The organism is Deltaproteobacteria bacterium (assembly GCA_019309545.1).
Classification (GTDB): Bacteria; Desulfobacterota; Desulfobaccia; order Desulfobaccales; family Desulfobaccaceae; genus Desulfobacca_B.
Genome location: JAFDGA010000020.1, coordinates 1 through 46651 on the forward strand (window position 1 = coordinate 1; position 46651 = coordinate 46651).

General features: G+C 53.5%; 46 protein-coding genes and 1 tRNA gene. 25 read left to right on the top strand and 22 right to left on the bottom strand.

The features are described 5' to 3' along the window. Positions 1-257 precede the first annotated feature (257 nt). A tRNA-Ala gene (locus JRG72_07580) sits at positions 258-333 on the bottom strand. Positions 334-706: 373 nt separating this feature from the next. On the opposite strand from JRG72_07580, the gene JRG72_07585 reads away from it, so the two are divergent. From JRG72_07585 to amrS, 6 genes are all read left to right on the top strand, one after another. Then, on the top strand, positions 707-1435 hold the full coding sequence (locus tag JRG72_07585; protein ID MBW2135076.1) for a hypothetical protein: 729 nt from the start codon (positions 707-709) through the stop codon (positions 1433-1435). A gap of 126 nt (positions 1436-1561) precedes the next feature. Beyond that, positions 1562-3832 carry an SLBB domain-containing protein gene (locus JRG72_07590; protein MBW2135077.1) on the top strand — a complete coding sequence of 757 codons (2271 nt, stop codon included), beginning with the start codon at positions 1562-1564 and terminating at the stop codon, positions 3830-3832. Between the two features lie 9 nt (positions 3833-3841). Next, positions 3842-4675: a hypothetical protein gene (locus tag JRG72_07595; protein ID MBW2135078.1), complete on the top strand. Its 834-nt coding sequence runs from the start codon at positions 3842-3844 to the stop codon at positions 4673-4675. A gap of 28 nt (positions 4676-4703) precedes the next feature. Next, a complete protein-coding gene (locus JRG72_07600; GenBank protein ID MBW2135079.1) occupies positions 4704-5822 on the top strand; it encodes a Glu/Leu/Phe/Val dehydrogenase in 1119 nt (372 codons plus the stop codon). Positions 5823-5911: 89 nt separating this feature from the next. Continuing rightward, positions 5912-6628, top strand: a complete 717-nt coding sequence (gene pcm, locus JRG72_07605; protein MBW2135080.1) for a protein-L-isoaspartate O-methyltransferase — start codon at positions 5912-5914, stop codon at positions 6626-6628. Between the two features lie 32 nt (positions 6629-6660). After that, the gene (gene amrS / locus JRG72_07610; protein MBW2135081.1) at positions 6661-7683 is read left to right on the top strand and encodes an AmmeMemoRadiSam system radical SAM enzyme; all 1023 of its coding nucleotides are present in this window, start codon (positions 6661-6663) and stop codon (positions 7681-7683) included. A gap of 343 nt (positions 7684-8026) precedes the next feature. Here amrS and polX read toward each other — a convergent pair whose 3' ends face one another. After that, positions 8027-9751, bottom strand: coding sequence for a DNA polymerase/3'-5' exonuclease PolX (gene polX, locus JRG72_07615; GenBank protein MBW2135082.1), 1725 nt, complete (start codon positions 9749-9751; stop codon positions 8027-8029). 279 nt (positions 9752-10030) lie between these two features. Beyond that, positions 10031-10291 (bottom strand): transcriptional coactivator p15/PC4 family protein, encoded by a 261-nt coding sequence (locus JRG72_07620; GenBank protein MBW2135083.1) that lies wholly within the window; start codon positions 10289-10291, stop codon positions 10031-10033. Between the two features lie 114 nt (positions 10292-10405). Here JRG72_07620 and JRG72_07625 point away from each other — a divergent pair, with 114 nt between their 5' ends. Both JRG72_07625 and uvrB read left to right on the top strand, forming a co-directional pair. Next, positions 10406-11884, top strand: coding sequence for a cysteine--tRNA ligase (locus JRG72_07625; protein MBW2135084.1), 1479 nt, complete (start codon positions 10406-10408; stop codon positions 11882-11884). Between the two features lie 284 nt (positions 11885-12168). Next, the gene (gene uvrB, locus JRG72_07630; GenBank protein ID MBW2135085.1) at positions 12169-14163 is read left to right on the top strand and encodes an excinuclease ABC subunit UvrB; all 1995 of its coding nucleotides are present in this window, start codon (positions 12169-12171) and stop codon (positions 14161-14163) included. Positions 14164-14210: 47 nt separating this feature from the next. On the opposite strand, the gene dnaJ is transcribed toward uvrB, so the two are convergent. The 4 genes from dnaJ to JRG72_07650 form a co-directional block, all read right to left on the bottom strand. Continuing rightward, complete coding sequence (gene dnaJ / locus JRG72_07635) at positions 14211-15329, bottom strand: molecular chaperone DnaJ (GenBank protein MBW2135086.1); 1119 nt, start codon at positions 15327-15329, stop codon at positions 14211-14213. Between the two features lie 149 nt (positions 15330-15478). Further along, positions 15479-15796 (bottom strand): DUF167 domain-containing protein, encoded by a 318-nt coding sequence (locus tag JRG72_07640; protein MBW2135087.1) that lies wholly within the window; start codon positions 15794-15796, stop codon positions 15479-15481. 22 nt (positions 15797-15818) lie between these two features. Next, complete coding sequence (locus JRG72_07645; protein MBW2135088.1) at positions 15819-16292, bottom strand: DivIVA domain-containing protein; 474 nt, start codon at positions 16290-16292, stop codon at positions 15819-15821. An 11-nt stretch (positions 16293-16303) separates the two neighbouring features. Beyond that, a complete protein-coding gene (locus tag JRG72_07650) occupies positions 16304-16615 on the bottom strand; it encodes a YggT family protein (protein ID MBW2135089.1) in 312 nt (103 codons plus the stop codon). Between the two features lie 296 nt (positions 16616-16911). Between JRG72_07650 and JRG72_07655 the strand changes: the two genes are divergently transcribed. Next, positions 16912-18150: a M20 family metallo-hydrolase gene (locus JRG72_07655; protein ID MBW2135090.1), complete on the top strand. Its 1239-nt coding sequence runs from the start codon at positions 16912-16914 to the stop codon at positions 18148-18150. A 113-nt stretch (positions 18151-18263) separates the two neighbouring features. Here the strand turns inward: JRG72_07655 and JRG72_07660 are convergent, their stop codons facing one another. Continuing rightward, positions 18264-18539, bottom strand: coding sequence for a hypothetical protein (locus JRG72_07660; GenBank protein ID MBW2135091.1), 276 nt, complete (start codon positions 18537-18539; stop codon positions 18264-18266). A gap of 150 nt (positions 18540-18689) precedes the next feature. Between JRG72_07660 and JRG72_07665 the strand changes: the two genes are divergently transcribed. The 9 genes from JRG72_07665 to JRG72_07705 all read left to right on the top strand — a co-directional run bounded on the left by JRG72_07665 (position 18690) and on the right by JRG72_07705 (position 27051). Next, a complete protein-coding gene (locus tag JRG72_07665) occupies positions 18690-19154 on the top strand; it encodes a hypothetical protein (protein ID MBW2135092.1) in 465 nt (154 codons plus the stop codon). Further along, complete coding sequence (locus tag JRG72_07670; GenBank protein MBW2135093.1) at positions 19141-19911, top strand: hypothetical protein; 771 nt, start codon at positions 19141-19143, stop codon at positions 19909-19911. Before JRG72_07665 ends, JRG72_07670 begins: the two co-directional genes overlap by 14 nt. Before the next feature lie 48 nt (positions 19912-19959). Next, positions 19960-22146, top strand: a complete 2187-nt coding sequence (locus tag JRG72_07675) for a CHASE2 domain-containing protein (GenBank protein MBW2135094.1) — start codon at positions 19960-19962, stop codon at positions 22144-22146. Between the two features lie 308 nt (positions 22147-22454). Then, positions 22455-22976 (top strand): hypoxanthine phosphoribosyltransferase, encoded by a 522-nt coding sequence (gene hpt, locus JRG72_07680; GenBank protein MBW2135095.1) that lies wholly within the window; start codon positions 22455-22457, stop codon positions 22974-22976. A 248-nt stretch (positions 22977-23224) separates the two neighbouring features. Further along, positions 23225-23680 carry a hypothetical protein gene (locus tag JRG72_07685; protein MBW2135096.1) on the top strand — a complete coding sequence of 152 codons (456 nt, stop codon included), beginning with the start codon at positions 23225-23227 and terminating at the stop codon, positions 23678-23680. Between the two features lie 105 nt (positions 23681-23785). Next, positions 23786-23992 (top strand): hypothetical protein, encoded by a 207-nt coding sequence (locus tag JRG72_07690; protein ID MBW2135097.1) that lies wholly within the window; start codon positions 23786-23788, stop codon positions 23990-23992. After that, complete coding sequence (locus JRG72_07695) at positions 23985-25064, top strand: Ppx/GppA family phosphatase (GenBank protein MBW2135098.1); 1080 nt, start codon at positions 23985-23987, stop codon at positions 25062-25064. The genes JRG72_07690 and JRG72_07695 overlap by 8 nt, the downstream gene beginning before the upstream one ends. Before the next feature lie 19 nt (positions 25065-25083). Beyond that, a complete protein-coding gene (gene guaB / locus JRG72_07700) occupies positions 25084-26559 on the top strand; it encodes an IMP dehydrogenase (protein MBW2135099.1) in 1476 nt (491 codons plus the stop codon). Positions 26560-26778: 219 nt separating this feature from the next. After that, positions 26779-27051, top strand: a complete 273-nt coding sequence (locus tag JRG72_07705; protein ID MBW2135100.1) for a cupin domain-containing protein — start codon at positions 26779-26781, stop codon at positions 27049-27051. A gap of 9 nt (positions 27052-27060) precedes the next feature. Here the strand turns inward: JRG72_07705 and tsaA are convergent, their stop codons facing one another. The 6 genes from tsaA to JRG72_07735 form a co-directional block, all read right to left on the bottom strand. Beyond that, positions 27061-27498: a tRNA (N6-threonylcarbamoyladenosine(37)-N6)-methyltransferase TrmO gene (tsaA, locus tag JRG72_07710; GenBank protein ID MBW2135101.1), complete on the bottom strand. Its 438-nt coding sequence runs from the start codon at positions 27496-27498 to the stop codon at positions 27061-27063. Between the two features lie 48 nt (positions 27499-27546). Continuing rightward, a complete protein-coding gene (locus tag JRG72_07715; GenBank protein MBW2135102.1) occupies positions 27547-28221 on the bottom strand; it encodes a methylenetetrahydrofolate reductase C-terminal domain-containing protein in 675 nt (224 codons plus the stop codon). Next, positions 28218-28661, bottom strand: coding sequence for a hydrogenase iron-sulfur subunit (locus JRG72_07720; protein MBW2135103.1), 444 nt, complete (start codon positions 28659-28661; stop codon positions 28218-28220). Before JRG72_07720 ends, JRG72_07715 begins: the two co-directional genes overlap by 4 nt. Positions 28662-28725: 64 nt before the next feature. Further along, positions 28726-33162, bottom strand: coding sequence for an FAD-dependent oxidoreductase (locus tag JRG72_07725; protein MBW2135104.1), 4437 nt, complete (start codon positions 33160-33162; stop codon positions 28726-28728). Between the two features lie 106 nt (positions 33163-33268). Then, the gene (locus JRG72_07730) at positions 33269-34198 is read right to left on the bottom strand and encodes a CoB--CoM heterodisulfide reductase iron-sulfur subunit B family protein (protein MBW2135105.1); all 930 of its coding nucleotides are present in this window, start codon (positions 34196-34198) and stop codon (positions 33269-33271) included. Next, a complete protein-coding gene (locus tag JRG72_07735; protein ID MBW2135106.1) occupies positions 34198-34791 on the bottom strand; it encodes a 4Fe-4S dicluster domain-containing protein in 594 nt (197 codons plus the stop codon). The genes JRG72_07730 and JRG72_07735 overlap by 1 nt, the downstream gene beginning before the upstream one ends. 346 nt (positions 34792-35137) lie before the next feature. On the opposite strand from JRG72_07735, the gene JRG72_07740 reads away from it, so the two are divergent. The 3 genes from JRG72_07740 to JRG72_07750 all read left to right on the top strand — a co-directional run bounded on the left by JRG72_07740 (position 35138) and on the right by JRG72_07750 (position 39386). Continuing rightward, positions 35138-37435 carry a PAS domain-containing protein gene (locus JRG72_07740; GenBank protein MBW2135107.1) on the top strand — a complete coding sequence of 766 codons (2298 nt, stop codon included), beginning with the start codon at positions 35138-35140 and terminating at the stop codon, positions 37433-37435. After that, positions 37419-38768 (top strand): sigma-54-dependent Fis family transcriptional regulator, encoded by a 1350-nt coding sequence (locus JRG72_07745; GenBank protein MBW2135108.1) that lies wholly within the window; start codon positions 37419-37421, stop codon positions 38766-38768. Before JRG72_07740 ends, JRG72_07745 begins: the two co-directional genes overlap by 17 nt. 78 nt (positions 38769-38846) lie before the next feature. Beyond that, on the top strand, positions 38847-39386 hold the full coding sequence (locus JRG72_07750) for an archaemetzincin family Zn-dependent metalloprotease (GenBank protein ID MBW2135109.1): 540 nt from the start codon (positions 38847-38849) through the stop codon (positions 39384-39386). Between the two features lie 32 nt (positions 39387-39418). On the opposite strand, the gene JRG72_07755 is transcribed toward JRG72_07750, so the two are convergent. The 3 genes from JRG72_07755 to JRG72_07765 form a co-directional block, all read right to left on the bottom strand. Then, positions 39419-39721, bottom strand: coding sequence for a helix-turn-helix domain-containing protein (locus tag JRG72_07755; protein ID MBW2135110.1), 303 nt, complete (start codon positions 39719-39721; stop codon positions 39419-39421). Between the two features lie 321 nt (positions 39722-40042). Continuing rightward, entirely contained in the window at positions 40043-40459 is a 417-nt protein-coding gene (locus JRG72_07760) for a hypothetical protein (GenBank protein ID MBW2135111.1), read from the bottom strand. A 167-nt stretch (positions 40460-40626) separates the two neighbouring features. Next, on the bottom strand, positions 40627-41028 hold the full coding sequence (locus JRG72_07765) for a hypothetical protein (protein ID MBW2135112.1): 402 nt from the start codon (positions 41026-41028) through the stop codon (positions 40627-40629). 206 nt (positions 41029-41234) lie between these two features. On the opposite strand from JRG72_07765, the gene JRG72_07770 reads away from it, so the two are divergent. Continuing rightward, positions 41235-41567 carry a hypothetical protein gene (locus JRG72_07770; GenBank protein MBW2135113.1) on the top strand — a complete coding sequence of 111 codons (333 nt, stop codon included), beginning with the start codon at positions 41235-41237 and terminating at the stop codon, positions 41565-41567. Between the two features lie 208 nt (positions 41568-41775). After that, a complete protein-coding gene (locus JRG72_07775) occupies positions 41776-42408 on the top strand; it encodes a methyltransferase domain-containing protein (GenBank protein ID MBW2135114.1) in 633 nt (210 codons plus the stop codon). A gap of 48 nt (positions 42409-42456) precedes the next feature. Here JRG72_07775 and JRG72_07780 read toward each other — a convergent pair whose 3' ends face one another. Next, complete coding sequence (locus JRG72_07780; GenBank protein MBW2135115.1) at positions 42457-42702, bottom strand: hypothetical protein; 246 nt, start codon at positions 42700-42702, stop codon at positions 42457-42459. Positions 42703-42897: 195 nt separating this feature from the next. Beyond that, positions 42898-43755: a porin family protein gene (locus tag JRG72_07785; GenBank protein ID MBW2135116.1), complete on the bottom strand. Its 858-nt coding sequence runs from the start codon at positions 43753-43755 to the stop codon at positions 42898-42900. Between the two features lie 529 nt (positions 43756-44284). On the opposite strand from JRG72_07785, the gene JRG72_07790 reads away from it, so the two are divergent. Beyond that, positions 44285-44500 carry a winged helix-turn-helix domain-containing protein gene (locus tag JRG72_07790; protein MBW2135117.1) on the top strand — a complete coding sequence of 72 codons (216 nt, stop codon included), beginning with the start codon at positions 44285-44287 and terminating at the stop codon, positions 44498-44500. Further along, positions 44497-45060, top strand: coding sequence for an IS630 family transposase (locus JRG72_07795; protein MBW2135118.1), 564 nt, complete (start codon positions 44497-44499; stop codon positions 45058-45060). The genes JRG72_07790 and JRG72_07795 overlap by 4 nt, the downstream gene beginning before the upstream one ends. A 580-nt stretch (positions 45061-45640) precedes the next feature. Here JRG72_07795 and JRG72_07800 read toward each other — a convergent pair. From JRG72_07800 to JRG72_07810, 3 genes are all read right to left on the bottom strand, one after another. Then, on the bottom strand, positions 45641-45862 hold the full coding sequence (locus JRG72_07800) for a hypothetical protein (GenBank protein ID MBW2135119.1): 222 nt from the start codon (positions 45860-45862) through the stop codon (positions 45641-45643). Between the two features lie 132 nt (positions 45863-45994). Continuing rightward, positions 45995-46393 (bottom strand): hypothetical protein, encoded by a 399-nt coding sequence (locus JRG72_07805; protein ID MBW2135120.1) that lies wholly within the window; start codon positions 46391-46393, stop codon positions 45995-45997. A 33-nt stretch (positions 46394-46426) separates the two neighbouring features. Next, on the bottom strand, positions 46427-46651 hold a 225-nt coding region (locus tag JRG72_07810), incomplete at its 5' end, for a DUF2325 domain-containing protein (GenBank protein ID MBW2135121.1).

Here is a 46651-nt window from a genome sequence, read left to right on the forward strand (position 1 = left end):
AAGGTACCCAGCTCCTGGAAAGTGACCACGCCCATACGCGCCATCGTGTCGCTCGCTTCACGCGTCGGACCAAGGTGGTCTCCAAATCGGAGAAAATGGCGGACCTTACAATGCGATTGTGGTCCTATTTTGAACAACCTGACAATTTCGCCGCCTATCAGGAGGCATTTATATCTATATTAGGATAACACTCCCCTGCAAAATAGTTAAAAGGTGAGCTAGGGATTAGCCCAAGAAAAGCTAACCCTTGATTTTTCTGGTGGAGCTGATCGGAGTCGAACCGACGACCTCTTGAATGCCATTCAAGCGCTCTCCCAACTGAGCTACAGCCCCACGACTTCCTTGACATTTTTTTATCTAACAGATATAAAGGCTTCTGTCAAGGGTGGCCGCTTACCGTTCAACACTTTAATTTTAAATTTCCTAAAAGCAATTATCCGGGGATAGTTCTGCCTTCTGGCTATAAGGGAGCCGGAATTAGGAAAATCCATCACCCCCTTTTTTACCTATGCTGCTGGTCGTTGCCAATATTGATTTGATTGGATGGAAAATTCCAGATGGGTTTAGTTAACCACAAATTGAGCAGACGGATTGCCAAATGATTAATTCATCCCGGAGGAAAAACTCAGCTCTTCTGATCATGATAATTCTCTGCCTATCTGCCTGTAATTCTCTGAGTAATCGCCAGTATGCGGAACGATGGTCCATGTACCGCCATATCCAGCGGGTGGCGGTTTTTGTGCAACGATTTCCGGTTTACCTCCAGATGCAGGGCGCGAACCGGTTGGGGGAGGATTTTATCGAGGACCGGACCATTTTTGTCGGACCATGGGAGCCTGCCGAACAGATAAATCCTAGAGCCGTGGATGTTAGTGATATCGATGATGAGCTGATGGGCAAAATAATTGTCCGGGCCCTCGAGAAAAAGGGCTATCAGCCGTTTTTTGCCGACTTTACCACTTTTGGTTCGAAAGCTATGGATGTTGGCGGCATTATGACGAGGTATCGTCTAGTTGATCCCTCGGTGGAGGCCTTTCTATTCTGTTTCTATTCTCCTACCTTGTATTTTGCCGATGTCCAAGCCACTCCCTCGGACCACGCGCAGCGTTCTTATAGCCTGGGAGAGGTTGTTCAACTTCTCAATCCTGGAGGTTCATCGGTCATTTGGGCAGGCCCCCGAGCGGCCCGAGCGCCTGGACAGGCGATCTCGCATGCCTTTATCTATGTGTCTATGACCTTTTTTACTGCTCGGGATTGGCGGCCCCTCTGGAAAGTGGCAGATTCCCATGTCGGAGGCCGAGTACGGGTGGCCCTAACCAGGTGTCCCCCGGCACCCACCGAAAAAAATTACCCGGCTGATGCTGGAGTCATTAAGCGTTTGATGTGTCAAAATCTCGCTTGCCGATTGCGACACCTGATCCCCGACGCCTTTTGAGGGAGGCTTTCTTTAACCGCGGATTTTGAGTTTTGGTTGGACTTTTAGAAAACACTTGCGAAGCCATTGGCTTTACAACATAATACAAGCGATCTCCCAAGAAAATGCCATCGGATGAGGAAGTAAATGTTGACGTCCTGGAACAAGCTGATTAGTTCGATATTGATAATTTTATTTGTATTATCGCCATTTCAGGTATTCAGTCAACAAGAGTCAGGTCTGCAAAGTCAGGCCAAATTTTATGTACAGAACATTGGGCCTGCCCCGACATCTTCAGGGCCGGGAATAGGTACCGGGACCGAGGGTGAGGCCAGGCCTAGCATGACCAGTCCGGCGCCGACTTCAGTCCTGCCGGGAAGTACCCCTGCTCCGGTGACACCGGGTGGGCCCCCGACTCCGGAAGTGACCATTGAATCAAAACCAGAGATGACTGCGGAGGAGCCAGAAAAAATAACCGAATTAGAAAACCGGGCCAAGGTTCATGGCCTGGACCTGAAATTATTCGGATATAATTTCTTCCGCCAACCGCCTTCCTCTTTTTTGCCGGTCCAGATGGTGCCGGTGGGGCCGGACTATGTAGTTGGTCCCGGCGATACCGTGCGCATTGTTATCTGGGGCAATGTCCAGGGTGAATACCGGGTTACCGTGGATCGGGATGGCCAAATTTCCATCCCCCGAATCGGCGTCGTGCATGTCAGCGGGCTCACCTTCAAACAGTTGCGTCAGGTTTTGGACCGTGAGTTCGAGCGCCAATATACCAACTTCCAGATGAACGTCACCCTGGATAATTTACGGACTATTCGGGTCTATGTGGTCGGGTGGGCAAAGGCCCCGGGGAGCTATGAAATATCTTCCCTCTCCACCCTGGTGAACGCCCTGTTTGCGGCTGGTGGACCGAGTGGCGCTGGTTCCATGCGCAATATTCAGGTTCGCCGAGGGGGGCGGGTAATTGTCCACTTTGACATGTATGATTTTCTCATTCACGGCAACAAAACCAAGGACATCCGCCTGATGTCGGAGGATGTGATTTTTATTCCCCTGGCCGGGAAACGAGCCGGGATCGGGGGTCCGCTGAAGGCCCCGGCGATCTACGAACTCAAGGGAGAACGAACATTATCCGAGCTTATCCATCTGGCCGGAGGGCTGGCGGCTACCGCCTTTAAAAGTCGGGTCCAAATATTGCGAGTCCAGGATCGGCGGGAGATGGTGTTGTTCGAGGATGATCTGGAAAAGGTGCTAGATGACTGCGGTACGGATATTTCATTGGTGGATGGCGATCTGGTCAAGATTTTCCCGGTGTCAAGTGTGGTGGCAAAAGTGGTGCGGATTGCCGGAGCGGTCTCTACTCCTGGAGAATTCGGATTACGGCCGGGTATGCGGATCAAAGATTTGTTGAATTATGCCGGGGGGCCGTTATATATGGCCAACCTGGATCAGGCCGAGTTGACCCGGGTAACTGTCACCCCGCAGGGACCGGAGACCAGGCGGATTAATGTTAACTTACGCCAAGCCTTGGCCGGCAATTCCCGCGAAAATATTCTTCTCAAACACGATGATTATCTCTTTGTCCGCACCGTGCCGGAATGGGATCTGTATAAATTTGTGGAAGTTAATGGCCAAGTTAAATTCCCTGGGCGATATACCATTACCGTGGGAGAAACCCTGAGTTCGGTGTTGCGCCGGGCCGGAGGCTTCACCGACAAAGCCTATGTCAAAGGAGCATTTTTTACCAGGCAATCAGTAAAAGAAACCCAACAGGCCCATTTGAACAAGGCCCTTGACCGCATTGAAGCCGAGATGCTGGCCTTAGCGACAGAAGCCACTCACACCGAGCTAGAACCGGAAGAGGCCAAGCGCCAGGCGGAGTTCATCAGGCAGCAGAGAGCGCTGTTGGCCAAACTAAGAGAAATTCAGGCTCTGGGGCGGATCGTGGTCCGCCTCGATGACCCGGAGCGGATGCGGGGGACCCCAGAGGATATTGAGCTTCAGGACGGGGATACCATATATATCCCACAGATCCAGCAGAGTGTCAATGTCCTGGGGGCGGTCTACACCCCGACCGCGGTCATTTATGATCCGTATCGAACCGTTAAAGAATATATCACCATGGTCGGTGGACCCACTGATATCGCCGATGAAGATTCTATCTATATAATCAAAGTCAACGGTTCGGCGGTAGGAAAAAACACGGTCAAGTGGTTCGGCACCAGTTGGGATGGCACTGATTACACTTTCCATATCGGTGGGCTCAAATCATTAAGATTAGATCCGGGCGATTCCATCGTAGTTCCAGAAAAGTTGGAACGGATTGCCTGGCTGCGGGAAATTAAAGATATTGCCACTATCTTTGGACAACTGGCCCTTACTGCCGGGGTAGTAGTGGCCGCGGCCAAATAAAAGAAGCTGATGATCAGGGTTTACCGGGGGCTGCTGATTTTGGTGATTATCTTTGGACTTTCTGGGCCAGGGAGCGAATCACCGGCCTGGGCCCAATCCGGGGACCGGATCCTGCAATTAAGCGTTCCAGTCATTGGCATCATCGGCACTTCGGCTATCGCCTACTATCTCTGGAAAAACAGCCCGGCCCAACGCGCTAAAGGCTATCGGGAAAACTTGGGGCCAGGAGAGTATTACCTAGCGGCTTACACCGGATTGTCTTACCTGCCCGAGGCGGATTGGCATTTTTATCGTAGATTTTCCAGCCCGCTAAAAGGGCGTACTGCCCAGAATGTTTCTTATGATCCCAACATCATCGGCGGGCTTAAATTCGGGCATTATTTTGACAGCCTGCCCTGGCTGGGAATGGAACTAGAAATGAACTTTTCCCGCCATGCCATCCGCAAACAAGAGGTATCTATTTCCCCCTCTTTGCCCGGGGGTCCCAATAAACTGACCTTGCCGAGCTATCGGATCTATTTCTGGGCGTTGCAGTACAATATACTGGCCCGCTATGGTTTCCTTCAGGATAAAGAGGTCCCCTTTGGCCGCTTACAGCCCTATGTGGGAATCGGTCATGCCTTTGAAGTGTTGTACGGCACCACTGACTCAGCGAAGAATTTTGCCATCGCCGCCCAAGCCGGCCTGCGTTATATGCTTACCAATAAAATCGCTGTGTTTTGGGAATACAAATTCAGTCAACAGTTTGCGGTGGAAATTGAGAAAGTAGCCATTACCCCTTATGAAAAGGGACTTGCCATTTCCCTGGAAAAGCTTGCTCGTCATCCGGATACTCTGAAATGACCTGGACATCTTGACGGGAGGAGTGATCATGAATCTAGAGGAGGTTATTTTCAACCAATTCGGAGATGAGTGGGGACCTCATAAAATAATCCACCTCTACAAACCATCGATTCCCTTGCAGGCCATTGTAGTGGTAGATAATATTGCCCTGGGACCGGCAATCGGGGGCGTCCGCTTGGCCCTTGAGGTGACCACTGAGGAAGTCTTTCGTCTGGCCCGGACCATGACCTGGAAGAATGCCGCTGCCGGACTCGCTCATGGCGGTGCTAAGGCCGGGATCCGGATGGCGGCCGATAGCCCGGCCGAACTCAAAGAGCGGGCAATTCGGGCCTTTGCGAATGGCATCGCTGAGCTGCAGGAGTATATCCCGGGTCCGGATATGGGTACCAACGAAACCCATATGGCCTATATTTATGACGAGATCGGCCGCAGCGTTGGCAGGCCCAAGGTAACCGGCGGAATCCCTCTGGACGAACTGGGGGTTACGGGCTACGGCCTGACGGTGGCTGCTGAGATACTGGCACCGGAGGTGGGTTTGCGCCTGGAAGGGGCCCGGATGGCAATTCAGGGATTCGGTAATGTCGGCAAAGCCGCGGCCTTTTATCTGGCCCAAAAGGGGGTGCTGCTGGTGGCGGCCAGTGACAGCGCCGGGGCGATTTATAATCCGGCCGGGATCGACGTCAACCGGCTGACTGCCATCAAAAAAGGCGGCGGCAAGGTGTTGGACTACCGAGAAGCCGAAATTATCCCCCCGGAAACCCTCTTCGCTCTTCCCTGTGACCTCCTCATCCCGGCGGCCCGGCCCGACGTCATCACCCAGGCAAACATGGATCAGATCAAAGCTTCTCTGGTCCTTGAGGGGGCCAATCTGCCGGTCACTCCAGAGGCGGAAAGCTACCTGCACGACAGAGGCATCTGCGCCATTCCGGATTTTATCGTCAATGCTGGCGGCGTCATCGCCTGTGCCGTAGAATACCACCACGGCACTGAAGCGGAAGCATTCCAAACCATCGCCGCCAAGATCCGGGACAATATCCATGCCCTCCTGCCCATGATTCGGGAGGAGAAACTCTATCCCCGGCAAGCCGCGTTCCGATTGGCCCAACAACGGGTGAAGGAGGCCCAGTCCTATCGGCGGACCTTTTGATCGCCTTGGTCGGGCAGTCAACTTCCCTACAACTCTGTTTGCTGGTATCTTCATCTTTAGCATAAGATACTATTGTTTTGGGAGGCGCGATGATCGGCTGGATAGTGCCGCCCCCTAAACCGCCCACCAAAACTCCTCAGGAGTTCGCTCAGGAGCGCCAGGCAAAAGTGCGAGAACTTCGGGCTCAGGGGTTTTTGCGCTCCCCCCGGCTGCAAGCCGCCATGGCCAAAGTGCGCCGGGAGGAATTCATCCCGGAGTTATATCGGGATTATGCCTATCTGGAGGTGCCTTTGCCCCTGCCGGGTGAGGCCACCATCTCCTGTCCGCACAGCTACCCGCTGTTCTATGAGGCCTTGGAATTGGCTCCGGGACAGCGATTTTTAGAGGTTGGCAGTGGTTCGGGCTATGGCGCAGCCTTGGCCTGGGAAGTAGTGAGGCCCAGCGGCTTGGTGGTGACAATCGAGATCGCCTCCGACACCTTGGCCTTTGCTCAGGATAATTTATGGCGTCTGGGTTATCTCCAGGTGGTGATCGTTCCAGGCGATGGCTCGCAGGGTTATCCGCGCCTGGCTCCTTATGACCGCATCTGTTTCACTGCCGCCGCTCCCCTAGTTCCGCCCCCCCTCATGGAGCAATTAGCCCTGGGAGGACGACTTATCGGTCCGGTGGGTAAACCGGGGCAAGTCCAGGATCTGGTGCTGGTGGTGCGAAAGGGCCCCCGCCAATGGCAGCAGAGGATTTTGGAAAAGGTGGCTTATATCCCCCTCCGGGGGCGGTATGGCTATCCGAATGGGATATTATTCTAGGTCAAATACTGCTTGGTCATAAGGAGAAATTTATGATCCATCCGGCCCGGCTGGTTGAAAAACTGGCGGAGCAGCAAGTCCGCTGTCTGGCCTGCATCCGGCGCTGCCTGATTCGGCCTGGAAAACGGGGCTGGTGCCACACCCGGGAAAATCGCCAGGGCCAGCTTTATAGCCTGATTTATGGGCAGGTGGCGTCGCTCTCGCTCAATCCCATTGAGAAAAAGCCAGTGTTTCACTTCCTCCCCGGTAGCCGCTGGCTGTCGCTGGGCAGTTTAGGGTGTAATTTCCGCTGTCCCGGCTGCCAGAACTGGCAACTGGCCCATGCCGATCTGGACCAAGAGTTGCAATCCACCCGTTACTTGAGTCCGGCGGATCTGGTGGAGCTGGCCCGGCAACACCAGGCAGTGGGAATCTCCTGGACCTTTAATGAACCCACCCTGTGGGTCGAATATATTCTGGACAGCGCGCCTTTGGCCCGGCAGGCCGGCCTGTACACCAACATCGTCACCAACGGCGCTCTGACCCAGGAGGCGCTGGATGCCCTGGGCCCTTGGCTGGATGTCTACCGCAGCGATATCAAAGGCTTTTTTAAGCAAACTTATGATGCTCTGGCCCAGCTGCCGCATCATCAGGAAATCTTCGCGGCGGCCGAGCGGGCTTTGCACCATTGGGGGATGCATGTGGAACTGGTCACCAATATCATCCCCGGACTCAACGACAATGAAGCCACCCTTGAGGGCATCGCCAAGTGGATCGCCGCTCGCCTGGGACCGGACACTCCCTGGCATCTGACCCGCTTCTACCCGGCGTATGCCTTCCAGGACCGGCCCCCCACCCCTGTCCCGACCCTGCTTCGGGCCTATGAGATCGCCCGGGCGCAGGGCCTCAGGTTTGTCTATCTGGGCAATGTCCCGGGCCACGACCTGGAGAATACCTATTGCCCCCGGTGTGGGGCGCTTCTCATCCGCCGCAGCATCTTTGATATCCTGGAATACCGCCTTAAGGCAGGCCGCTGCCCGGATTGCGGGACCGTGATTCCGGGGCGGTGGAGTTAGGTAGTTGTGATAACCAAGATTTTTTCAAATATATTCTAATTCACTGCCTTGAAATTTGTGATTGTCGGATGATTGAGCGGAGGGTCATGGAGACGACCTTTAATTTATTGGTAATTTACTGGCCCACGGCGTCTTGGCGCGGGCGCGGCCCTTGGTCACGTCAACAAAATGTTTCTGAGCCTATGTTGTAGGCCGACGTTTTCCGCTGGCTAATTCCTCATAAAACCAAAGATATTTATTTAACAACGCCTTTTCCTTATCATCGATTTCCAAAGATCCAGACTTACTCCTGATATTCCTCAATATTTTACTAGTCCCAAGTTTGGAAAAAATATAGAGAAGTCTACTTCAGCATCTTCAACATCTCCGCTACCGGCCAGGCGTTGACGATGTCCTTTTTCTCGGCCCAGCCGCGGCGGGCCTGGCCGATGCCATACCTCATATAGCGGAGCTGATCGATGTGATGGGCATCGGTATTGATAATCAGTCTGACCCCGGCATTTTTGGCTTTAAGAATATTGAGATCATCCAGGTCCAATCTTTCCGGATAGGCATTGATTTCCAAGATGGTGCCGGTTGCTTGGGCTACCTTGATGATCTGATCTAAAATAATTTCAAACTCGGTCCGCTTCTTCAAGATGCGGCCGGTGGGATGGGCGATGATATCGACATGCGGGTTGTGCATGGCTTTAATGATCCGGTCGGTCATCTGTTCCCGGGTCATCTTGAATTGATGGTGCACCCCGGCAATCACAAAATCCTGCTGGGCCAAGGCCTCATCGGTGATATCGATCGAACCATCCGGCATGATATTGGCCTCGCACCCTTTGAGGATGGTTAAATGGTGTCCCGAGTCTTTAAGTTGGTGATTGAGTCGATCAATTTCTTTATTCCGCTCTGCCAGCGCCGCCTCGTCCAGCCCCCGCTCGATGCGCAAAAACTTGGTGTGGTCGGCAATCCCGACGTATTCGTATCCCATACTGAGGGCGGCCTGGGCGATCTCGGCAATGGGGTTGGCGCCGCCGTTCCAATTGCTGTGGACATGCAGGTCGCCCTTAATGTCGGTATAATCTATCAATTCCGGCAGTTTAGCAGCCGCCGCGGCTTCGATTTCGCCCCGGTCCTCCCGCAGTTCCGGGGGAATCCATTGCAGTCCCAGGGTCCGGTAAACCTCTTCCTCGCTGATGGCGGCGATGGCTTTAGGACCTTTGAACAGCCCGTATTCGCTGAGCTTATAGCCTTTATCGATGGCAATTTTGCGCAAGGCGATATTGTGCTCTTTGGAGCCAGTGAAGTACTGCAGGGCGGCGCCATAGCTTTCAGCCGGGATAATCCTCAAGTCCATGTCAAAGCCCTGGGTGGTGCGCACCGAGGACTTGGTGTAGCCCTTGCCCCAGACTCTGACCACCTCCGGCAAAGACACAAAAAAATCCATGACTTTCTCGGGGTCTGGAGAGATTGCCAGCAAATCAACATCCCCGATAGTCTCTTTCATGCGCCGCACCGAACCCGCGGTAGTGATCTTTTCCACTTCCGGCAGGCTGGCCAGCCTGTCGCGCACTGCGGTAGCAACGGGCAGAATTTCTCCCAGCAGAAATCTACCCTTGCTGCGTTTGACGAATTCAATGGCTTCCAGAATATTGGCTTCGGTCTTGGGGCCAAACCCAAACAGCGGCGCAATCTGATGGGCTTGGGCGGCAGCTTCCAGATCGGCTAAGGTCCTGATGCCCAACTGCTCATAGAGAATTTTGGCCTTTTTAGGCCCCAGTCCCTCCACCGCAATGATTTCGTCTAACTCAATGGGCAGTCGCTGTTTAAATTCTTCATAATACTGAATCTTACCGGTTTTCAGGTATTCCTCGATTTTTAAAGCAATGCTTTCGCCTACGCCGGGAATCTTCTTGATCGCCTTGAGGCCGCCCTGGTGGTATAATTCCTCCACGTCGTCTTTTAGATTTTCCAGGGTAATGGCGGCTTTTTGATAGGCATAAGGTTTAAAGGCGACGCCTTCCATCTCCAGGTATTCGGCGATCGCATAAAAGATTTTGGCGATCTCTTTATTTTTCATGATCCATCGCCCTATTGATTAAGCGGCCCCGGTTGCTTTTGCAGTTGCCCCTGAACCACTCATGGGTTATGATTATTATCAATAACTTGCCTGGAGTTGAGAACACTGGCTCTACCTAGATATTACTTAGGGTTATAAAATAATTGACATGGGTCCAGAAAAAACAGCTTTCCCCCACCCCTTAGGGGGATTGGGAGGAGAGCTTGAGAGGAGAGGGGGGGCATTAGGTCCCTCGGCTCCCCCCTCAAATTAACCTTCAGAATGCTCGGAGTAATAAGTTCAATCCGACGGTTCCAGATCTTCGGGGTCCAGCAGACCCTGGTCAATCAGGGCGGTTTCCAAGCGGTTGAGGGCCCGCTTGAAGGCCGGATATAATCCTACCCCCAGGGAAATGCCTTTGCGGGTAGGAATCCACTCGCCTTCGGCGTCACCTGGCACATGGACCCTTAGATCGATAAGACGGTGGCCTTTATATTCGGACAGCGACAGGAAGATTTCTTCCCGTGCATTCTTGCTGAAGTGTTCTATAACGGTGCTCATGCTCCCCCCTGATCAGTTAACCAGCCGGTTCGCCCCGGCTTGGTGAAAGACTTCTCTGATCTTGGCCAGCAAGTCAAGTTTTTTTTACACCACTCAGCAAAGGGGCTTTTAGCAGTGCGGGTTTACAATACCTTGGGAAAACGGAAAGAAGAATTTATCCCCCAGTCGGAGGGCCAAGTAGGGATTTATGCCTGCGGGGTCACCGTCTATGATGATTGCCACATTGGCCATGCCCGCTCCGCGGTGGTTTTCGATGTCATCGTGCGCTATCTGCGGCATCGGGGCTGGGCGGTCACCTGGGTGCGCAATTTTACCGATGTCGATGATAAGATTATCAACCGGGCCCGGCAGGAAAATACTTCCTGCGAGGCCATTGCCGAAAAATATATTACTGCTTTTCAACAGGATATGGCGGCCCTCGGGGTGGCGCCAGCGGATATCGAACCCCGGGCTACCCAGCATATTAAGGAAATTATCGATCTGATCCGCCGGTTAGAGGTCAAGGGTTTCGCCTACCAGCGCGGCGGCGATGTCTATTTCCCGGTGGCCCGTTTTCCGGGCTACGGCAAACTCTCGGGCCGTAGTCTGGAAGACATGCAGGCCGGAGCCCGGGTGGAAGTGGATGTCCACAAAGACAATCCTCTGGATTTTGTGCTATGGAAAGCCAGCAAGCCTGGCGAACCGGTCTGGGACAGCCCCTGGGGTCCGGGCCGTCCGGGTTGGCATATTGAATGTTCGGCCATGTGCATGCGTTACCTGGGAGAAACCGTGGATATTCACGGCGGCGGCCAGGACCTGATCTTTCCCCACCATGAAAACGAGATCGCCCAATCCGAAGCGGCTACGGGGCAACCTTTCGCCCGCTATTGGCTGCACAACGGCCTGGTCACCATTAACCAGGAAAAAATGTCCAAGTCCCTGGGCAATTTCTTTACGGTGCGCGAGATTTTGGCCCGCTTCCATCCGGAAGTGGTGCGCTTTTTCCTGATCCACAGCCATTACCGCAGTCCTCTGGATTTTTCGGATGCCGGCCTGGCGGAGGCCGAAACCGCGTTGCTGCGGCTTTATACGCCGCTGGCCAAAATCCGGCAGATAGCCGGGGTTAATCCGGTCCCGGCCTTGGAAGTTCCATCTGACATGGTGTCTTCAGCCCTCACCCCGGAAGAGCAGGAGCGCCTGCTAACCTTGCGAGATCGGTTTCAAGCCGCCATGGATGACGATTTTAATACCGCCCAGGCTTTAGGACATCTATTTGAGGCGGCGCGTCTGCTCAACCGGGTGTTAGAGCAATCGCCCACTGAGACCGCAAGTTTGGCCGTAGTGCGCCGGGTGGGAGAGGAAATGGTTGCCCTGGGCGGCACCCTGAATCTTCTCCAGGCCGAACCAGCCGAGATGGTGCGTCACCTCCGTCAAAAAACCTTGGATTTAAAGATTTCCCCGGAAGAGATCGACAGACTTATTGAAGCAAGAACCCAGGCGCGCCAGCAAAAAGATTGGACCCGGGCCGACGCCATCCGCCAGCAGTTGGCGGATTTGGACATCCTTCTGGAAGATACCCCCCAGGGCACTATTTGGCGGGTCAAAAGCGGGTAAACTTACTCAGGTCATAAGATAAATGAATTGGGGTTAAAAAAAACAGCTCTTGGGAGAGGGGGTTAGGGGGCGCAGCCCTCTACCCCCTCTCCCAAATCCACTACCCCAACCTCTTAAAGGGGGTAGGGAGGGGAGCTTGAGGGGAGGGCGGGGGCTGGCGGTTCCCTGGCCCTCCCTTCAAATTAACCTTTTAAGTGCTCGGAGTAATAACTCAATTAGACTTTGCCCTGAGACACCAACAGCCAAATAAACAATTAACAACTGAAACTAACACCCAAAATCCAATGGCCGACAGCTTCAAACTCGTCACTGCTTTTAAGCCCAAAGGCGATCAGCCCCAGGCGATTAAGCAACTGGTGGCCGGGGTGCGGACCGGTCATCCCCATCAGGTGCTGTTGGGGGTTACCGGTTCGGGCAAGACCTTCACCATAGCCAAGGTTATTGCCCAGTTGAACCGGCCCACCCTGGTTCTGGCTCCCAACAAGACCCTGGCTGGTCAGCTCTACGGTGAATTCAAGGAATTCTTTCCGGAAAACGCGGTAGAATATTTTGTCAGCTACTATGATTACTACCAGCCGGAAGCCTATATTCCGCAGGCCGATCTTTATATTGAGAAGGATTCCTCGATCAACGATGCTATCGACCGGTTGCGTCATTCCGCTACCCGCTCCCTGTTGGATCGCAATGATGTCATCATTGTTGCCAGCGTTTCCTGTATTTATGGGTTGGGGTCCCCGGAGGCCTACCAGGGCATGCTGCTCTATCTGGAAGAAGGCATGGCCAAGGACCGGCAGGAAGTGCAGCGCAAGCTGGTGGAAATTTTGTATGAGCGCAATGATGTCGATTTTCACCGCGGCACCTTCCGGGTACGGGGTGACCGCCTGGAAATTTTCCCGGCTTATGAAGAGGAGCGTGCTATTCGGGTGGAGTTCTGGGGGGATACAGTGGAAGGCATCCGGGAGATCGATCCCTTGCGGGGGCAGACCCGGCGCAAGCTCAAGAAGGTGACAATCTACCCCGCCAGCCACTATGTCACCCCGGACTGGCGCCGGGAGCAGGCTTTGGCCGCCATCGAAGCCGAGTTAACCGAGCGGCTCAAGTGGTTCCAGGCTCAAGGGAAGCTCCTGGAGGCCCAGCGATTGGAGGAACGGACCCGCTTTGATCTGGAGATGCTGCAGGAACTGGGGTTCTGTCACGGCATTGAAAATTATTCCCGCCATCTCACTGGCCGAGGGCCGGGAGAGCCGCCGCCCACCCTGATCGACTATCTGCCCCGGGAGTCCCTGGTAGTGATTGATGAAAGCCATATTGCGATACCCCAATTGCAGGGCATGTACCGGGGCGATCGGTCCCGTAAAGAGACCCTGGTGGAGTACGGCTTCCGCTTGCCCTCGGCGCTGGATAACCGCCCGTTGTGTTTTGAGGAATTTGCAGAACGGGTGCAGCAGGTCATCTATGTCTCGGCCACCCCGGGGCCTTATGAACTGGAGAAGGCCAACGGGCGGGTGGTGGAACAGATCGTCCGGCCGACCGGGCTGATGGATCCTCAAATCATCGTTAAGCCCGCCATGCACCAGGTGGATGATCTCCTGGGAGAAATTCGGACCCGTCTGGCGCAAGGCGAGCGGGTGCTGGTCACCACTCTGACTAAGCGCATGGCGGAAGATCTGACCGAATACTTCCAGGAAGTGGGGATCAAAGCCCGCTATCTGCATTCCGATATTACCACCTTGGAGCGCATGGAAATTCTGCGCCAGCTAAGGTTGGGGGTGTTCGAGGTCCTGGTCGGCATTAATCTGTTGCGGGAGGGCCTGGACCTCCCGGAGGTGTCTCTGGTCGCCATTCTGGATGCCGACAAGGAGGGGTTTTTACGTTCCGAGCGGTCACTCATCCAGACCTGCGGTCGGGCGGCACGCAATGTCCATGGCCAAGTGCTGCTCTATGCCGATAACACCACGCCCTCGATGCAAGCCGCCATCCAGGAGACCAATCGCCGCCGCCAGGTTCAGGATGAATATAACCGCCGCCATCGCATCACCCCCACCTCAATCCAAAAGGGCATTCAAAACATCATGGCCTCGGTTTATGAACGGGACTATGTCACCGTGCCGCTGGTTCGGGAGGAAGCCGCGCCCTATCTTTTGCCCCAGGATCGCAACCGCCGGATTGCCACTCTGAAGAAAGAAATGCGGGCCGCGGCCAAAAAACTGGAATTTGAGCGAGCGGCAGCCTTGCGGGATCAGATCAAGGCTCTGGAAGAAGCCGGTTTGCAGCTCTAGTTCGGCTGAAACCGGGGCGATCCGGGTATCCGGGAACGGCTATCAGGCTAACTGAAGATGGAAGGGGACTGACGGGGCCGTTTTTGCCGAGAGCCGGAAGGGCTAGATTGTTCCGACTTTTCCAGTTTGAGAAATTCTCGCAGCAGCTCTTCCTGTTTTGGAGTAAGCTCCTGGGGGGTCTTAAGATCTAATTCTACTACTAAATCTCCCCGGCTGTTGCCGCGCAGAGTGGGGACTCCTTCCCCAGGCAGGCGAAAGCTGGCTCCCGGTTGGGTTCCAGGGGGGATAGTTAACCGACTCTGGCCCGTAAGGGTAGGGACCTCAATCTCGGTCCCCAGAGCGGCCTGGACAAAGGACACTTCTACCCGACAGATCAGGTCAGAACCCTCCCGGCTAAACCGTGGATGCGGGGTAACCCGCAAATCTATGTAAAGATCTCCTGGTGGCCCGCCATATTCCCCGGTTGAACCTTCGTTGCGCAGCCGCAAGCGGGTGCCGTTGTCGACCCCCGGGGGTATTTTTAGATTAACCTTCTTTTTCTGTTTGACTCTGCCCCGGCCCTGGCATTGTGTACAAGGATCGGTGATCATGCTACCGGTGCCGCGACAATGAGGACATGTGGTATTGACTCGAAAGAAGCCGCGTGTCTGGCTGACCTGACCTCGGCCGCCGCAAAAGGAGCAGGTCCGCCTCTGACTGCCGGGTTTGACCCCGCTGCCTCTACAAGTTTCGCAGATGACTGACTTTGAGATCTCAATATCAGTTTCTAAACCAAAGACGGCGTCTAAAAAGCTGATCTCTAAATTATAAAGTAGGTCAGCCCCTTGCCGGGGTTGGCGCCGCGCCTGACGTCGGCCAAAGCCGAAAAAATCTTCGAAAATGTCATCGAAGCTGGAAAAAATGTCTGCGAAATCGCTGAAGCCGCCAAACTGCACATCCCGCAGCCCGGCATGGCCATATTGGTCATATAATCGCCGTTTTCCAGGGTCAATCAATACTTCATAAGCTTCGGCCGCCTCCTTGAATTTTTCTTCGGCCTGTTGATCTCCGGGATTGCGATCAGGATGATATTTTAAGGCCTGACGGCGATAGGCCCGCTTGATCTCATCGGCATCAGCATCCCGGTTAACTCCCAAAACTTCATAATAATCCGCCTTCCCGTTCATTCTGCGTTATGCTCTTTCCCAGATGTGCAGCCCTGTTAGCCGTCTGTTTTTATATTTTATCGTAAATTTTGGTAATCATCTTAAGAGTATTTGTCAAGAGACAAAATCAACCCCCTGGTTAGTTTGTCCCGTCTTGCCCTTTAATGATGCTAAACCGAGGAATCAGCACCCGTCGCCGGCGTCAGGTTGCGGAGCCTGTCTCTCAGCTCGGGGCTGGAAATTAACACCTCCACCACTTTAGACCGGTCCCGGGCCCCGCTTCTTAGTCGCATCTGGCTTTTGGAGATCTGCAGTTTTCGGGCCAGAAAGGCTAACAGGGCCTCATTGGCCGCCCCTTTTTGGGGTGGGGCGGCCACCCGGATTTTTAATTGATCGCCATATACTTCGGCTATCTGAGTCCGTCTGGCGCCAGGGACGATTTTCAGTCTTAAGAGATAGCCGTTTGTTGTAGGCTGAAAAAAAGACATGAGGGGTAATCTTATTGGCTGCTTAACCGGATTCCGGCGATTGGGTTTCTCCCTCTGACTCTAACAGCCGGAGGTGGTTATCAATAATGCCCCTGAGCTGAGCGTTAAGAGTAGCCTTGAATTTCTTCAGTTCCTCGATTTCATTTTTGATACGTCCCTGACGGGTGTACGAATCCTGCAAAATTTTTTCGGCTTTAAGTTCCGCGTCGTGAATGATGATCTCCGCTTCTTTCTGGGCATTGGCCTTCATGCTTTCGATTACTTTCTGGGCATTGATGAGCGTATCTTTCAGAAGTTGTTCACGCTTTTTGAATTCGCTTAACTCCGCCTGAAGTCGTTGTAACTCAGCCCGAACTGCCTCATTTTCTTGTCTGACCAAGTCCAGCGTTTCGGCAACCTGTCCCAGGAAGGATTCTACTTCTTGGATATTGAACCCTCGAAAGGAAACTCTAAACCGCTGTTGTCGGATATCTGCTGGAGTCAGTTTGGCCTCCATCCTTATTCCCTTTAATATCCCGGACTAATCAACCACCTGGCTAAATCCCGCAGCGTCTGCACCACAAAATAGTTAGCAAAGACTATTACTAACAATACTACCAGCGGCGATAGATCTAAACCACCGTAAACCAGAGGTAAGCGGCGGCGGAAAAAACTTAATGCTGGTTCGGTAATATTGTAGAGAAAACGGACAATGGGGTTATACGGATCAGGATTGACCCAGGAAAGGATGGCCCGGGCAATGATCAGCCACATGTAAACCGTCAGCACCAGGCTCAGGACATAGGCCAGGGCATTGAGCAAGTTGGCCAAGATAAACATACACCATCCCCTGTTAGATTTTCGGAGTAGTTTATGTTTCCCCCTGGTGGATGTCAAGTTATTAAAGACCGATTGAAACGGATTTTAACAGCTCTCCTGTTATGAGGTAAACCCTATTATAATGGGACTTTAAGCCGTTTCAGGGCGATTTCACTTGAAGCTTGGATGGGAAGAAAAATCCCCTAAAAGGGTAAACCTGCCAAACCAGTCTTGCCAACCGGCTGCCTTACCGTTATGATAGAAACACAATTCAACCCCAGCAGGTTGATCAAAATTTCAAACCAAGGAGCTGGCCTATGGAGCGGGACCGTCAATTTGAACTGGTAAAACAGCGGATCGCGGGATACCGGGAAGAGATGGTAAATTTGCAACGGGAGTTGGTCCGTCGGGTGGCCGTAGGGCCAGATCATGACGGTCCGGGCGAGGGCGACAAGGCGGCTTTTCTTACCGAGATTTTGACCCAATGGGGTCTCAAGGTGGAAAACTACCCTGCCCCCGATGAGCGGGTGAGTGGGGGCAGCCGCCCCAATCTGGTGGCTCTGCTTCCTGGCTCGCAACCAGAAAAAATCTGGGTTTTAAGCCATCTTGACGTCGTGCCGCCGGGGGAGTTGAATCTCTGGGAATCCGATCCTTTTACATTGCGGGTCGAGGGCGATCGCCTTTATGGACGGGGCACGGAGGACAATCATCACGGCATAATCATTTCCTTGTTCGCGGTTAAGGCGCTGATTGAAGCTGGTCTGACCCCCACCCGCCAAGTCGCCCTGGCTTTGGTCTCAGACGAAGAAACCGGCAGCCATAAAGGCCTGGCTCATCTGTTGGAACACCACCGGGAGCTGTTTTCGGAGCGCGACCTGATCATTGTGCCGGATGCCGGCAATGCCGATGGCACCCTGGTCGAGATTTCCGAAAAAAGCCTCCTCTGGCTGCGGTTCGAGATCAAAGGGCGTCAGTGTCATGCCAGCAAGCCGCACCTGGGAATCAATACCCTACGGGCCTGCGCGCATTTGATCGTAGCTCTGGAAAGCCTCAGGAAAGAATTCAACCACACCGACCCCTTATTTTTTCCGCCGGTCAGCACTTTCGAACCGACCAAAAAAGAAGCCAATGTCCCCAATATCAATACGGTTCCGGGCCATGATGTTTTTTACCTGGATTGCCGGATTCTGCCAGTCTACGATCTGAGCCTGGTCAAGACCCGGATCACCGAAATTGCCTCTAATATCCAGATGCGTTTTGGGGTGGAAATGAGTATTAAGCCGGTTCAGGAGGTGCAAAGCCCCCCGGCGACGCCGGTCGAAGCCCCCGTGGTTCAAGCTCTGTCCCGAGCAATTGAGGCGGTGTATCAGCGGCAGGCCCGGCCGGGGGGAATCGGCGGCGGGACGGTGGCGGCTTTTTTCCGTCGGGCCGGATTACCAGCAGCGGTGTGGAGTACAGTATGCGATACTGCCCACCAGCCCAATGAATACAATTTATTGCCGAATCTCATCGGCGATTGCCAGGTCCTGGCCTACGTTATGCTTGATGCCGAATAAGGATGACCAGTGGCCGATTTAGGCTGCTGAGGGAGGTTAATGAGACGCAGGCAATAATTCAGGCGGACCCTGGACTCGGGTAAAAAATTTAGTCCTTTAATGTCGGCTGATAATTAATATGGCCAGCTGCATTCATCCCACAAGGATTTATCGGTGGTATAATCCAAATGCTCGTCAGTAATGATCAGATAGATATCATCGAGGGGACTTTCTCCCATCATTTCAGCCCATTGTTCCAATGCATCCCAGACGTCCGTGGAACCATACCAGCGGCGGATTTCAAACTCGGCCTGAAAGCCGCGATGGCGCAGTAGCTCCCGCGGGTAGTCATCCAACACCAGGTAAGATTGAACGCCATCATGACGGCGAATAATCACCGGGTGTGACATCTCGTCTCTCCTTTCCTGGACTTTTTCTATATTTAACCGACAACTTTCAGTAATTGCAAGCCGGCAATTTAAGCCCTGGTTGGTTAAAAAGGGTTGTCAAGAATCGAAACTACCGGTTATACTGGGCATAGAAGCTGAGGGACAAGTGCCATGTCTGCCAAGGAATTGATCTTCATAATCTTTTGCCTGACCGTGGTGCCCTTGGGAGGGTCTTGTGGACAGGTGCGGCCGGTGCCTGCCTCCTGGGACGCGACAAAATATGCTCCTATTCCCTTTAGCCAATTGAAGTCTGGGGTTCCTGCTCTCAGCCCCGGCCAGCAGGTCAGGTGTCGGGCTTATTTCTGGCAATTCCTGGAATACGATCCGGCTCCAGGCTACTATTATTTCAATCAGCTCCGTCACCCCCTGAGCTGGGGTGATCTGCAGTGGTTTGCTCTCTATGGCAGCCCTGAGATGCATGACTATTTTGACCGGGTCGCCATGGATTCCGCCCAAGAGCGCACTTACCAATTACACCGGTTAGACCCCATTATCCTCTACGGGGAGCTGGTGCCGTTGGGGGGCCGCCAACTCTATCTCCGAGTCCACCATATCCAGAAAGATGAACCTTACTAAATCCTGCGGGATTTTTATTCTTCTGGGGTTGGTCTCTTTCCCGGCCACATCAGCTTTACCTCCCCATGCCGGCCAGTGGGCCGAGGCCGAAAAGCTTTTAAAAAGTCCTGAGTTAAATTTTGCCAAGGCCCGCCAGGCCCTGACCATTTACCAGGGGTTGTTGCCGCCAGACGGGAAAGAACGGGTTGGTTTATTAACCCGATTGGCGCAGGTCTGCTTTATCCTGGGGGATCTGGCGGAAGAGGATCAGCGGCACCAGTTTTATAAACAGGGGCGACGCTATGCCGAGTCGCTGCTCCAGGACCGGCCTCACGCCGTCGAGGGTCATTACTGGCTGGCCATGCATCTGTGTGGCCTGGCCGACGTCGGCAGCGTCTTGCAAGGACGGCGGTTATTGCCGCGCATTTTGCAAGAACTCCATCGTGCCCTGGCCCTGGACGAGACCTACGACCAGGCCGGGGCCCATCGGGTATTAGGACGCATCTATTATGAAGCGCCGGGCTGGCCCTTTTCGGTTGGCAACCTGGATAAATCTCTCCATCATCTGAGCGCGGCGGTGCGCCTGGCCCCGGAGACCAGCACCAATCACCTCTATCTGGGCGAAACTCTGCTGCGACTGGATAAGCCCGACCAGGCTCGCCGGGAATTCGAGGCGGTGCTCAAATCAACTCGCCATGCCATCCAGCCCCACGGTCTGGAAGATGACCGGCATAAGGCCCAGCGTTACCTGGATGAACTAAGGTTATCTGCTAAATAACCTATAGGCAAGACATCTTATTCTTTAGGAAATTTTTAGAGTTCAAACATGTTTAAACTCACGGCTCAAACCCGGGCGGGTAAAATAACCGCAGGTCTGCTGATCGGTCTGCTGGTCGGGATGCTGACCCTGGGTTTGGACGCCAGCGGTCTATTAGAAGGTTATAGCCTCAAAACCCTGGATCTGTTATTTCAGAAGGCTCTGCCTTCCCAGCCGGGTCACGCCGATATCGTCATAATTGAAGTGGACCAGGCCAGCCTGGAATTTTATCAGAACCAGGGCATCACCTGGCCCTGGCCCCGGCAGATGTATGGGCCGATCATAGACTATTGCCGCCTGGCGGGGGCTCAAGCGATCATTTTTGATGTTTTGTTTACTGAGAGCTCATCCTATGGCCTGGACGATGACCTGAGGTTGGCCCACAGCCTGAGCCAGGCGGGAAATGGGTTTCTGGCGATGTTTCTCACTCGCAACCCCAGGGAAAACAACGCCCCAGATCAAGACTGGCTGCAAAGCCAGAGCCTGACCGTGGCCGGGGTGCCGCCGATGGTCAATCCAGGCTATCGTTCGGTCATTCTACCCATTCCATCTTTGCGGAAGGCCGCGGCGGCCCTGGGCAATGTCGAGTGTTGTCCGGATAATGACGGGGTTTATCGACGCCTGCCGGTCCTGGTCCCTTTTCAGGGACAATGGTGCCCGCAACTGGCGATGTCAGCCTTCTTATACCAACGCCAGCCGCTTACCCTGACCTGGCAGCCGGATGGCCTGATGATCAAAGGCGCGGCAGGCTCGGAGGCAAATCAACCGTCGTCCGCCGAATTGATTCCGCTATTGCCCGACGGCAAATTACTGCTCAAGTATCGTCCTGGGGCGCGGCCTTATCGGCGCTATCCGGCAGCCAATGTGATTCAATCATATGTCCAATCCCAGGCCGGGCAGAAGCCTTTGCATCCCTTAAGCGAATTTTCCCAGAAATGGGTGCTGGTCGGGTTCACTGCTCCCGGCCTCTATGACCTCAAGCCCACGCCCTTGTCACCCATATATCCCGGGGTCGCCATTCAGGCTACCTTGTTGGATAACTTGTTAACCCGCGACTTCCTGATACCGATGGGAAGGGGAGGGGCCCTAATGCTGACCCTGGGGTTAGGCCTGGCCTCGGCTCTGACCGTGTTATGGGTTCCGGCGTTGTGGCTGACCTTGCTGTCGCTGATCGGTTATCTGGTGCTGACCATAACCCTGGCAGTGGTGTTGTTTGTCAGCGGGGTGTGGATGGATGCGGTGCCCCCCCTGGTAGCGGTGGTGTTTGGTTTCGGAGTGAGCGCGGCTTACAGCTATTCCACCGAAGGCCGGCAAAAACGTGCTATCCGGCGCATGTTTGCTCATTACATGTCCGAGGCCCTGATTCAGGATCTTGTCAAAAATCCGGGTAAACTGCGGTTGGGCGGGGAACGCCGGGAGATGACCATATTTTTTTCCGATCTGGCCGGTTTTACCGGCATCTCTGAGGGGCTCAGCCCCGAAGCGCTGGTTCCCCTGCTTAATGAATACCTGACCCGGATGACTGACATCATTATGGCCAGTGGAGGCATCATCGATAAATACGAGGGTGACGCCATTATGGCCTTCTGGGGGGCTCCGGTTTTCCAGCCGGACCACGCCGGCCGCGCCTGCCTGGCGGCCCTGGAACAGCAACGGCAGCTTGAATTGTTGCGCTCCCAGTGGCAGGCTCGAGGATTACCCAACTTTGCCGCCCGCATGGGCATCAATACCGGGGAGGTAGTGGTCGGCAACCTGGGGTCGGATACCCGCTTCGATTTCACTGTTATTGGCGACGCGGTCAATCTGGCTTCCCGGCTGGAAGGGGCCAATAAAAGTTATAATACGACCATCCTGATCAGCGAAACCACGGCGGAACAGGCCGCGGCCCAGGTGGAGTTGCGAGAGATCGACCTGATTGCGGTCAAAGGTCGGGCGGCTCCGGTCCGGGTCTATGAGGTGTTGGCTCCGAAAGGACAGATAGTCGCAGAAATGGTCCAGGTCCGTGAACTCTTTGCCCAGGGGCTGGCCCGATACCGTCAGCAACGCTGGGCTGAGGCCCAGGAGTTGTTTCAGCAGGTGCTGGACCACCGCCCGGGCGATGGTCCGGCTCAGGTGTTTTTGGCAAGGTGTCAGCGTCTGAGTGGGCAGGATCTGGGTCCGGACTGGGACGGGGTCTTCCGCCTGACCAGCAAATAGAGAATAGTGTCCGGGTTCGGACGGATGATCAATCTGCTGGACAGAATTATTACTCCGAGCATTGAAAAGATTAATCTGAGGGGAGGGCCGGGGGACCGCCGTCCCCTCCCAACCCCCCTTAAGGGGTTGGAGGAGTGGGTTTGGGAGAGGGTTAGGGGGTCTTCGACCCTAAACCCCTCTCCCCAGAGCTTTTTTTCTAAACCCCATTCATTTATTTTATGACCCGAGTAATATGTTTGACAAAGCCTAACTGATTATCTAAGCTGCAATATCTAGCTAATCCGATTTTTACTTTTCAGGGAGAAGGGATGACCGGTCAGAAACGCCTGCTGCTCTCCAAGCAAGTCATTGATCAGCGGGTCCGTCAACTAGCCGCGCAGATCAGCCAGGATTATGCTGGGAAAAATGTTCTCCTGATCGGCATTTTAAAGGGTGTGTTCATCTTTATGGCTGATTTGGTGCGGGCCCTGGAATACCCGGTAGAGGTAGATTTTGTCCGTTTGCGAAGCTATGGGGCAGGCTCCGAATCGGCCGGTGAAGTATGGATCAGTAAGGACATCGAGCTTCCCATTCGCGATCGGCATGTCCTGGTCGTAGAGGACATTATCGATGTGGGCTTGACCCTGGATTTCTTGATCGGCCACCTGCGGAGCCACCGCCCCAAATCTTTAAAAATCTGTTGTCTGATTGATAAAAAAGAGCGCCGCCAGGTAGAGGTCCCCCTGGATTACGTTGGCTTCGTGGTCGAGAAGGGTTTTCTGGTCGGCTATGGGTTGGATTGCGGCGAGCAGCACCGCACCTATCCCGAGGTCTATGAGCTGGAACTTTGACCCCCCGCGGCTTAATGAGCTAATAGTGGTGATCCGGTCTCCATCTTGCCTTAAGGTCTGGCAATGGTTAGAATTTCGTAAAACGACCGCGGCAACCGTTATATTAACTCCCGAAGAAGGAGGAGAGACCTATGGCATCGAAAATTAACTGGCGGAGCGACCTGGACCAGGCCCAGAATTTGGCCCGCCAGGAGAATCGACCCATCCGGTTGGATTTTTTCAATCCCTTGTGAATCGGCTGTCAACAGATGGATGCAGTTACGTATCCCCAGGAAGAAATTTTCAGATTTATTGAGGAAAATTTCATTCCGGTTCAGATCGAATCCTCCAACCAGGAAGCGATGGATAAATTTAAGGTAAAATGGACCCCCATGCTGCTATTACTGGACGCTGAAGGAGGGGAACATTACCGCACTGTCGGCTTCCTGGCCCCGGAAGATTTTATCCCGACCTTCATGGTGGCCCAAGGCAGGTGGAATCTCGATATCGAGCGCTACCCGGAAGCGCCGAATTGGTTTGACCAGGTCATTGAGCATTATCCCAACAGCGAGGCGGCGGCGGAAGCGATCTTTTTCCGCGGCGTGGCCAGGTATAAAAAGGACCATGATCCTAATCCGTTGAAAGAGGTTTACGCTGTCCTGACCGAAGAATATCCACAGAGTAGCTGGACTAAGAAGGCCGCGCCGTACCGCCTGATTCCTTGAAACATGACGAAACTACTCCAGGGAAGTCGGATTGCTCCTTGGAGTAGATGCATCGCCTCCCACGGCGATTTATTAATCCTGTGCCGAGACAGAAGGCCCAAAGCTATGTTTGGTTATGATCTCTCTACCCTGATTATTATCCTGTTGGCTATCGGGATTTTCTTCCTGCTGAGGGAAGTCAATTGCTGGTATTGGAAAATTAATGAACGGATTATTCTGTTGGAGGAAATTCTAACCCGGTTGGAAAATATGGAGAAAGGCCGACCACCTGCTGAAGCGCCAGAACATTTGTCTGAGATTTCCATTGACTGATCCCATAACTGGATTAACCGAGCTTAATAAAGCAGCGTCGCTGATCGCGGCCATCGATATCGGCAGCCTGACCATTCGCTTGGCCATCGCCGAGGTCGGGGTTGATCCTCCAGATCTTCGGCTAATCCATACTAAACGGGAAATTACTCACCTGGGTCAGGGTCTGGTGCAGACTGGGAATCTGGCGCCGGAGGCCGTAGACCTAAGCCTGGCAGTATTGGCCGAGTTTGTCCGGGACCTTAGACAATTCAAAGTTGTCGCCAGTCGCGCGGTGGCCACCCAGGCGGTCCGCCAGGCCCGGAATCGCCAGGCCTTTTTAGATCAGATTTGCCGGCAGACCGGTCTGGGGGTGGAGGTTCTCAGTCCGGCACAGGAAGCCCGACTCAGCCTGGCCGGAGTGCTCTCGGTTCTGACCCCGGCAGATGAAGTTGATCGGCCCTTGGTGGTTTTCGATGTCGGTGGGGGGAGCACTGAGTGGGCCTTAGTTATTCCAGGCCAGGATATGTGTTTTGCCAGCCTGCCGCTGGGCGTTTCAACCCTGACCCAGAGGTGGTTGGCTAGCGACCCACCGGGCAATGCTGAGCTGGCGGCGCTGAGAACCGCGATCAGGCATCAGCTTGAGCAGTTGCCCGGAGTCTATTTTGCCGACTATCTGCTCAGGACCCAGCCGCGATTAGTGGGGACGGCCGGGACCGTGACCACTTTAGCGGCGATGTCGTTAGGGATGACGGTTTATGAGCCCTCCCGGATCAATAACCTGGTTCTAACCCGAGCCACCGTGGACCGTCTGAGCGGCCAATTAACGGTCCTGACTGAGGCGGAGCGGGCCCGTCTCCCCGGCCTGGAGCCCGGCAAGGCTGGGGTGATCGTAGCAGGGGCCTTGATTATTCAAAAAATCCTGGAGTTCTTCCAACAAGCCTCTCTGGTAGTGATTGACGCCGGCCTACTGGAAGGATTGCTGTTGCAGATTGCCAAGGAAATTTCTTTTCCCAAAAATTCTGATAAAATTGAAAAGATTATATGTGCAGGAGAAAAATTAAATGACCCAAGATCGGAGCATCACCGAGTATAAATTCGATGAGCTGGTTTCCATGGAACCGTGCCCCGAGAAAATAGAGATAATTTCTGGTTATACCTTTGATGATTTGCTTCTGATTCCCGGGCCCTCGGAAGTGTTGCCCAATGAGATCAATCTTGAGACCAGGCTGACCCGGAACCTCGCACTCAATATTCCCCTGGTGAGCGCGGCCATGGATACGGTGACCGAATCCGAAACCGCCATCTGTATTGCTCGCCAGGGGGGCATCGGCATAATCCATAAGAATATGAGTATCGAGGCCCAGGCGCTGGAGGTCGAAAAGGTCAAAAAATCGGAAAGCGGTATGATTCTCGATCCGGTGACCATTGGACCGGAAGCCAAAATCGCCACGGTCCTGGAACTGATGCAACGTTATCGCATCTCTGGCATCCCGGTGGTCGAAGGCCACCGTCTGGTGGGGATCGTTACAAATCGGGATCTGCGCTTTGAGACCAATTTTGACCAAAAAGTCAAGGAGGTGATGACCAGCGAGGGCCTGGTGACGGCCTCGCCGGGCATCACCCTGGAAGAATCCAAAGCCTTGCTGCACCAACACCGCATTGAAAAGCTGTTGGTAGTCGACGATGACTATAATCTCAAAGGCCTGATCACCATTAAAGACATCGAAAAGGTCCGCAAGTATCCACAGGCCTGTAAAGATGAATTCGGTCGCCTGCGGGTAGGGGCGGCGGTGGGGGTCGGCGCTGATCGGGAGGCCCGGATTGAGGCTCTGCTCAAGGCCGGGGCCGATGTCATCGTAATCGACACCGCGCACGGCCATTCCCGGGGGGTACTGGAGGCCACCCGGGCCAGCAAGCGGGAGTTCCCCCAGATCGAATTGATTGCCGGCAACGTGGCCACCGAGGAGGGGGCGCGGGACCTGATGCTGGCTGGCGCCGATGGTGTTAAAGTGGGCGTTGGTCCGGGGTCCATCTGTACCACTCGGATGGTCGCCGGAGTGGGACTGCCCCAGATGACCGCCATCATGAACTGCAGCCGGGCGTCTCGCCACTACGAAGTCCCTTTGATCGCTGATGGCGGGATTAAATTTTCCGGAGATATCACCAAGGCCATTGCTGCCGGGGCACATAGTGTGATGATCGGCGGCCTGTTCGCCGGTACCGAAGAGAGTCCAGGAGAAATGGTCATCTTCCAGGGCCGCAGCTATAAGGTTTATCGCGGCATGGGGTCCCTGGAGGCCATGAAGGAAGGCAGCCGCGATCGGTATGGCCAGGAATATATCGAATTGGAATCCAAACTGGTACCCGAAGGTATTGTCGGCCGCGTACCCTACCGGGGCAAGTTAGCCGATCTGATTTACCAACTCATGGGTGGTTTACGTTCGGGCATGGGCTATGTGGGCTGCGCCAGTATCCCGGAATTGATGGCCAAAGCCCGGTTCCTGCGCATCACTCCTGCCGGGCTGAGGGAATCCCATGTCCATGATGTGATCATCATGAAAGAGGCCCCCAACTATCGTTTAGACTGACCAGTTATTACCTCCGAGGAACCACGAAACGGGCGGGAAAATGCCTCTCGATGACACGGGCGGAGATATCTGTGAATTGCCGAACCTGTGGTTATAATTATGGTCATTAGGAGCTAATTATGCTACTGCCGTGCCGTCAAGTTAAGGCCGTCTATCCTCCGTCGGACTGCCGACGGCAAATAGGCCTGGCGAAATTCCATAAACTGGTGGAGGTTAATCATGGCCAAGATCACGGTGGAACAACCTTCCCCGGAACAGCTGCAATCTTTAGGGGTGGAAAACTGGAGTCCTTGGGAATGTGAACCCAGCACCTTTGATTGGTCTTACGACACCGATGAGACAGCCTATGTCAAGGAAGGCCTGGTCACGGTCCGGTGCCCGGACGGCGAGGCGGTGGAAATCAAGGCTGGTGATTTAGTAAAATTCCCCCAAGGCCTAAGCTGCACCTGGGAAGTGAAGCAAACTATCAGAAAAGTCTATAAGTTCGAGTAAGGGATTGCCTCAAGGGGTAGAAGGCCGCCGTTCGCCGGGGAAACTCGGTAAGCTATGCTTGTCTTCTATGTGGGGTTTGATGTCCAGAATCGGGGTGCCATCCAGCATGTCCAAGCCCTTGACCTGGATTACATGGCCTTCGATCCCTAAGACTTCCACCCGCGACAGGCCAATGGGATTGGGTCGGATGGAGGAGCAGATGCTGAACACCCCCAGTCGCTCCTGTCGATGCGGCGGCGACTGGGTCAGGAATTGGGGGGTAAACATCGGGCTTTTATGGAAATGGAAAATAACCAGGATCCGTTGGCCAGGTTTAATATCTTTAAGACCTTGCTGATATTGAGGGTCGATTTCTAAGGTGCCGGTTACTTCCGAGACGGTCCAGTGGCGGGGAATGGTTTGAGAGGCCGTGCGCACATATCCTATGGGTTTAAAATTGATCTTCATAATATAATCTGTGCCAAAGGATGACCACGGTATCCGACCAGTTTACCTTTATTGCGGTCGCTCGAATTTTTTCTTGTAGGCCGGGTGGATAAATCGGGTAGGTTTGTGACGGAACTCCCGCGCCGGGATCACCCTGGTCAATAAATCCAGGCGTCCCTGTTGTTTCAAGCGCTCGTAAATCTGGCACCAGGCGCAGGGCCGGGTCCGATCCACCTCACACATGCCGTCAATCGGGCCGCCACAGGGGCCGTTCAGTAGGCCTTTGGAACACATGGTCACCGGACAGATACCGCCGGTAAGGGCTAAATAACAGGTACTGCAGGCGGAACAGCGCTCGGTGTAGAAACCGATATCTTCGTTGGCCCCCAGAAAGGTGGTATTAACCGCGGGATAGACCGGTTTTTCCGGATACATCTCCGCCAGAAACTGCACCCCCACGCCGCAGGCCATGGAAATAACTGCGTCATATTGCTCCACCTGGCCGGCGATGGCCTCCAGAAATTCCCGATCACACTGCCGTTCCACGGTGGTTTCGCCGATCTCAATATTCTTATCTTCCAGTTCCAGGGCTATCCGAAGCTCGGCGGCCAGGATGCCCACTTCTTTTTCACCGCCGGTCAGGCAGACGGCCACGCAGGTGCCGCAGCCGACGATCAGCACCTTATTATGGTCGTTGATCATTTGTTTGATTTCATCGAACGGTTTTCTCTCAGCAATAATCATGACTTCTCCTCAACCTGGACCTCTGCCCGGCGCTTTAAGGTCAAGGGATTGGGCCCCAGGGCTTGGACTCGTTCGGTCATTTGGCGGACGGCTTCGGCCCATTTGGGAGCATCGGAAGCGCCGATGTGAAACATTTCCAAACGCTCCCCGCCGATGCCGATTTCATCGAGCAGCTGTTTGGTATATTCTACCCGTTCTTGGGCCCTAAGATTGCCTTCCAGGAAGTGGCAATCCCCGACTTCGCAGCCACTCACCATGACGGCATCGGCTCCGGCCTCAAAGGCCTTGAGTATATGCAGGATATCAATCCTACCGGTGCATAAATATTTTACAATCCGGACCGTCGGCGGATATTGCATGCGGGCCGCGCCCGCCATATCCGCGGCGGTATAGGTACAATAAGTACAGATCAAAGCTTCTATTTTGGGATTGAAGGTCATCGTCTTTTAACTGATTTTCATTATGAAGTTCAATCTCAGAACGCTCAGCATCCGGGCAGATCTGTCAAGCCCCGGCAATGGCGGCAATCTTGGCCAGACATTGAATATCCCGGCTATGTTTAACTTCAATGGCCTTACGGGGGCAGGTGGCGGCACAGATACCACAGCCCTGGCAGGAGGCCGGGTCGATGGTGACCACTCCATCTTCTGGAACAAAGCGCGGCACTCTAAAGGGGCAGACCCGCATACAGCTCAGGCAGGCGACACAGTGCTCCGGGTCGACCTGGGCCACGGCCCCGCTGACAAACATCTGCTGTTTGGAGAGGATAGCCATGGCCCGCGCCGCCGCGCCTTTGCCCTGAGCGATGCGCTCCTCAGAGAATTTGGGACCGTGGGCCAGTCCGGCCAGGAAAAACCCGCTATTGGCAAAATCGAGCGGCCGGAGCTTAAGATGCGCCTCCATGAAAAAGCGATCGGCGTCAAAGGGAAGCTTATAGACCCGGGCCACTTCTTCCGCCCAGGGATTGGGTCGAATAGCGACCGACAGGGCCACAAAATCCGCCGGCAAGAGTATGGGCACCCTGAGATTCTGGTCGAAGACCTTGACCTTCAGGCCCTCATCCTCCGCCAGGACCTCGGGTTTCTGATCGCGGTCAAAGCGAATAAACTGCACCCCCAATTGGCGGGCCTTCTGATAGTAGAGCTCCTTGAAGCCAAAGGTGCGGATATCCCGATAAAGTATATAGACGTTGGTCTGGGGACTGAGTTCCTTAACCTGGATGGCGTTCCTTATCGCATATGAGCAGCAGACCCGGGAGCAATAAGGGTAATCCGGCTCCCGGGAACCCACGCATTGGATCATGACGATGTTGGCCGTGGCCTGAACGGACTCCGGCTCATTTACCAGCATGTCCTCAAATTTATGCTGAGTGACGACCTGCGGATGTTGCCCATAGAGATATTCTTCTGGTTCGTATTCCACTGCGGCAGTGGCAATAATGGTCGCCCCATGCGGAATCTCCCGGCGGCCGTCTTTGGTTTCCACTATGGTGGTAAAGCTGCCGATGTGGCCGGAAAAATCGACAAGCCGGGCCTCGGTGATAACCTCGATGCGGCTATGATTTTTCACCCGCTCCACCAGCTTTGCCACATACGGCCAGACCAGGAAGCCCTCCAGGGTATAATGCCGCTTCCAAGCGATTCTGCCTAATTGTTTCTCGTGTTCCACCAGGGTCGTATCATACCCGGCCTCGGCCAGGGTCAGGGCGGCGGTCAGACCGGCAGGCCCGCCCCCTACTACCAGGGCCCGCTGGACCACGTCAAACGGCAGTTCCGGCAAGGGCTCCAGCTTGGCAGCCCGCGCTACCGACATCCTGACCAGTTCCTTGGCCTTTTCCGTCGCCCTCTCGGGTTCAGCCAGGTGCACCCAGGAGTCCTGATCGCGAATATTGGCCATCTCGAAGAGATATTTATTGAGACCGGCCTGGCGGAGGTTATCCTGAAACAGAGGCTCATGCGTGCGAGGACTGCAAGAGGCTACTACTACTCGATTCAGACGATGTTCTGCGATGACCTCCCGCATGCGCTGCAAAGAGTCAGTGGAACAGGAAAAGGTGTAATGATCAGCATAGACCACCGAAGGCAGGGTCCGGGCATACTCCGAAACGGCTGCCACATCGACTACCCCCGCAATATTGATGCCGCAGTGGCAAACAAACACCCCGATCCGGGGGTCTTCATAAAGAACTTCGCGTTCCGGCGGATATTCCTTAACCGTGAGCATGGTATTGCGGGCTTCCGCTAACAGCGCTCCGGCGGCCGCGGCCGCGGCCGAGGCCTGGGTTACGGTTTCAGGAATATCCTTGGGGGACTGGAATACCCCGCAGGTAAAGATCCCCTCCCGAGTGGTGGAAACCATCTCCAACGGTGGGTTCTCAACAAACCCCCAGCGGTTAGTGTCAAATCCCAGCTTTTCTCCCAATTTGACGGCGGCCGGATGAGGGGCCAGACCGACGGAGAGGACCACCAGGTCGAATTCCTCGGTCTGGAATTCGCCGGCGGCATCTACATAAGATATCAGCAAATTTTTACTTTTGGGAATTTCGGCCACCCGGGAGACCATGGAGCGAATAAAGCGCACGCCTAATTGGTCTCGGGCCCGCTCATAATAGCGGTCAAAGCCTTTACCCTGGGCCCGCATATCAATAAAAAAGATGGTTGCCCCCACCTCTGGATCGTGTTCTTTGGCAATCACTGCCTGTTTGGTGGCATACATGCAGCATACAAAGGAGCAATATTCCCGGCCAATCGAGGCGTCCCGGGAGCCGACGCATTGAATCCAGGCCACCTTTTTAGGAGGGCGGCCGTCTGAAGGCCGCTCGACATGGCCTTCGGTGGGCCCGGTAGCGGACAGCAAACGCTCGAATTCCAGGGAGGTGATAACATTGGGATAACGGCCATAGCCGTATTCGACTTTTTCCCGGGCATTAAAGGGGCGAAAGCCGGGAGAGACAATCAGCGCCCCGACCTTTAGCCTCAAAGTCTGAGGCTGCATAAAATGATCTATTGCTCCGGCCTGGCAGGCCTGCACGCATAGCATACACTCGGCGCAAACCCCACACTTGAGACAGCGGGCCGCCTCGGCCTGGGCCTGGGCTTCGGTATAACCTCGGGCCACCTCTTCAAAAGTGGAGCACGAAACATCAGCCGCCAGGAAAGGCATGCGCTCCCGATCTCTTTTTTCCTCGTCCAACGGGATTTCTACCCACTTCTGCATGGCCTGGGCGGCTTCACCAGGGCCGCGGCCCGCGGCCAGATCGACTCCTTGCAGATAACGGTCGATGGATTCGGCTGCTTCCATACCGCCGGCAATAGCGCCGATAGCCACCCAGGGCCCGGTATGGACATCGCCGGCGGCAAATACTCCGGGCATGGAGGTCTGATAAGTTACCGGGTCCAATTCCAGGGTCCCGAAGCGGGTGGTTTTAAGGCCGATATTTTCCAGATAAGAGAGGTCGGCCATTTGCCCGATAGCGGGAATGATCATATCGACGTTCAGGACAAATTCGGAACCAGCGATCGGGATGGGGCGGCGGCGGCCCGAGCTGTCGGGTGGTCCCAGTTCCATGCGAATGCAGGCCAGGCCTGCCACCTGGCCATTTTCGACAAGCACCCTTTCCGGGGCCTCCAGATAGCGGATATTAATGCCCTCGCAGATGGCTCCTTCGATCTCCTCCCCTAAGGCCGGCATCTCCTCCTGCGAGCGTCGATAGATGATGGTAACGCTTTCTGCCCCCAGACGGCGGGCGGAGCGGGCCACGTCAAAGGCCACATTGCCGCCGCCGATAACCGCTAGGTTTTTGCCCACCTTTGGGTTTTTCCCCAAATTAAGCTGACGCAGAAAATCGACTCCCTGGATGACCCCCTGGGCATCTTCGCCGGGAATGCCCAGGGAGCGTCCCAGATGACAACCAAGACCTAGAAAAACCGCCTCATAATGCCGGTGTTGAAGGTCTTCCAAAGTAAAGTCGCGGCCCAGGGCCGCGTTGGTCTTGATTTCCACGCCATAACGAGTAATGTTATTGATTTCGGTCTCTAATACCTTTTTGGGGAGTCGAAAATCCGGGACTCCCACCCGCAGCATGCCCCCTGTTACCGGCAGAGCTTCGAAAACGGTGACCTCGTACCCCCGCAAGGCCAGGTGGTAAGCACAGGATAAGCCCGCCGGGCCGGAACCGATGACTGCCACCCGCTGGTTTTTCCTAGGAATCTCCGGCAGGGGCAGGTTTAAGATATCTACCCGGTCGCCGGCAAACCGCTTCAAGTGGCAGATGGCGATAGGTTCATCCAGTTCCTTGCGCCGACAGCGGTATTCACAAGGGTGGGGGCAGATACGACCCAATACACTGGGTAAGGGCAGCCGCTCCATAATAAGTTGCACTGCTTCGGCGTACTTGCCGACCTTGATAAGTTGGACATAACCCTCGACATTTAGCTTGGCCGGACAGGCTGCCACACAAGGGGGGCGATCCAATTTTTCAATGGCAAAGGCTGACGGAATGGCCTGAGGGAAATGCCGATAAGCAGCGTGCCGGGTTCCCAATCCCTCATCAAAGATTGAGGGCAGCTCCACCGGGCAGACATCGGCGCAGGCCCCACAGGCACTACACTTATCGACATCAATATAACGCGGGGTCTGACGGACGGTGACAGTGAAATTCCCGGGCTCGCCCTCCAGGGCCTGCACCTCGGTTTGAGTCATGATCTCAATGTCCGGGTGCATGGCCACCTCAATTAATCGGGGGGAGAGCATACAGGTGGAACAATCATTGGTGGGGAAGGTCTTGTCCAACTGGGCCATGACCCCCCCCAGCGAAATATCCTGTTCCACCAGATAGACCTTATAGCCAGCATTGGCGGTGTCCAGCGCGGCCTGCATGCCGGCGATGCCGCCGCCGATGATCATCACCGCCCCAACCTTAGGGTTTGCTTCAGTTGCCATTAGGTAAAGATGTCCTGATCACTATTGTTCTTAAGTTCTAGGGCCTTATGAGTTCCTGCCATACCATAATTATTGGCCCCAAATATATTCGGCTGACCTACAACTCCTATTCCAGAAATCCTTTGCGCATCAGCAAGGGGAAGGGATTGACAAAATGGCGTTTCAGCCAGGTGCGGACCTCGGGATGGCCCAGCGCCAGGCCGATCAGTTCGGTAAAATAAAGGACCGGCAGGTAATAATGTTTCCCAAATTTGTGAGAAATCCGGCTTTGCACCATGTCCAGATTTGCCTGACACATCTGACAAGAGACCACGAAACACTCGGCGTCGGCCTCCAGGGCCCGCTCATAGAGCCGCTGCACCAGAGTATCGATGATGTCTGGTCGGCTGACCGCCAATCCCGCCCCACAGCAGTCGGTTTTATAGGACCAGGGATAAGACTTTGCCCCCAGCAATTCCACCAGTCGATCCATATTAGTGGGATCTTCATAATTTTGGCTATCGGTTACCCGCGGCGGGCGAGCCACCAAACAACCATAGTAGCATACCGTCTTCAGACCCTGTAAGGGACGCTTGAGCTTTTCTTGGATGCGGGCCAGGACCGCTTCCTGAGTAAAATAATCCAGTAGATCCCAGATCTTAACTTTACCTTGGTAGATTTTACTATTGATCGCCGCTTCCGGCTCTGCACCGGTTTCCAGATGGTTCATATGAGGCATATGAGTTAGGTAACGCGATTCAAATTTAGCGGCCTCTGGCCCCAGCAGGACTTTTTCGGCGGCCTTTAACCGGTTAAAACACAAGGCGCAGGGGACTACTACATCCTGCCCGATGGCTTCGGCTAACAGCAGGTTACGGGTCGGCAGGGCTATGGATAGAAACTCATTCAGACTATGTGCCGCAGTAGCTCCACAGCAGCTCCAATCGTCGATTTCCTCCAACTGGATGTCCAACCGGCGGGCTATGCCTTGAATTGATTCGGCATAGTCACGGGCGGTGCTTTCCAGGGAACATCCGGGATAATAAGAAACCTTCATTACCCCCAGACCTTGGCTTTTTTAAATAGTTCCATGAATTCCTCAATATCTCTCACCCGTTGCGGTGGCTTCAACCGCAGTCGGCCTTTGCGGAAAAGCTCGAAGCCCATCTTCAGGTCGCCCATGAAGGTCCCGTTTACCAGTTTGGCCATGGCTCCGCCACTACGGCTGGTATACATCCGCAATAATAACGCCTCATGCAGGCGCCCTCCGGAAAGCCGGACATCATCCAGGAAAACCTGGTGGAAAGTCGCCACCTCTTTTTGGGGAATAGACCGATGCGTGGAAATGGCTTTTTCTTTAAGATAATCCATCACCCCGGCAATATCGATATCATTGGGACAACGGGTGGTACAGGTCTGGCAGGAGGCGCAGACCCAGATAGTATTAGACTCCAGGACCAAATCCTCCTGACCCAGGGCGGTCAAGCGGATAATTTCGTGGGGGTAGAAGTCCATGGCAAAGGTGAGTGGACAGCCCGCTGTACACTTTCGACACTGGTAACAATCAAAAACCGAGATTCCCCGCTCCTGATGTAGCTGCTCCCCTAGCCCTGGATTAGGGCACAGGGGTTCACTCGGAAGCTCTCGCATTACAATGGGCTCCAATCCATATTAAGATCAAAAATTTAATATAAATCCGAAAAAAATAAATGTCAATTTTTGATTCCAGATTTCTGACCGATTAAGGAAGGCTTGAATAACCTTGGTTATCTCAACAAAACAATGCCGACACCGGTTCTGATGTTTCCTTCTAAAGTAAATTAAGGCTGTTGTCTCTCCCGGCGGCTAAGCTGATAAATTCCGGTTCCTGCTTTTTCCAATTTTTAAGTCGTCAGTTTGGCCAGGAATTTTCCAAGGCAAGCTTGCTGGCGGCTACTAATCTAACTTTAGATGTGATATAATCTTTTAAAAATTTCCTTATCTTGTCGCCGTGGAAATGACAGCCAAACAGAGCCAGTATAAAGTGGCCATTGTCGGGGCCGGCCGTCAGGGTATGGCCCTATTAGAAGCCCTGGTACCCTCTCAGAACAGCCACCAGTATCTCCAGGTAGTCGGAGTGGCGGATGTTAACCCCGAGGCACCTGGCCTGTTGTATGCCCAACGGCATGGTATCTTCACTACCAATAAATACATTGAGTTGCTTAAGATTGAAGGCCTGGATCTGATTTTTGATGCCGCGGGCCAGCCCGAGGTGTCTCAGGCCCTGGAGCGGCAACGCCCGCCCCAGGTTACCGTCCTGACCGGCGAACGTCCTTATCCCTGGGATGATTTTTGGGACCTGATCGCCAAAGGTTTTGCGCCGCCCAAGACCCCGGAGCCCTTGAAGGTCGGGCTGGTGGGCGCAGGTAAGGGAGGCTCGGAAGTTCTGCGGCTGATTACCGGGGATCGCCATCGCCAGGACCGGATTCAAATCTTAGGGGTGGCCGATCGAAATCCCCAAGCTCCGGGGATGACACTAGCCCAGAATCTCGGCCTTTCGACTTTTCTCAATTATCGTGAATTGTTACAGCAAAACCTGGATCTGGTAATGGAACTTACCGGTGATCCCCAGGTGCGGGAAGAACTGATCCGCCTCAAGCCGGCCACCACCCAGGTAATTGACCATGTGGAAGCCCAGCTTTTCTATGAACTCCTGCGGCTGGCCGAAGACCAGTTCCGCCAAAAGATTGAGAGTGAGATTCGGTTGTCCACCCAGCGCAACCGGTTTCAACGCATATTTGATCACTTGCCTGATCCGGTGCTGGTGCTCAATCCCGATTATTCGGTGGAATGGGTCAATCTCACCTTTTTGCGCCGCTTCCAGACCACCGAGGGTCTGGTCCAGGGCCAGCCCTGTTACCAGGTGCTGCGTCAGTTGGATGCTCCGTGCCACCAACGCGGTCTCTTCTGTCCTTTAGAAGAAGTATTGGAAAAGGGTACCACGACTCAGGTAATTCATCGTTATCTTGGACCGGATGGGCAAGTCAGATTTGATGAAATCAGCATGGCCCCGTTGTTTCCGCGCGAGGGCGGGACCAGGAAACGGGTAATTGAAGTCATTAAAGACATCACCCCCCAGAAACGGCTGGAAGAAGAGCTGCAGGAATCGGAGGAAAAGGCCCGACGATTGTTCAAAGAAGCCAATGCCGGGAAAGTCTTCTTGGAGACCATCCTCAACGGAATTCAGGATAATATGGTGGTGATTGATGGGGATTACCACATCATTGAGGTTAACCGGTCCTATCTGGAGATGGCAGGGCTGTCCCGGAGCGAAGTGGTAGGGAAATTTTGCTACCAGATCTCCCATCACGTCGATCAACCGTGTTCTACCCCAGATCATCCCTGTCCTCTTAAGGATGCCCTGCGCACCGGCAAACCAGCTGCAGGTACGCATGTGCATTATGACAAACATGGTCAGGAGCGCTATTATCACGTGGTCTGCCATCCCCTGTTTGATGAGACCGGCCAGGCCACCCGGGTGGTAGAACTATCACAAGACATCACCAAGGAAGTCATGGCCCGCTCCCGGATGCTGCATGACGACAAGATGACCTCCTTGGGGAAACTATCGGCCAGCGTGGTGCACGAAATCAACAATCCGCTCACCGGCATCCTGACATTTATCAAACTGTTGCAGCGCACCTTGGCGGAGGGCCTGGCCACTCCACAGGAATTGCAAGAATTCCAGCGTTATTTAGGGCTGATGGAAAGCGAGACCTCCCGGGTCAGCCGGATCGTCTCCAACCTGCTGGCCTTTTCCCGCAAGACCAGGCCCGAATTTAAACTGGTCAATGTAAACCAGATTATCGATGAAACCCTGTCACTGTTAGACTATCAGGCCGGTTTACAGCGGATTAAAATCAAACGCCGGTATGACCCTGCACTGCTGCCGGTGTTGGCTGATCCGGCCCAACTTAAACAGGCCTTTCTCAACCTGTTCATGAATGCCCAGGATGCCATGCCCGATGGCGGTGATCTATCCATCCGAACCCGAAACCTGGGAACCAAAGCCGTCCGCATTGGGATTTCAGATACCGGAGTCGGCATCCCCAAGGAACACTATTCCCAGATTTTTGAACCCTTTTACACCACCAAGAAAGGCGGCGGCGGCGCGGGACTGGGCCTGTCAGTGGTCTATGGCATAATCAAGGAAAATCAGGGCACTATCAGAGTTGATAGCGTGGTCGGTCAGGGGACCACTTTTACTATCCGTCTGCCGGCTCGGAGGCCAGACGAAGATGTTGATTCCGCATAAAAAGTTTAACCTGTTGGTGGTGGATGATGAGCTCATTATCCGAGAGTCGCTGGCCGGGTGGCTGCAACGGGACGGCTACCAGGTAGAAACAGCTGACAGCGGTCCTCAGGCCTTGGAAAAAATCCAGGCCAAACACTATGATATCATGCTGATCGACGTCAAGATGCCGGAAATGGACGGCCTCACCCTGCTGCAACATTTGAAAGAGCGAGACCCTGACACCGCCGTGATTATGATGACGGCCTACGGGTCCATCGAAGACGCGGTCGAAGCTATGAAGAAGGGGGCCTTTGACTATTTGCTCAAGCCTTTCGACCTGGAGGAACTTAGCCTGACCATTGAGAAACTGGTGCAGATTCAAACCATGACCATGGAAAATATCGTCCTCAAAGAGCGGGTGGACAAGATCGATCGTTTTGAAGAATTGGTGGGCCTATCCGAACCCATGCAAAAACTCTATGAGACCATTATGGACGTGGCCCAATCAGATGCAACGGTGCTGATTACCGGCGAAACTGGCACCGGCAAGGAGTTGGTGGCGCGGGCCATTCATGCCCAAAGCCCTCGTGGTTTTGCACCGTTTATCGCAGTCAATTGCGGGGCCTTTACCGAACAACTGCTGGAAAGTGAGTTGTTCGGACACGAAAAAGGGGCCTTTACTGATGCCAAGTTTACCAAAAAAGGCCGCCTGGAACTGGCGCATGGGGGGACGCTGTTTCTGGATGAAGTCGGCGATATCACTATGAAAATGCAGATTGACCTCCTTCGGGTGCTGGAAACCCATGAATTCACCCGGGTCGGGGGGACGATTCCCATTCACAGCGACTTCCGGGTAATTGCCGCCACCCACCAGGATCTGCTGGCTGCCATCCAGGAGGGCACCTTCCGCCGGGACCTGTACTACCGCCTCAACGTGGTCCACATCCCGGTGCCGCCTTTACGGGAACGCCGCGGCGATATTAAACTGCTGGCCGAACACTTTCTGGTGCATTATGCCGCCGAGACCAACAAAAAGATCGATTCCATCCATCCCGATGCCCTGGAGGCCATGCAGCACTACGACTGGCCCGGCAATGTGCGGGAATTAGAAAACGCCATCGAGCGGGCAGTGGTGATCGGCAAAGGCCGTCAGATTCAGCTGGCGGACCTGCCTCTGTTTGGTCCGAGTGACCGGACCGCGGCCCTTGGGCTTTCTCTGGAAGAAATGGAGCGGGAGCACATCGCCCAGGTCCTGGAGGCGGAAGGCGGCAACATTTCCCGGACCGCTCAGGTTCTGAAGATCAATCGCACCACCCTGTATCACAAGCTCAGAAAATACGGCCTGAAATCTTGAAGTTAACCCTGTTAAAAACCCTGCATTGACAGCTGCGATTGCTACATGCCGCCGCTTCCCAGTATAGGAATCATCCCTTTGGGGCCAATTGATCCCAAGCTCTTGCGTTATCTCAAGACTGAGCTGCCCAAGTTCCTGCCTTTGCCGGTGCAATTATTGAAAGCCCGACCGATCCCTACTCACACCTATCATATCGTCCGTCAACAATATAATTCCACCCAACTGTTGGAATACCTGTTGACAGACCGGCAGCCGGGGCTGTTCAAAATACTGGGGGTTACAGGGGTGGATCTATACATCCCGATCTTGACCTACGTCTTCGGAGAAGCGCAAGTGGGGGGAACCGGAGCGATAATCTCCTTATATCGCTTGAACCAGGGGTTAGATGGACTGATGGCCCCTCCGCAGGTTTTCTGGCCGCGGATCATCAAGAGCGGATTGCATGAACTGGGACATACCTGTAACCTGAAACATTGCCGGCAGCCAGACTGTATCATGCGGTTTTCCGGCAGCCTGGAGAAATTAGACCAGAAAAACCCCCATTTCTGTGGTTATTGTCGGGTCCTGTTGAGCGATTACTTTAATCAGAACGGCATAACTATCATGCTCGACCGTTAACCGATTTGCCCATCTTCGGACATCGTTAACGGCTAAAAATCCCGAACCGGAAGGTTGGGGTAATTTGGGTTTTTGGCAGGTGTACTTGAATTCCGGTAGGGGGGACCCGGTGGGTCGCTTCTGCCACCGATTAAGCTATCGCGGCCCTGTTCATGAAATCGTTTAATCCAATTGGCTAAGGTCTGACGGGTGATACTGAACAAAGCCGCTAGCGGATCATGACCGCTGCCTAAAAATAGGGCTCGGATCGCCATGAGGCGAAGATGGCGGCGTTTGGTCGCCGCGGCTTGCGCCGCGCGCCCTCCGGTTCGGGAGCAGTTTTCGGCATGGGGCATGTTCGGCAGGCTGGCCATAGGCCGGTTAAAGGACAATCTTCACAAGAGGACAAGTAAAAATTTGCTTCTATTAAGGAAAAATTTCGAGAATCGCTATAACCGAGAGAAGCGAGGCCGGATTGGCGACATCGCGCTCCTGCTGGAATTATCCCGGGCAATTCTTGTGGTTGGTTTCTTCCCTTCTTTTCGGCCGTTAAACCCACTTCCATAAGCCCTAAAGTGGTTGAGAAGTAAGCTTGAGAGTATAGTAGGGGGACCGTTGGCCCCCGTTCTCCTATCAAATTAACCTTTCATTGCTCTGAGTGACGATTCGGAGATTTCTCAAAGTTGGGTTTTGACCCAGGCCACCAGTTTGGCAAAGGTCCGGGCCCATTCTTCGGTATGATCATGGCCGGTGAAGATATGGGCCAGTTCATGGCATAAAGTGGGAAGGCGATAACCAGGGGGGTAGAGGAGGATACAGCGTTTCTGATGATCGGCCTCGGCTAACAAAAAGGTGGAATCCTGCCAATAAATTCTGGGATTGGTAAGGGATTTCAAGTTCTGCTGCAGAGGCACCGGTTCGTAGCCAAAGGCCGCACAGATTTTTTGGGTCCAGCTTTCCATGTCGGCAAAGTCACGGTGCCGAAACAATTCTTCGTCATACTGATGGCAGTCCGAGCACCAGACCTGACCATCAAAAGTCAGGTCGGCATGCTGAGCAGGGTCAATGGTCTTGCCACACTTGGGACATTTCATGTTCAGGACATCCGAGCACGTTTAATTTAAAATACCGCAACTGAATATCTTATCTTTCTTTCCGGTCATCATTTCCAGACCTTTAACTATGGGCTTGCCAGTGGCCTGGGCCAGAGCGTGGACCATGCCCTGATAAATCCATTTGTGGAACAGATAAAGGCTGTCGGCTATACCTCCCAGTCCGCGGGGCAAAAAGCGGGCAAGTTGCTCAAGTAGTGCATCACCGACTCGCAACTCGTGGGGATGGCATCGACCGCCCCGATAACCCATGCCACCCAGTCTCGCAATTGCCATAAATAATTGCCGAAATACCACCCAGTGGCCCCGCCGATTTTAACAATAGGCTGTCCGACCTCTTCCGGGTTGGCCTCTAGGACGATGCGATAGCCACATTCCAGGATAGTACCGCTGGCATAATCCGTCCACCAGATAGCGCAGGATCTCAAATGAGGCGCTGCCTGAACCCAAATCATCGCCGCCCGCAGAATGGTAGCCGGCACCGGGCGTCCCCCCACATATCTCGTGGCCCAGGTGACCAATACCGGCTTGGCTGACTCAGGTTGATTCACCTTAAATTATCCTCAATTGTGGCTTCGCTAGTCAAATTTATTTTAGTATATCTGATGCGCTGCTGATTTTACCAGCAATTTAACCGGGCTCGAGCGAGTTCATAGATTTCCTCCTGGACATCGCAGGAAAGAATATATTATGATGCCCGGGAGGGTAAAAGGAAATAGTAAAGGTAACCGCATAATCATAAAGATACGGTGGTCTTATGACTAGATTTATTCCTTTGCTGGTAGTGGTTTTTTGGGTTTTTAGTGGCTGTGCCGGGCTCAAGGAGGAATGTCAGGTTCGCAAGGAAAAGGCCGATTCGGTGGCCGCGCTAGTCCCCCAAGAACTAAGGGTCGGCATGAGCCTGGAGGAGGTGAGGGAGCGGTTGGACCCTCCGGATGAAATCAAAATCAACTCTGATGAACCTGGGAAGCCGACAACTTGGAGATATTATGTTTATCCTGACTGCGAACGTCATCTGGGAATTAGTGCCCCGACCACTATATTGCGTTTCCGTTACGACAGATTGGAAAAATGGGAGATAACCGATTGATTATATATAGCTCTCTTCGATTAAATTTTTTAAAATCAATATTTTTGGGGAAAGCCGATTTTTTAAAGAAAAATTTATTTTTTGGCAAAGATTTATTTACATCCGGTTAAGTTTTACGGTAAAATACTCAAGTTTTTTTGCCAACCAGGGCATCGATGCTTTTACCCATCTGAATTTACTATCTTTCTCTTAGGCGAGGTAGCTATCTATGCAGTCGCAGATCTGCTCAAGTTATATGGAGCGCCTTTATTCTTTCTATTCTCCTTTTTATGATTTTTTCTTTGGCAAATTACTGGAACCAGGACGGCGGAAAGCCTTTCGTTATCTTTCACCCCGGCCTGGCCAAAAAATTTTGGAAATCGGGATTGGCACCGGTTCCAGCCTGGAACTCTATCCTCCTTATTCCCGGGTGGTGGGCATTGATATATCTCCGGGGATGATTGAGCAGGCCCAGAAACGAGCTGCGGCCCTGAGAAACGGCACCGAGATCAATCTTATGGTTATGGATGCAGCGCAGTTGGAATTTCCTGATAATCATTTTGATGCAGTAGTGGCTTCCTATGTCATCACCACGGTTCCCGATCCGCACCAGGTCTGCCGGGAAATTTTGCGGGTCACGCGTCCCGGCGGCCAGATCATTGCCGTCAACCATACCCGCTCAGAGAATGGCTGGTATTTAGGTCGAGTGGAAGATCTCTTAGCCCCGCTCTGCGTCCGCATCGGCTTTACCACCGACCTGGATGTGTTAAAGGTTATGCGGGAAAGCGGAGTACATATTCAGAGTACCATTAAGTGCAATCTGCTGCACCTGCATCGGATAATCACCGGGACTAAAAAATGAGGGGCTAAGTTGGTCAGATAGCCTTTAAACTAAGAGGCATATAACTTTTTAAACCCGGGAGAGGAATGCCCGGGCTTTTTTTAAGGTAATTTCGTTTCTCAAAAATAATTTCTCCTTGAGCATGTCTAGCGGATCATGACCGATGCCTAAAAATAAGGCTCGGATCGCCGTGAGGCGGAGAAGGCGGCGTCTGGTAGGCGCGGCTGGGGGCGCCGCGCCCTCCGGTTCGGCCCGCGGGAGCAGTTTTCGGCATAGGGCATGTTCGGTAGCCTGGCTATAGCCCGGATAAATCACAATCTTCACATCAGAACAAGTAAAATTTTGCCTTATATTAAGAAAAAATTTTTGAGAATCGCTATAATTGAGATCGCCGTAAGAAAGGCGGTCGCTGGCAGTGGAGTCGGATCGTGAAGCACTGGAGCGCTGGTCATGACTCCGGCCCATATGATTGGTTGACAAACAGTTTCGGAAACATCCTTGGATGGCTGGCTAAAAATGATATGCCAAGCCCACCACCACCTGATGTCGGTCGAAGTCAAAGACTGCTTTGTTGGCGGTAACGCCGGTGTTGTTATAAAAGAGTTGTTGGGATTCTAATTCAACACTCCATTGCTTACTGAATTTATATTCCAAAAAGCCGCCCACATGTTTAGTGAACATGTAGCGCAGACCGCCTTCCAACTCCAAGGCGAAGTTCTTGGCGGAATCAGCGTCGCCATAAAGGATCACTAGGCCCGGCCCCAGCCCCACATATGGTTGCAAGCGACCGAAGGGCAGTTCCTTGTCCTTTAGAAAGCCATAACGGCCCACCAGGTGAAAGGCCATGGTCCAAGCCAGGATAGTTTGTCTGGACACCCGGCCAGCAGTAGCCCCGGCCAGTGGCGGATGCAAAGCCACGCTCTGGGAGGGTTGGGGATGGTTGCCGATGCTGCCTTCTGCTTCCACTCCCAAATAGGGAATACTATCAAAAAAATATCCCAATTTGATGCCACCCGTGACTCCTGGATCGATGGTCAGATTCCGGGCAATGTAATTTTGGCTGCCTACTTGATATTTCCAATCGGTATCAGGCACAAAGGCACCTCCGAAAAAGCCCCCTATGAAAAATTCCCCTGGGCCCTCATACCCCAAGCGACCCATGACACCAGCGTGTTCAGAAAGGCGATTCTTATAAAGCAGATAGCCGGCCGCGGCCACGGCCACTACTGAACCCAGGGGCACGGCAGTGACGACCAGGGTGTCACCGGAGGACAACGCCAGCATTGGTTGGGGAGAGGCAAAGACCAAACAAAGAACCATCACCATCAGAACCATAGGCTTTAGCCGATTTTTTCTATTTCTTTTCATGTGTTAGTCTCCGAGTTGTTTTACTGTTGAGTAGAACACTTTAAAGAGCTTTTCGGGAGCCGGACAGATCTCGTTGGCAAGCCCCACCACCTCTGGAACGTTGATCTCCACCTTCACGGTATATCTTGTTTTTGGTATTTTTGCCAAAACTCAGTCTATTGGAGATAGGCTTTTTTTTCTACCCTTTTTTAGTACAGTCCCATTTTCAGGGAGGACCTCATCAAACGCAGGGTATCATCCTGGAGGACCAGGATGGCCAAACCCCAAAAGAAGATTATCACCACCGACAACCAGAAGCCGGTTCGCCCTCATCCCCATCTTTTTTGCTCCAAATAAGCTATTGGGGCGAATGAGCAGGACCAGGACAAACAGGCCGAATTCTACCACCGGAACCCAACTGACGGGCATAAAGGTAGGGATAATACCGATTACTTTCAAATGAGTAATTTTATCCTTTATCCCCTCTCCCCCGCTGGCGGGGGAGAGGGCGAGGGTGAGGGGCATTTTAACTCTTTGATCGCAACTGGGTATGAGTTGGAACGAGGAGGTGGCGCTGTTGGAATCCTTCCGGCAGCAAGCTCTTACCGGCCAGGTGGCGACGGTTGCCGACATCAAGGAAACGCTGGAAAGACGGGTAGGGCATAAAGTTCATAAAACCACGGTATATAGGTTACTGAAACGACATGGCTGGCGGAAAGTGTTGCCGCGGCCGTTTCATGTGAATGCTGATCCGGCAGAGCAATAAGGGCGGAGAAACTGGCTGACCTGGACCTTGAAGATCACCGGCCGGTTTTACTCTTCGCTCAAGACGAGGGGCGCTTTGGCCGCATCAGTGATACCCGACGAGCCTGGTCGCCCCTGGGGACCAGGCCGCAAGCTCCCAGGCAGATCGTGAGAACTTATCTTTATGTTTTCACCGCCGTCTGTCCCGCCCTGGGGAGGATGACCTCATTAATCCTGCCCAGGGCGAATACGGAGATGATGGATATCTTCCTAAGGCAGGTTTCCCAAGATGTTCGGGACTATTTTATCCTGATGCTGGTAGATCAAGCGGGTTGGCACGTTTCCCAGAAACTGCCGGTGCCGCAAAACATCAGGCTAATCAAACTCCCACCCCGCAGCCCAGAGTTAAAACCGGCCGAACATATCTGGGAAGAGCTGCGGGAGAAACATTTTGCCAATAAGGCGTTAGGAAGCCTTGCTGAGGTGGAGGATAACCTTTGCCAGGGCTTAAACAGTCTCGCTGGCAATCCCGAAAAACTCCGGTCGATGACCAATTTCCCTTATTTTATTATTACTTGGTAGATCGCAACTCGGTATCAGATAGCTACGTCGGCGTCCGCCCTTCCCCGGCCCTTCCACTGGTACCGGTCCCTGGCGATTATATTGGGAAATCAGATTATGGACGGTTTGCTTGGCCAGGCCCGTATGCAAGGCAATTTCTGCTGCCGGCCGCGGGTCTACCAAGGCGTTAAAAACAACCAGCCATTTTTGCACCCGCCAAAACCCCACCCTGGCCTTGATCCTCTCCAGAATATCCTCTTTGGAAAAATGAGGAAAGCTCTTGGTATTCTTCCCCATGACTGCCCCCTGTAATATTTTCGGAGCAGTTTTTTATATTACTTATTTGAAAGCAACTTTGTATCAGACACCTTGACGGGCTTGGCCCGAACCGTAAGCTTGTCAAAATAAGGCCCAAACAGATCATGGTCCAGACGAATCATCAGATGCCGGCAACGCGCACATATGGCCAAATGGTCATCAACCCCAGCAATGCGGGTTTCCGTAACCTGACAATTCGTGCATTGGTAGTGGTATACGGGCATACTCATCCCCCTGCGACTGTTAGATCTGTCCCCGGGATTGCAAGCCGGGGATAGACCTATTAATCTTGCAGATATTCCACGTAAGCCTTGGTAGTCAGATGGCATCCCAGGAGATGCTCGCGTTCGCCTACCCGAACCAGGAGCGGGAATGGGTCTCTCTCCAGGCGTTGCAAGACCTTGAGTTCGCTATCCGGCTTGATCCAATGGCGATCAAATTCCTCCAAATGGGTGCCGGTGGCCAAGACTTGCGTAATTAACCCAACTTCGCCGACTAATTGCATATCAGTTGCATTTTAAATGCAACTGCGATACAGAACCAATTATATCGACCCCGATGATTAATCTTTTCAAGCTTTTTTTTCACCGTTATGAGAGGTCAGAACCATCTCTCCTAATTTTATCAAGGATAACCATCACTCCCGACCTCGGCCGGGTTTTACATTTTTTTGGTTGACGATTTCGGCAGGCTTATGATGCTGACACGGACAATTCTGACAATTGCCCCCGCACGCGCACTCCGATTCGGGAAGTGGTAATTTATGCACCGTCCAGCGTAATTGAGGACGCTCAGCAGATAGGGCAAACTTTCTCTCTCTGATGATTTGCGCCAAGCCCTTCTCCAAGAGGTCGAGATTATAATCGTCCACTTTTCCCACCTCTTCTAAATCAATAATAATTACCGGAAAAAACCCCAAGCCGGAACGGGCCGCCCCCAGCAGCAGATCAACATCTAAATTATTGAGTTTGCCCTTGGGCAACAATCTTAAGTGCCCGTCTGTTACCTGTAAGTGGAGCTTTAAAGCTTTAGACATGGGCTTCACCTTTCTGACCAATAATCCCCAGGATTATTGATGGTTAGAATTATTTCCTTGGTCAGCAATCTTCGCTAACGCCTGGGAGACGCTTTCCAGACTGGAGCCGGGAAGCGTATAAAATGGTTTGTTATATTTGCGACACAGTTTGCGCACACAGCGGCGGGCGGTGTGGCTATTGCAACTTAACGGACAAAGCACGGCATCAGAATATTTGATGCGATCTTCCAGGTTTTTTTGACCCTGTTGCATGTAGCC

Excerpts from the sequence above, each read along its gene's own strand:
- JRG72_07585 (MBW2135076.1), top strand. The coding sequence starts at position 707 with ATGTACCGCCATATCCAGCGGGTGGCGGTTTTTGTGCAACGATTTCCG.
- JRG72_07590 (MBW2135077.1), top strand. The coding sequence starts at position 1,562 with ATGTTGACGTCCTGGAACAAGCTGATTAGTTCGATATTGATAATTTTA.
- JRG72_07595 (MBW2135078.1), top strand. The coding sequence starts at position 3,842 with ATGATCAGGGTTTACCGGGGGCTGCTGATTTTGGTGATTATCTTTGGA.
- JRG72_07600 (MBW2135079.1), top strand. The coding sequence starts at position 4,704 with ATGAATCTAGAGGAGGTTATTTTCAACCAATTCGGAGATGAGTGGGGA.
- pcm (MBW2135080.1), top strand. The coding sequence starts at position 5,912 with ATGATCGGCTGGATAGTGCCGCCCCCTAAACCGCCCACCAAAACTCCT.
- amrS (MBW2135081.1), top strand. The coding sequence starts at position 6,661 with ATGATCCATCCGGCCCGGCTGGTTGAAAAACTGGCGGAGCAGCAAGTC.
- polX (MBW2135082.1), bottom strand. The coding sequence starts at position 9,751 with ATGAAAAATAAAGAGATCGCCAAAATCTTTTATGCGATCGCCGAATAC.
- JRG72_07620 (MBW2135083.1), bottom strand. The coding sequence starts at position 10,291 with ATGAGCACCGTTATAGAACACTTCAGCAAGAATGCACGGGAAGAAATC.
- uvrB (MBW2135085.1), top strand. The coding sequence starts at position 12,169 with ATGGCCGACAGCTTCAAACTCGTCACTGCTTTTAAGCCCAAAGGCGAT.
- dnaJ (MBW2135086.1), bottom strand. The coding sequence starts at position 15,329 with ATGAACGGGAAGGCGGATTATTATGAAGTTTTGGGAGTTAACCGGGAT.
- JRG72_07640 (MBW2135087.1), bottom strand. The coding sequence starts at position 15,796 with ATGTCTTTTTTTCAGCCTACAACAAACGGCTATCTCTTAAGACTGAAA.
- JRG72_07645 (MBW2135088.1), bottom strand. The coding sequence starts at position 16,292 with ATGGAGGCCAAACTGACTCCAGCAGATATCCGACAACAGCGGTTTAGA.
- JRG72_07650 (MBW2135089.1), bottom strand. The coding sequence starts at position 16,615 with ATGTTTATCTTGGCCAACTTGCTCAATGCCCTGGCCTATGTCCTGAGC.
- JRG72_07655 (MBW2135090.1), top strand. The coding sequence starts at position 16,912 with ATGGAGCGGGACCGTCAATTTGAACTGGTAAAACAGCGGATCGCGGGA.
- JRG72_07660 (MBW2135091.1), bottom strand. The coding sequence starts at position 18,539 with ATGTCACACCCGGTGATTATTCGCCGTCATGATGGCGTTCAATCTTAC.
- JRG72_07665 (MBW2135092.1), top strand. The coding sequence starts at position 18,690 with ATGTCTGCCAAGGAATTGATCTTCATAATCTTTTGCCTGACCGTGGTG.
- JRG72_07670 (MBW2135093.1), top strand. The coding sequence starts at position 19,141 with ATGAACCTTACTAAATCCTGCGGGATTTTTATTCTTCTGGGGTTGGTC.
- JRG72_07675 (MBW2135094.1), top strand. The coding sequence starts at position 19,960 with ATGTTTAAACTCACGGCTCAAACCCGGGCGGGTAAAATAACCGCAGGT.
- hpt (MBW2135095.1), top strand. The coding sequence starts at position 22,455 with ATGACCGGTCAGAAACGCCTGCTGCTCTCCAAGCAAGTCATTGATCAG.
- JRG72_07685 (MBW2135096.1), top strand. The coding sequence starts at position 23,225 with ATGGATGCAGTTACGTATCCCCAGGAAGAAATTTTCAGATTTATTGAG.
- JRG72_07690 (MBW2135097.1), top strand. The coding sequence starts at position 23,786 with ATGTTTGGTTATGATCTCTCTACCCTGATTATTATCCTGTTGGCTATC.
- guaB (MBW2135099.1), top strand. The coding sequence starts at position 25,084 with ATGGAACCGTGCCCCGAGAAAATAGAGATAATTTCTGGTTATACCTTT.
- JRG72_07705 (MBW2135100.1), top strand. The coding sequence starts at position 26,779 with ATGGCCAAGATCACGGTGGAACAACCTTCCCCGGAACAGCTGCAATCT.
- tsaA (MBW2135101.1), bottom strand. The coding sequence starts at position 27,498 with ATGAAGATCAATTTTAAACCCATAGGATATGTGCGCACGGCCTCTCAA.
- JRG72_07715 (MBW2135102.1), bottom strand. The coding sequence starts at position 28,221 with ATGATTATTGCTGAGAGAAAACCGTTCGATGAAATCAAACAAATGATC.
- JRG72_07720 (MBW2135103.1), bottom strand. The coding sequence starts at position 28,661 with ATGACCTTCAATCCCAAAATAGAAGCTTTGATCTGTACTTATTGTACC.
- JRG72_07725 (MBW2135104.1), bottom strand. The coding sequence starts at position 33,162 with ATGGCAACTGAAGCAAACCCTAAGGTTGGGGCGGTGATGATCATCGGC.
- JRG72_07730 (MBW2135105.1), bottom strand. The coding sequence starts at position 34,198 with ATGAAGGTTTCTTATTATCCCGGATGTTCCCTGGAAAGCACCGCCCGT.
- JRG72_07735 (MBW2135106.1), bottom strand. The coding sequence starts at position 34,791 with ATGCGAGAGCTTCCGAGTGAACCCCTGTGCCCTAATCCAGGGCTAGGG.
- JRG72_07740 (MBW2135107.1), top strand. The coding sequence starts at position 35,138 with ATGACAGCCAAACAGAGCCAGTATAAAGTGGCCATTGTCGGGGCCGGC.
- JRG72_07745 (MBW2135108.1), top strand. The coding sequence starts at position 37,419 with ATGTTGATTCCGCATAAAAAGTTTAACCTGTTGGTGGTGGATGATGAG.
- JRG72_07755 (MBW2135110.1), bottom strand. The coding sequence starts at position 39,721 with ATGCCCCATGCCGAAAACTGCTCCCGAACCGGAGGGCGCGCGGCGCAA.
- JRG72_07760 (MBW2135111.1), bottom strand. The coding sequence starts at position 40,459 with ATGAAATGTCCCAAGTGTGGCAAGACCATTGACCCTGCTCAGCATGCC.
- JRG72_07770 (MBW2135113.1), top strand. The coding sequence starts at position 41,235 with ATGACTAGATTTATTCCTTTGCTGGTAGTGGTTTTTTGGGTTTTTAGT.
- JRG72_07775 (MBW2135114.1), top strand. The coding sequence starts at position 41,776 with ATGCAGTCGCAGATCTGCTCAAGTTATATGGAGCGCCTTTATTCTTTC.
- JRG72_07785 (MBW2135116.1), bottom strand. The coding sequence starts at position 43,755 with ATGAAAAGAAATAGAAAAAATCGGCTAAAGCCTATGGTTCTGATGGTG.
- JRG72_07790 (MBW2135117.1), top strand. The coding sequence starts at position 44,285 with ATGAGTTGGAACGAGGAGGTGGCGCTGTTGGAATCCTTCCGGCAGCAA.
- JRG72_07800 (MBW2135119.1), bottom strand. The coding sequence starts at position 45,862 with ATGCAATTAGTCGGCGAAGTTGGGTTAATTACGCAAGTCTTGGCCACC.
- JRG72_07805 (MBW2135120.1), bottom strand. The coding sequence starts at position 46,393 with ATGTCTAAAGCTTTAAAGCTCCACTTACAGGTAACAGACGGGCACTTA.